Raw genomic sequence first — 40,581 nt, 5'->3', positions numbered from 1 at the left:
GCGTCGGCCGGCATGGCGATGACCGCCTTGACGCCGAACATGGCGGCGGAGGCGGCCACCCCCTGCGCGTGGTTGCCCGACGAGAAGGCGACGACGCCCCGGCTGCGCTCCTCTTCGCTCAGCGAAGACAATTTGTTGTAGGCGCCGCGGAACTTGAACGAACCGGTGCGCTGCAGAGTCTCCGGCTTGAACAGGATTCTGCCGCCGAAGCGCTTGTTCAGCTCCGGCGACTCGATGAGCGGGGTTTCAACGATCAGGCCCGAGAGCCGTGCGGCGGCGGCGTGGATATCGGCGATGCCGGGAAGGGTGGCCATAGCGGATCCTGTGAAGATGTGACCCGCCATCGTGCACGCAAAGGGCCGCGTGATGCCAACGAAAATATGTATTGGACAAGTTGGCGAGCGGTCGCCAAGGCCACGGCCGCACGCCCCCCTCTGGCCTGCCGGACATCTCCCCCTCTAGTGGGGAGATTGGCAGCTTCGCCCGTTTCCGCAAACGAGAAAGACTGGCGCCGGGCCCGGAGCGCATGATCTCCCGCCTTGAGGGGGAGATGGCCGGCAGGCCAGAGGGGGGCGCTGTCCCGCCGACATCTCGGCAGTTTCACCCCAGCAAAGCCCTCTGCCTTTTTGTGCCACCCAGCTTGCGCCAGTTGTTGAAGCGGTGGCTGGCGGCGGCAAACGAGATCTTCATCTGCTGGGCGACGGAATAGCGCGACTTGCCTTCGTCGAACATGCGGTAGCAGCATTCGACTCCTTCCTCCGTCAATTTGCCGTCCTGGGCCTTGTTGTGCGGGTTGGCCGGATCGAACTTCTCGACCCGCTGCTCGACCAGGCTTTTCAGGCGCTGCAGATCGGCCTCGATGCTGGCGATGAGATCGAGAACGGGCTTGGGGTCATAGCTGTGCAGAGCTGGTGCTGCCGTCATCCGCTGGATCCTTCTTCTGGCTTCCCTCCCAATATAGGTGAACATTCACTGATAGTGAAGGGGTGGCTCCGGCTTCGACAATTCTTGAGCCGCCGACCAACGCGTGGTTGACCTCGAACCGGTCAAACCTTAGTTTAGAACCATTCTAAACTAGGGTGAATTCCTCATGCTTTCCCGGGTTTTCGGTTTCGGCCGCCGTCCCTTCGACTCGCTCTCCGAGCAGGAGATCCTCGCCCTGGCGATTTCGTCGGAGGAAGATGACGGGCGGATCTACCGGGCCTATGCCGACGGACTGGCGGAGAGCTTTCCGCACTCGGCCAGGGTGTTCGAGGATATGGCAAAGGAAGAGGACGGCCATCGCGACTCGCTGATCGAACTGCATCGCAAGCGTTTCGGCGAGCGCATCCCCCTGATCCGGCGCGAACATGTGAAGGGCTACTATGAGCGCAAGCCGGACTGGCTGGTGAGACCGCTCGGCATCGACCATGTCCGCGGCCAGGCCGAAGCGATGGAGCGGCAGGCCTACCTGTTCTATGTCGAGGCGGCGAAGCGCACGACCGATGCCTCGACCAGGAAACTGCTCAACGACCTGGCGCTGGCAGAACAGGGCCACGAATCGCTGGCCCAGCGCCTGGAACTGGAGCACGTGCCGGGCGCCGTGAAGGACGAGGAGGCGGCGGCCGAGCAGCGCCAGTTCATCCTGACCTATATCCAGCCGGGCCTTGCCGGCCTGATGGACGGGTCGGTGTCGACGCTGGCGCCGATCTTCGCCGCGGCCTTCGCCACCCACGACACCTGGCAGACCTTTCTGGTCGGCCTTGCCGCCTCCATCGGCGCCGGCATCTCGATGGGCTTCACCGAAGTGGCGTCCGATGACGGCAAGCTGTCGGGGCGCGGCTCGCCGATAAAGCGCGGCATCACCACCGGCGTCATGACGTCGGCGGGCGGGCTTGGCCATGCCTTGCCCTATCTCATCCCGCATTTCTGGACGGCGACCGCCGTCGCCGCCGTGGTCGTGTTCTTCGAACTCTGGGCCATCGCCTTCGTCCAGAACCGCTACATGCAGACGCCGTTCCTGCGCGCCGCCTTCCAGGTGGTGCTCGGCGGCGCCCTGGTGTTCGCCGCCGGCGTGTTGATCGGCAACGCCTAGTTTTGGCGGCGCCGGCGCGTCGCGGAACGGGTCAGGGGATCAGGTCGATTTCCTCGGTCTCGCCGCCGTCGCAGGTATAGCAGCAATCCTCGCACTTCTCCTTGTTGCCCGGGCCAACGCCCCAATATGTCTCTTCGTCGCCGTCGACCCAGGCGCCGTAGCAGATCGATTCACCGGCGTTGCAGGATATCGGCAGCTGCCTGGTCTCGCCATCGTCGAGGTAGAAGTCCTTGCCGTCACCCGGCCAGACATAGTCGCGATCCTGGCTGTAGAGCTCGATGCGCATGGCATTGGGATGACTGTTCTTGATGGCGAAGATGACATCCTCGGCATGCGCCGCCGGCGCGGACAGGGCGAGAAGAAAAAGCGCGGACACTGCGCGCCGCGCATAGGCGTAAGACATGGTAACCCCCAAAAAGAGACCGGCCCACCCGCCGGCGGGATAGTCATCGCATGTCGCGGCCCGCCGCCAAAGCGGCGATTGCAAGATTCCCTGGCTGATTTTGGGAGTTGACTGGTTCCTTCTCCCCGGAGAAGGCAGGAAGCCTCCTTCAACGCACCAGATCGATCGCGTCGATCGGTTGTTCCGGGATCGATTGTTCCGGGCGGGAACCTTCGGCGGCGATCTTCCGTCCCAGCCTGGTCGCTTCACGCACCATGAGCTCGAGGTCTGTGCGCCGGGTGCGATGGTTGTTGATCGCCACGCGCAGCCAGTGCTCGCCATGCAAGGTGGTGTCCGACAGCGTGGCGATGCCCTGTTCCTGCAGCCGCAGCATGATCTCGGTGTTGAGCGCCTTCAGCGCCCCGCCGGCCAGGCCCGGCTGGTAGCGGAAGCAGACGATGTTGATGGTCGGCGACGCCGCCAGTTCCAGCAGCGGCTCGGCCTCGATCAATTCCGAGAGGTAGCCGGCCTGCGCGATGTTCTGGTCGATCAGGCGACCGAACTTGTCGACGCCATGCTGCTTGAGCGCCATCCACACTTTCAGCGCACGAAAGCCGCGCGATGTCTGCAGGCCATAGTCGTTCAGCCATTCGCCGGAGGCGAGCCCGCGCGGCGTCGATTCCAGATATTCAGGCGTGACGGCGAAGGTCTTGCGATGCGCGACGGCATCCCTGACCAGCGCGCAGCCGACCTCGAACGGCGCGTGCAGCCATTTGTGCGGATCGAGCGCCACTGAATCCGCCCATTCGATGCCGGCGACGCGATGCTTGTTGCGCGGCGCGATGGCGATCAGCGCGCCGATGCAGCCGTCGACATGGAACCACAGGTCTTCCTCATGCGCGAGCTTGGCCAGCGCCTGCAAGTCGTCGATCGCGCCCGTGTTCACCGTGCCGGCATTGCCGATGACGCAAGCCGGCCTGAACCCCGCCGCGCGATCCTCGGCGATTGCCGCCCGCAGGGCGGCGATGTCGATGCGCAGCCCGGCATCGGTCGGGATGCGACGCAGGGCCCGGTTGCCGAGGCCAAGCGCCTCCATCGCCTTGCGGTGGCAGGAGTGGATCTGGTCCGACCCATAAAAGCGCAACGGCTTCTCGATGGCGGCGACACCATGCTCGCGCACGTCGATGCCCGCCTTGGTGTTGCGCGCCACGGTCAGGCCGATGATGTTGGCCATCGAGCCGCCGCTGACGAGCGTGCCGGAAGCGGAGGCGGGAAAGCCCAGCATTTCCTTGCACCAGTTCACCACCTGGCTGTCCATCAGCCCGGCGGCGTGGTTGCCGCCGCCGAGGTTGGAGCCCTGGATCGCCGCCAGGAAATCGCCGAGCGCGCCGGTGAAGTTGCTCGACCCCATGTACCAGGCCCAGAAGCGCGGGTGGATGTTGCCCATCGGATAGGACATCACGGTCCGCGAGACCTCGCCATAGACGGCGGCAAGCGACGACGGCGACCGCGGCAAGGAAGCCGTGAACACCTCCCTCACATTGTCCGGCATCTCCCGCCAGACCGGGCGGTCGCGCACGTCGCGCAGATAGTCGACGGCATCGTCGATGATCCTATGCGAAACGGCCTGGACGTCGCCCCAGTCCAGCGGGTCGAGCGTTTCCTCTGTCACCCCGTCAAAGAATTTGCGCGCGTCGTCCATGGCCGCCTCCCCTCAGGCCGCGAACTGGCAGCCGGGCGTCGAGCGCGACAGCGCCATCTCGTCCGCGTCCATTTCGGCCTCGATGCCGTCGAACAGCGGCGTCGACATATAGCGCTCCCCGGTGTCGGGCAGCATGCACAGGATCACCGATCCGGCCGGCGAATTCTCCGCGACCTGCCGCGCCACGGCGAAGGTCGCGCCGCCGGAAATGCCGGTGAAGATGCCCTCCTGGCGGGCCAGCGCCCTGGCCCATTTGATGCCTTCGGGGCCGGCGATCGGCATGACCTCGTCATAGAGGCCGGCATCGATCGCTTCCTGCAGGACATTGGGAATGAAATCCGGCGTCCAGCCTTGCACGGGATGAGGCTCGAAGGCCGGATGGCTGGCGGTGGGAGCGCCATCGGCGGCGCGCTGCTGCGCCTGGCCGCTGCCGATCAGCCGTGCGTTGGCCGGCTCGGCCAGCACGATCCGGGTTTCCGGCCGCTCGCGGCGCAGCACACGAGCAACGCCGACGACGGTGCCGCCGGTGCCATAGCCGGTGACGAAGGCGTCGAGCCGCGACCCGGCGAAATCATTCATGATCTCGCGCGCCGTGGTCGCCTCGTGGATGGCGGCATTGGCCGCCGTTTCGAACTGGCGGGCGAGGAACCAGCCATTGGCCTCAGCCAACTCTACCGCCTTCTTGTACATGCCGGAGCCTTTCTCGGCGCGCGGCGTCAGCACCACCTTGGCGCCCAGCATGCGCATCAGTTTGCGGCGCTCGACGGAAAAGCTGTCGGCCATGGTGACGACAAGCGGATAGCCCTTCTGGGCGCAGACCATGGCGAGGCCAATGCCGGTGTTGCCGCTGGTCGCCTCGACCACGGTCTGGCCCGGCTTCAGCGCGCCGCTGCGTTCGCCCTCCTCGATGATGTTGAGCGCCAGCCGGTCCTTCACCGAGGCGCCTGGATTGAAGAACTCGGCCTTGACGTAGATCGTCGCATGGGCCGGTCCGAGATTGTTGACGCGGACCACCGGCGTGTCGCCGACGGTGTCGAGAATGCTGTCGTAAAGGCGGCCGCGTCCGGTCGTGGTTCGGATTTTCTGTTGCTGCAACATGCCTGGTCTCTCCTCGATCGTCGTTCATGTTCACGGGCCGGTTACAAACCGGCGGGTCGGGCGGCGAGGTTTCGAGACCTCGCCGCGATATGACGTGCCGCTTGCACGGCAGGGGCGGCGTGCGCCGCGGACGTTCGCCAGCGGATGCGCCGTGTCGGGTTTGGTGATAAAGCAGAGGCCGACGGGCCAGCGTGGGAGCAGGCGTGGAAACGCACATGGAATCCACCCGATCGAGGCTTGACGGCGCGAAGCCGGTGCTTTGCGTGCGCCTGCTTGGACCGCTGACGATCTCCCGCGACGGGGCGCCCGTGACGCTGCCCGCCTCGCGCAAGCTGCGTGCCCTGCTTGCCTATCTGGCGCTGGCGCCGCACCCGGTTGGCCGCAGCCGCCTGTGCGAGCTGTTGTGGGATGTGCCCAACGATCCGCGCGGCGAATTGCGCTGGTGCCTCAGCAAGCTGCGCGGCGTGCTCGACGAGCCGGGCCGGCGGCGGGTGTCCACGCAGGGCGACACGGTCGCGCTTGACCTCAGCGATTGCCTTGTCGACGCGCTGGAGGTCACCGCCGCCGCCATGCAAGGGATCGGCACGCTCGACGCCGGACGTTTGCAGGCGCTGGCCGAAATGTTTGCCGGCGAGGTTCTCGACGGGCTGGATCTCGAGCGCAGCCCGCATTACAACAGCTGGCTGATCGCGCAGCGGCGCCGGTTCCATTCTTGCCACGCCGCACTGCTCGAGCACCTCGTCGCCATCCATCCGGCGGGCTCGGCGGATGTGTCGGCGCATCTCGACAGATGGGTGGAACTGGCGCCGTTCGACACGCGCGCGCATCTGGCGTTGCTGTCCAGTCTGGCCGAGCGCGGCGCCATCGGCGCCGCCGAGGAGCATCTCGCGGCGGCGGCGGACTTGTTCCGGTCGGAGGAGCTGGATTTCGCACCGCTTCGGGAGGCGTGGCGGGACATCCGTGACCAGCGCCCGCGTGCTTCGCTGCCGCCGCAGCCGGCGAGCCCGGACTCCGTGCCACAGTTGACGGACGCGCCGGCCGACACCGCCCCTGCCGAAAGCAGCCACGCCTCGCTGGCGGTGATGCCCTTCGTCGAGGAGACCAGCGACGGCACGCGCGGCGGGATCGCCGACGGCTTCACCCACGACATCATCACCCGTCTCGCCAAGCTCAGGGATTTCTTCGTCATAGCCCGCGGCTCGGTGTTCGCGCTGGCAGAGAAGAACATAGCGCCCGAGGATGCAGGCCGCCGGCTGAATGTCGACTATGTCGCCACCGGGACGGTGCGCAGCCCGGCCGGTCGCCTCATCGTCAGCGTCGAACTCATCGAGGTGCGCACCGCCAGGATCGTCTGGGCCGAGACCTTCGAGCGGCGCCCCGACGACATCTTCGCCGTGCTCGACGAGATCGGCAACAGCATCGTGTCGTCGATCTCGGCCGAGATCGAAACGGTCGAACGCAACCGCGCCATGCTGAAGGCGCCCAACTCGCTCAATGCCTGGGAGGCCTATCATCGCGGCCTCTGGCATATGTACCGCTTCACCCAGGCCGAGAACGAACAGGCGCGGCATTTCTTCGCCAATGCCGTGCAGCTCGACCCGACCTTTGCCCGCGCCTATGCCGGCCTGTCCTTCACCCACTGGCAGAGCGCCTTCCAGCGCTGGGGAGACCGCGACCGCGAAAGCGCCCTGGCCTTTGAAAGCGCCGGCCAGAGCCTGCTGGTCGACGATCACAATCCGGCCGCGCATTGGGCCATGGGCCGAGCGCTGTGGCTGCGGGGCGAGCAGGACGGCTCGCTCATGGAACTCGAGCGGGCGGTGGATATCAGCCCGAATTTCGCGCTTGGCCATTACGCGCTGTCCTTCGTCCATTCGCAGTCGGGCGACCCGCAGGCGGCGATCAGCTCCTCCGACCATTCGCGTCATTTGAGCCCCTTCGACCCGCTGCTGTTCGGCATGCTGGGCGCGCGCGCCATGTCGCATGTCCGGCTCGGCCAGTTCGAGGAGGCGGCCGAATGGGCCATGAAGGCGGCGGCGCGGCCGAATGCCCACGCCATCATCCTGGCGATCGCCGCGCACTGCCTGGCGCTTGCCGGACGGATCGACGAGGCGCGCGGCTTCGCCGCCGCCATCCGCGCGACATTGCCGAACTACCGGGCCGACGATTTCATCGGCACTTTCCGCTTCGAGCCTGACGCGGCGGCGCTGTTCCGGCAAGGCGCAAGGCGGATTGGGCTGGCATAGGCGAGAACGGCCGATCGTTTCGGCCGAAATCGGCCGGGTTAACAGATCGGAAGGAGTTGCTTAACCGTTCGCGGCTATGTGATGTCGGTGGGGGCCTGACAGAGTGAGTGTGATGAGCGACAGCCCTGACAAGCGCAACGAATGGCGAGCTATTTTTTATGTGCAGGCGCGCATCGCCATCCTGTTCGTCCCGGTGGTCGCCAGCCTGCTGATCGTCGCCGCGCTCGCCGGCAATGAACGCAAATCCGTTCCCAGCGTACTCGACCCGACCGTCACCGGGTCGGTGCGATAGGCCAACCGGCGCTCGAGCCCTGGCCGTTTCGGGGTCACCGGCGGAACTCCGCGCACGCCAGATCATTGTGTCCCAGGACAAACCCGGAGGACGTGATGACCAGAGCCCTCGACGTGAACGACGATAGCGAGCAGACCCCGAAGCGCCCGCCACAGCCCGAAACAGGCGACGACCTCAAGAAAAAGAAGGTCGAAGGCATAGCCTTGCAGGTGAACGAGAACAGCGTCGACAACACCAGCTCCGTTCCGAAGGCGCCCAAGCGGGACTGAGCGAATTCGCTGATCAACGCAATCAAGCAGTAAAGCCCGGACACACCGGGCTTTTTCCTTGGCCTTCCAAGAGACCGCCGTGAGCGGCTCGGCTCAATAAAATCGCGGGATCGGCCCTTTCTGCGGCGTCACATCATCGCCGAGGTCCAGAAACACCTCGTCGATATAGCACCATCCCCATCCCTCCGGCGGATCGTAGCCTTCGATGATCGGGTGGTTGGTGGCGTGGAAATGCTTGGTGGCGTGGCGGTTGGGCGAGTCGTCGCAGCAGCCGACATGGCCGCAGGTACGGCAAAGCCGCAAATGCACCCATTCCGAGCCGCTTTTCAAGCACTCCTCGCAGCCGAGCGCGCTCGGCGTCACGGGCTTGATCCCGGCCGCGTGCCTGCATTCATCCGCCATCACACTTCTCCTTTAAGGTCCGGCGCAACGGCCCGGCTGCCGTCCCGCGCAAGATAGGCATGCACGGCCGCGACCACCTGGGCGCCCTCGCCGACCGCCGCCGCGACGCGCTTGACCGAGCCGGAGCGGACGTCGCCGATGGCGAACACGCCGTCGCGGCTCGTCTCCATCGCGCCGCGCGCCGGTCCCAACTCCGGTCCGGTACGCACGAATCCCCTGGCGTCCAGCGCCACGTCGCAGTTGGCCAACCAGTCCGTGTTCGGGTCGGCGCCGATGAACAGGAAGATATGGCGGATCGGGCGTGTCGTTGGCGCGCCGCCGGCACGGTCGCGCCAGCGCACCGTCGCAAGATTGCCGCCTTCGCCGTCCAGGGCCTCGATTTCGGTCCCGGTCAGCACCTTGATGTTTCCCTGCGCCCTGATGCGTTCGACCAGATAGCGCGACATGCTGGCATCGAGGCTGCCGCCGCGCGCCAGCAGCGTCACCTTGCGCACATGGCTGGCGAGATAGACGGCCGCCTGGCCCGCCGAATTGCCGGCGCCGACGAGAGCCACCTCCTGGCCGCCGCAAAGCCGCGCCTCGATCGGCGAGGCCCAGTAATGCACGCAGGAACCCTCGAATTGCGCTAGATTGGCGAGGTCGAGGCGGCGGTAGCGCGCACCGCTGGCGATCACCACGCTGCGCGTGCGCACCGTCTCGCCATCGCCGACATCGAGGGCGTAGCGGGCGCCATCGGCTGAGGCGCTCAAAAGCTTCGCCTCGTCGGGTATCACCATTTCGACGCCGAATTTCTGCGCCTGGTTGTAGGCGCGCGCCATCAGCGCCATGCCCGAAATGCCGGTCGGGAAGCCGAGATAGTTCTCGATGCGCGAGGAGGCGCCGGCCTGCCCGCCGAAGGCGCGGCAGTCGAGTACGATCGTCGACAGGCCTTCGGAGGCCGCGTAGACGGCGGCGGCCAGCCCGGCCGGTCCGGCGCCGACAATGGCGACATCGTAGATCCGGGCGCTGTCGACCGGTCGCAGCAGGCCGATGCAGCGGGCAAGGTCCCGCTCGCCGGGATTGAGCAGCAGCCTGCCGTTGGGACACAGGACGACCGGCAGGTGATGAGGATCGACGTCGAAGCGTTCGACCAGGGTCTTGGCGCAGGGGTCGCTGTCGGAATCAAGCACACGGTGCGGCTGGCCGCTGCGCGCCAGGAAACCCTGCAGCCGCAACACGTCGCTGTTGTCGGCGGGGCCGACGATGATCGGCCCGCTGGTGGCGCTTTCCAGGAGCCCGACACGACGCAGGATCAGCGCACGCATGATGCGCTCGCCGAGATTGGCCTCCTGCACCATCAGATCCCGCAATCGTTGCGAGGCGATGACGAACGCCTCCACCGGCTCGGCGGCCAGCGCGTTGACCAGCGACGGACGGTCCGAAAGCTGCGCCAGCTCACCGACAAAGCTGCCCGGACCATGCGTGACGATCGTCTCGCTACGGCCGAGCCCGCCATCCTGGGTGATATCGACCTTGCCCGACAGGATGACGATCAGGCCGGGCGCCACATCGCCGGCCTTGAAGATGTGTTCGCCCGCCGCGTAGGCGCTGGCCTCGCCGAACCGGCGCATGCGCTCGATGTCCGCCTGCGCCAGCGTGGGAAACGCCTGATCGCGACGCGCGCCGAAGATCGGGTTGCTGGGTTGAGCCATGGCTGCGAGCCTAGCGAAGCGAGCGAAAGGTTTGAAGCGGTTTGTTCGAGACTGGCCACGAGGGGAGGCGGGTCGGCAACAAACCAGCGAGCCGGACTTCGTCCGGCGGCGCTCAGGACGAAATGATGGTACGCACGGGTCGCGCGCCGCGCCGAAAAGCAAGCAGGACGGCAACGAGCACGATATTGACGAGTGCGAGCCCCAGCAGCACCGACAGCAAGCCGCGCGCACCGAAATGATCCAGCAGGAGCGCGCCGGCCGATGGCGCCGCCGCCTGCGCGATGAGGCTCGGCATGGCGAGCCTGCCCATCAGTTTTGGATAACCGGCGGCGCCGAACAGCGCCAGCGGCAGGGTGCCGCGCGCGATGGATTCCAGGCCGATGCCGGCGCCATAGAGGACAAGCGCGACCGGCAGGATCCGTGCCCCGGTCCACAGAGCGGCGACGCCGAGGACGACGAATGTGACCGCGGCCAGTTTGGTCCATATCGGATGGTGGTGGCGCGCCAGGGCCATCTCGACCGCGCGGGCGCCGACCTGGGACGGGCCGACCAGCGCGCCGAAAGCGACCGCCGCGCCGAGAGCGAGGCCCGTGGATTGCAGGACGGTCAGCAAATGAACCGACAACGTGGAGGAAATGACCGCCGCAAGCGTGATGCTTGCCGCGAGCGTCGCCATGAGCGGCAGGCTCCGCGGCGCCAAATCGGTTTCAGCTGTCGTGGCGGCCTTCGGCGCCAGCTCGGTGGGGACGCCACGCGGCAGGACCAGGAGATAGACGGGGAGCGCGACGCAGAGCTGAATCGCGGCGTAGACCAGGCAGACGCCGCGCCAGCCGACCGTATCGAGCAGGACGGCTGAAAACGGCCAGCATGCCGTGCTGGCGAACCCGCCGAACAGAGTCAGGCTGGTAATCGTCGAACGGGCGCCGCGCCCGTAAAGGCGGCCAAGCGTTGCGAAGGCCGCGTCATAGAGGCCGGCCCCCATGCCGAAACCCATGATCAGCCAGCCCGCAACAAAGACCGCCAGATTCGGCGACGCCGCCAGGGTCAGCTGGCCGAGGCCCAGGCAAAGGGCGCTGAAGGCCAGCGTCATGCGGCCGCCATGGCGGTCGATCGTGGCGCCGACCTGCGGTGAGACCAGGCCGGCGACAAGCAGGCCGAGCGACAGGCTTCCAACGACCCAGGCAAACGGCCAGCCGGTCCCGGCGGACACCGCCGGCGCGATGACGGCCGGCAAATAGTAGGAGGAACCCCACGCCATGATCTGCGTGACGCCAAGCGAGGCGACGACAATGCGGCGGCTCGGCGGCTCGTCTGCGCTCATCCTTGCCCTATCTCGCTGGCAGGGTGGAGCGCCTCGGCGGAAACGCGGCGCGGCACTGCGTACTCAGGCATCGACGCGGTCTTCATCCTGCACGCAGCACGCCGGATCGAGCGCCGGTGAACAGATTTCCGGCCGGCCGGAGCAGCAATCCTCCATCAGGAACCGGATAAGCCCGGTCAGCGCTTGATACTCGGCGGTGTAGACGATCGACCGGGAATCGCGCCGCGCGGCAACGAGGCCGGCCCGCTCGAGTTCCTTCAGGTGAAAGCTGACATTGGAAGCCGAGACGTCCACGCGTTCGGCCAGGGCTCCGGCGGCAATGCCCTCCGGGCCCGCGATGACGAGCAGGCGCAGCAGCCGCAGGCGCGTTTCCTGCGACAGCGCCCCGAATGCGGAAAGGGCTTGACGTTCATCCATATTTCAATAATCCTAAAAGTATCGAAACGAGGATTACACGCGATGCTCGCCCCTGACAATACCGAATTTGGCCTTCAGGCCATGCTTGATCCGGCTGACGTCACCATCGACGCGCTGCTCGGGGTCCTGGCGGCGCACAAGGAGAAGCCCCTGGTGTTCTTTTATGACGGCCGTGCCATTCAGCCCGGCTACCATGTCACCGAGGTCAAGGCCGGCCGGTTCGCGGCACTGGATTGCGGGGCCAACCCTGAGGCCTGGTCGGAAATCTTCGTGCAGCTCTGGGACGTCAACGAGGACGATCGCGCGCATATGCCGGCGGCCAGGTTCTCGGCCATCATCGGCAAGGTGACCGAGCATGTCGGGCTCGACCATTCCGCCAAGCTCACCTTCGAAGTCAGCGACGGCGTGCGACCGATGCAGCTCTACCGCGCGACCCTTCCCGAAATAGTAGCCGGCTCGGTGCATGTCGAGCTTTCTCCCCGGCCGGCGAGCTGCAAGCCGCGCGACCGATGGCTCGAGGAGCAACGGAAAGTGGGTGCCTGCTGCGGCACGGAAAGCGATGGCAAGCCCTGCTGCGGCTGAGATCTGGGGCCAGAAATGAATCGCCGGATTCTCCTTTGAATGGAGGGAACAAGGGTCTCAGTTCATGCGCCTCGATACGGCCGAACCGGCTGCTGCGGGATGGCCGGCACCTTTGGCCACAAAGCCCGCAATCGGCACATTCCCGAGAAACCCTATGCGATGATTGGAAGCCGCTCATCGATGGCGCTGCGGGCGAGGACGTGCCGATGGCGACAGGATGCTCTGTCGATCGCAGTTCAGGCTGTCGACACCAAAGCGTTCCCGCATCCACTCAAGGTCATCAACGGCCCTTATATTGCTGACGCGGATTGCGCCCAAGGCATGTGCCCCGGCGCTTGGTGCGCCGGGCGTGAGTGCTCTGCCTGGAAGCTTAGGACTATACGGCCTCTTTGAAGTGCGCAGCCTGCGGGTGGTAAACCCTACCGAAGCGGTTGCCGAGGAAGTCCGCCAGCGCGATCTCCTCCTGACGCACGAAACCTCTTGCTGTGAGTTTACCCTGGGCAAGGAGGTCGAGGACTGTCGTGATGCCGGCGGCGGTCGTGATCTGGATGGCGCTCATCAGCTTGCCGGCGACGACGCCGGCGTAAACCTTGTTGGCGTAGGTTTCCTGCAAGTAGCGGCCATCCCGCCAGCCACAGACCGTGACGAAAATGACGACGACGTCCTGCATGGTCGCCGGTAGGGCATTCTCGAACAGATCCTTGAGGACCTCGCGACGGTTCCTGAGGTTGAGGTCGTTCAGCAGCGCCTTGATGATAGCCTGGTGGCCCGGATATCGGATCGTGCGATAGTTCATAGTGCGCACGTGGCCTTCCAGCGACTTGGCAAGGGTGCCGAGACCGCCCGACGTGTTAAATGCCTCGTAGGTTACGCCGTCGAGTGAGAATTCTTCGCGCTCTTCCATCGCCGGGACCGTCACAGCCTTGCCCTCGACGATGGCCTCGCAGGGCTCGATATACTCATTGATCAGCCCGTCCGTGCTCCAGGTCAGATTGTAGTTCAATGCGTTGGACGGATACTGCGGCAATGCGCCGACACGCATGCGGACACTGTCGAGCGTGTCGAAGCGGTTGGCCAGATCGTTGGCGACTATCGAGATGAAGCCGGGCGCCAGTCCGCATTGCGGTATGAAGGCGGCATTCGCGCCTGCTGCCAATTCTTCCACTTTCTTTGTCGTGGCAACGTCCTCTGTAAGATCGAGATAGTGGACCCCGGCTTCGAGCGCTGCTTCGGCGATTCCGCCCGTCAGGCTGAACGGAGCGGCAGACAGGACAGCAAATTTCCCCTTGAGCGTTGCGACCAGTTTCACATGATCCGTGATGTCCAGGGTTGCCGTTGAGATTGCCGGATGGCGGTCGATCTTGATCAGTTGCTCCGGATTTCGGTCGGCGACGATTACGGCGTAGTCGCCCGTTTCGGCCAGCATAAGGGCGATCGATCCCCCGATCTTTCCCGCCCCGACCACTACGATGTGCTTCATTTTGACCCCTGTAGCTACCAATAGGTGCACCCATTCTAATGCCGAGGCGAACGATTCGTAGTGGCGAAAAACGCAGTTTGCAGGATATAACTGGTCAAAATGATGGGCAGAATAGGCAGAGTGAGGGAACAGGATGCAACTGACTGCCAAGGATCGGGACCTTTTGGCGATGCTCGGCGAGAACGCCCGCATGCCTGTTGCCACATTGGCAAAGAAGCTGTCGCTGTCCCGAACGACGGTGCAAGCGAGACTCGAGCGGCTGGAAAGGGCGGGCGTGATCACGGGCTATGGCGTCAGATTGTCAGAGGCATATGCTTCGGGCCTCATCCGAGCGCATATCCTGATCACGATCGCCCCGAAGGCCCTCGCCCAAGTCACGGCGTCCCTCGAAGAGGTTCAAGCGGTGACGGCGCTTCATTCTGTCAGTGGAGCATTCGATCTGATTGCGATCATTGCAGCGCCCTCGATCGCTGAACTCGATCAACTCATCGATGAAATTGGTTCGATCTCAGGTGTTGAGCGAACATTGTCATCGATCATTCTCTCGACACGCATCGCACGCTGAAGGAAAACGGCAAGGTCCTGCGTGATGATCGGCATCCGCCAGAATTTCCCACCCACACCGCGCCACGAGGAGCACCAGTGGAACGGCCGAGGCGTCGAGAGTTTCGATTTGGCGCGGGCTCTGCTGGGACGGGCCCGCCGATGTCGCTTGCAACTGCAACTAATCTGCAGCCTTATTGTTCATTATCGTTTCCGAGCTTGGGAACGTCGACAAACGCCTGGCGAAATCCGCCACCTGGCTGCAAGCGCTTAGATCATATGCAGCGCTGTACAGGGCTTCGGCGTAGAGGTTATCATTGGAAGCAGAAACCTGCGCGATAAACTTGTTTTTTAACTCAGCATCGGTCATCGGGTTTGAGGCGCTTCCACGACAATCCGTAATATGCGCGCTATATAGTTCTCCCGACGCCATCGATACGTCGACTCGCCCGTTTGGGTGAATCGCTACGGACGTTCGCGTGATCACATTATTCCAACGGGAGGCTGGAAAGCCTCTGGTCTCGGCAAAGACTGCTTTTGGCGCCCGTCATGAGGCCGATCTCGCCTTCTGATCTGTAGGGCATTGTCATCGTTCCTTACGTGTTGGGTTGTGGAGTGCAAGGCCGACACCAGCCCGCCTATGGACTCAGTATCCGACACCGCGGACGCCGCCCGCGGCGCGGATCGATTCGCCTGTCACCCAGCGGGCGTCGTCGGACGCCAGGAAGACCGCCACAGCCGCGATGTCTTCGGGTTCGCCGAAGCGGCCGAGCGGCGTACCTGCGATCAGCTTCTCGCCGAACGCGCCCGCAAAATTGCCATTCGTGGCGGGCGTGTTGGTGTGGCCGGGCAGGATCGAATTGACACGGATGCCGCGCGCACCGAGTTCGCGCGCAAGCGCGAAGGTCATCGTGTCCACCGCGCCCTTGGTCGCCGCATAGACGCTGGAGGCCAGATAGGGATCGGTGCTAAGGATAGAGCTGATGTTGATGATGCTGCCGCCGGTGTCCGCGAAGAGCTTGGTCGCCTCGCGGATCGCCAGGAAGTAGCCCAGAACGTTGACGTCGAACTGCCTGTGAAAGGCGTCTTCGGTCAGGTCGGCGACCATCTCGAACACCGCGACGCCCGCATTGTTCACCAGGACGTCCACCTTGCCGTGGTCGTTCCTGACCTGCTCAAACAGGCGAAGGACATCCGCCGACTTGCTCATATCCGCCTGTATGGCCGATGCCTTTCCACCTGCGGTTTCGATCGAGGCAACGACGGCGTCAGCTCCCTTCCTGCTGGTGGCGTAGTTCACGACGACGGTAGCCCCCTCAGCGCCGAGGGCCTTGGCGATGGCTGCTCCAATACCGCTCGATGCACCCGTCACGACGGCGATTTTTCCGGTTAGTTTCATCTGATGACCTCGCTGGATGAGCCTGTCTCCCGAAGCCGGTTGGCCTCGTCGACACTCCAGATGTGGGTCGTCGTACAGCTGACCGCGTGCCGGTTCCTCTCCCATCCTTGCCTATTCTTCTCGCTTGCTTGTGCCTGCGGCATTCGTCGCCATATTCAGCCTATGGAAAACCCGATGGACGAACTGCGCGCCATCGTGATGCGCGCCGGAGACAAATGGACGGAGACCGGAATTCCGCGCGTCGCCATGGTGCGCAGCGAAGCCTGTTCGGACCAGGTCTACGAGCCGATGCTCCACCTCGTCCTGCAGGGAGCAAAGAGCCTCTCGATCGGCGATCATGTCCTTCAGTTCGAGCCGGCGACGTATTTCGTGGTCCCCGTCGACGTGCCGGCCATCGGCAAAATCCGCTCGGACATGTCGGGAAGCCCCTATCTGGCATTGAGCCTCACGCTCGACCCCGCGGTCATCGCGACCATGTTCTCGGATCACGATCGCTCAAGCCGCCAGCCGGCTCCGGACTTCCTGGTGTCCGACGCGACGCCGGAGCTGATCGATGCCTGGCTTCGCATGATGCGACTGGTGGACCGCCCGGGCGAGAAGGCGATATTGGCGCCGATGTTCGAGCGCGAAATTCTGTTTCGCGTGCTGCAGGGGCCGCAGGGCGCCATGCTCCGGCAACTCTCGCATGCAAGCAGTCGCTTGTCCCAGGTTCGCCGCGCCATCGACTGGATCCGCGCCCATTACACAGAACCTTTTCGGGTTGAGCCTCTCGCGGCAATGACGGGCATGAGCGTTGCGGCGTTCTATCGTCACTTCAAGGCAATCGCCGCGATGACACCAATCCAATATCAGAAGAAGCTTCGCCTCCTTCATGCGCGGCAGCTTCTGCTGTTCGAACCACGCGATGCCGCCTCCATCGCCTTCTCGGTCGGATATGAAAGTGCCTCGCAGTTCAGCCGCGAATACGCGCGCATGTTCGGACTGCCTCCAGTTCGCGACATGGCGCGCTACAAGTCACCATCATCCAGCGATCGGAGCGCCTTCAGCGGGTCGCTCCCGAAACACGCAGGGCTGGCCGCCTGAGCGGGAACAATGTGGCTAAGCTCGCGACGGAACACTTCCGCTCGTTGCCATCAGGGCTGAGCTCTATCAACGTGGTCAGGAAGTCCTGATTGACCGAACTCCAGCCCCGACGACGGCCAATCCGTCCGAGACCGGCCCTCAACGGTTGCTCGAGATACCAGGCCTATGAGCCCGGTGAAAATCGCCGCAGCCGATATGGACGATGCAGGCGTCAGCCGAGACCGTTCGCGGCTTGCGCCAGCACACTCAGCAATTGGCTCGTATTGTCTATCGAGAACTGCACGCGCTCGCTGGGCCAGACCGATTCCGAATAGGAGATCGGCGTGCCCTTCATGTCCACATCGACCTTCTTGAGAAGCACGATCGGTTGCGTTTCGGATTGCTGGAGATGTCGTGCCTCTTCCCTGGTCGGCAGTCGCACGATGATGTCGGTGCGCAGCCGGATGTAGTCGGTGACGCCATATTCGGCAAGGATGATGCTGACGCTGCGCCCGCTCAGTCTGGCCTTGTCGAAGCCAGGGAAGCGTCGCACGGGAAAGTAGGCGTTGGAAAAGTCGATCGGTTCCTCGTCAGCAAAACCAAGCCGGACGATGTGATATACGGGCTCGCCCGGCGGCAGTCTCAGGGCTTCACTGACCCGGCGCGGTGCCGGGATAGCCTCTTCCTTGATCGCCTGACCCAGCGGCTCGCGACCCTGATCGAGGAGGTTCTGCGAAAAGCGGGTCCGTTCCGACAGGCGGTAATCGAGGCGGGCATCGCGTGCGAACGTGCCCTTTCCCTGTTCGACCTGGACAAGACCGCGATTCTGAAGCTGCTGCATCGCCCGCCTGATGCTGTGGCGGCCGACGCCGAAACGCGCCATCAGTTCCGTCTCACGCGGCAGCCTGTTGTCGTCGTCGAAACGGCCTGCGGCAATGTCGGCGGCAATCTCCTCCTCGACCTGCTGCCAACGGCCGTGCAGCACCTTGTTTTGCATTCCCATCCTCGTTGGTGAACGACAGCACGACCCTTGCCGCGTCGTCGCCTTGTCATTCGAATGAATCATAACTGCGGCCACTGGGATATGCAATGCGCGCCTTCGCGGTCAACCGGTGGATATCTCCTGCACCTTTTGGTTCTTGGCCAGAGCGCCTTTCCTACACATGCCTGTCATCAAGCCGCGGTATCAAATCATCCGAATGAAGAGAAAACATTCGAATGAATAGGAGCGGGTGATCATGGTTCAAACAAGCCGACTAAGCCGACGCCAATTTCTGGCGGGCGCGACAGCATTGGCGGGAGCTGGCGCAACCGGTCTGCGTCCGGCGTTTTCCGCCGATGCGCAGATCGAGATATCGAGCACATGGGGTGCCGACAAGCCCTTCCAGAAGGTGGTCGACGCCTTCAACGACAAGAAACTGGGCGTGACGGTCGTCAATCGGTTTGATGGCGACTATGAGGCCGCCACCGCCAAGGCGGTTGCCAGCATCGCGGCGGGTCGCCCGCCGGCGATGATGATCACGGGCTGGAAGTTCGGCTATTTCGCCAAGCGCACACTTGGTGCTCGTGACCTGCGGGAAATCAATGCTGCCAAGGCCGAGGCTATTGCCGCCAATTTCAATCCTTCCGTCCTGCCGCTGGTGACGATCGATGGCGCGCTGATCGGCCTTCCCTGGGCGATGTCGACGCCGATCACCTTCATCAACAGCACGCTTTGGCGGGAAGCCGGGCTCGATCCGGCACTGCCGGAGAATCCGGATACCGATTGGCTCTATGGCGCGGCCCGCCAACTGGACAGCAAGCTAAAGGACAAGCACGCGACCTATCGCTCGGCGCTGGCGCTGTCCAACAATGAATGGACGAGCCAGTCCTTCATCCAGAATGCCGGTGGTTTCATCATCGATCCGGCCGGAAAGCTCGCTCTCAACAGCCCGGAAGCCGTTGCCGGAATGGAGCAGTATTGCGCTCCCGCTTTTGAAGGCCTTTGGCTGCCCGTCAGCGCCAAGGAGCAGGACGCCGCTTTCGAAGCCGGCGCCCTGGCGATCTGCACCACCAGTTCGACGCGTGCCACGGTCTTCCCGTTTGGCGCGGCGAAAGCGGTCACCACGAAGTTCCCCGGCCTGCCTGGCCAGGCCCGCAAGATGAACAGCGGCGGCAATTTCCTCGCCGTCTACACCAGGAACCAGGAGCAGGCGGAAGCCTCGCTGGCCTTCCTTGAGTTTTGTGCCTCAAGGGAAGGCCAGTCGATCTGGTCGAGCGTCGGTTACCTCAACACCTCGGTGCACGACATTCCGCTGATCAACGAATTCATGAAGCCGGCGGCCGGTCAGCTGACCGACGGCCTGACGGCGGAAACCATCTGGCCGGGCAAGCGCGGTCTGGAGGGACAGACCATCTGGCGCAAATGGGTGTCCCGGATGCTGCTCAAGGAAACCCCTGTCGCCGATGGCATGAAGGGCGCAAACGACGAACTCGCAGCACTCATCGGCGCCGGATGAATGGGCTGAAGTTGCGTTCGCTGACCAGGCTGTTGGCCCCCTATCTCTTCGTGGGGCCGACAGTTCTGGCCGTGCTGGTTTTCCTCTATGGTCCGATCGTCGGCTCGGCCGTCCTGTCGGTCCTCGACTGGAACCTGTTGTCGCCGGACATCAATTTCGTCGGCACCGCCAATTACAAGGCCATGTTCGGCAGCGCCGATTTCCAGCTGTCGGCATGGAACACGCTTCTCTACTGCGCCATTCTGATCCCGGCGCAGATTGTCCTACCGCTGATCCTGGCGGTGATGATCCATGCCGTGCGGGGATCGCGGATGGATACGGTCTATCGCGGCATGTTGTTCCTGCCGACGATCTTGGCCTATTCAGTCGCCGGCGTCGCCTGGTCGTGGCTGCTCAACCCGGTCAACGGTCTCTTCAACGAAGTGCTGACCGCCTTCGGTTTCCCGCGGTCGCGCTGGCACACGGATCCGGACCTGGCGCTGCTCTGCGTATCGCTGATCACCTTCTGGAAGACGTTTGGCCTGAACATGCTTTTGTGGCTGGCGGCGATTGCCAATGTCCCGCCCGGCCTGCGCGAAGCCTCGCGGCTCGACGGCGCCAGCCGCTGGCAGTATTTCTGGACGATCGAGCTGCCGATGATCACGCCCACGGCCTTCTTCATCTCGGTCACCACGCTGTTCCATATCCTCGACGACATCGTCGGCGTCATCGACGTCCTGACCCATGGCGGGCCTGCAGGGCGCAGCAGCAGCATCCTCTACTTCCTCTGGCAGCAAGGCATGCAGTTCTTCCAGTTCGGACAGGCAAGTGCCGTCGCCATGATCATCATCGTGGTCGTGCTGTCCGTCACCTGGATGCAGTTCCGTGTCGGTGAAAAACGGGTCCACTACGGATGACGGCGCGGTCGACGAGTGCAAGGTCGTTGGCGCTGCCGTTCTCTCTTCGACGCGCAGTCGTCCATGTCGTCCTGCTGTGCCTGAGCGTCGCCACGGTGTTTCCTCTCGTCTGGATGGTGACGTCGGCCTTCACGCCGAACGAGCTGATTGCCGCCAAGGCGATCCGCCTCTGGCCGGAGCAGCCGACCCTGTCCAATTTCACCATCGCCGCCGCCCGTCATCCGATCTGGATGTGGTTGTGGAACTCGGTCCTGACCTCGACCCTGATCACGCTCGGCAAGCTGGTGCTGGCGCTGCCGGCCGGCTACGCCTTCGGCCGGATGGAGTTTCCCGGCCACAAGTTCCTGTTCTGGCTGGTGGTGGCCACCATGTCCTTTCCGACGGTGCTTGCCATCATCCCGACCTATATCGCCATCGTCAAAGTGCAGGCTTTCGACACTTACGGCGCCATGATCATCCCCTCGATTCCCTATGTCGGCTTCTACGTCTTCTATTTTCGCCAGGCCTTCCGTTCGCTGCAGGGCTCGATGTTCGAAGCCGCGCGCATGGATGGCGCCGGCATCTGGCGGCAGTTCTGGGAGATCGCGGTTCCCAATGTCGTTCCATCGATCGCAGCGCTCTCGGTGATCTCCTTCATGGGCGCCTGGAACATCTACCTCTGGGGCCAGCTGGTGCTGGAGGACACGTTCAAGAAGACGCTGACCACCGGCATCGCCGCCTTCGCCGACCTTGACGGCGCCGAAGTTCTGTGGGGACCCCTGATGGCAACCAGCCTGCTGTCCGTGGTGCCGGTGCTGGTGTTATTCCTGATCGCGCAGCGCTTCATCGTCGATGCCCTGGCGCCAGGCCTGGGCGAAAAGTAGAGGGCCGCAAGGCAGGGCACCATGGGCACAATCATCGTTGTCGGCCACGTCAATCACGACCGCGTCTGGTCGCTCGCATCGCCGCTCACTTCGGGCGCACGCATCCCCTATTCCGATCGCACCGTCAGGCTTGGCGGCGGTGGCTTCCACACCGGTGCCCAGCTTGTGAAGCTCGGCAATGACGTCCGCCTGGTCAGCAACCTGATGGACGACGATCATGGCCAGGCCGCCCTTGCAACCTTGAAGACAATCGGCTTCGACCTCCGCTACGTCACCATGCTGGCCGGCGAAACCTTGTTCACCGAAATCCTGCTCGAGCCAAACGGCGAGCGCACCATTTTGAACACCGGCGGACAGATGCGCCCGCCGTTTGCGGTACCCGAGCCTGTCGCCGGCGATGCCGCCTACCTCAACGCCCTGGTGCTCAATGACGGTCTTGTCGCCTCCCTGACGACGATCCCGCTGGTCTTGTCGCAATTTCCGCTGCGCAGCGCATCACCGCGCCCGGCCGATATCGTCGTCGGATCGCGCGCTGATTTCCCTGGCGAAGACACACATCGGGTCTGGGAGAGGGCGGCGTTGATCGCCGGGCCGCGCCTGAAGACGCTGGTCCTGACCGACGGAACGCGCCCGATTTCGCTCTATGACGGCAGCGTGCTGCGGCACGTCACGCCGCTGAGGCAGGTTTCTGTGCCGGACACGATCGGCGCCGGCGATTGTTTTACCGGGATCTTTCTACACGGCCTGCTGCAGGGCCTCAGCCTTGAAGCTTCCGCCGAGCAGGCGAGCCAGGCCACGGCCGAATGGCTCAGCCAACGACACCTCGCCGCCTGAAACAGGTCTTCCGGGAGAGACGCGTCTTCGCGGAGAAGGGTCCGCATTCATCGAAATGTCACAAAAATCAACTGGCAATCGACATTCGGATGACTTAACAAACATCCGAATGATTGGAGGTTGTCATGACCGATGAAGCGGCAGACCAGCGCATCGCTTCGCATGGCTTTGTGCTCGACACGCTGGCGCGCAGCGACGACGGCGAGCTGAAGAAACTCGCCGAAACACTGCTGCCGGGGATCGGCGCCGTCGAAGTCGTCACGAGCCGCACCGGGTTGGTGATGCTGCCCTGCGTCGACACGGTGCTCAACACTGCTTTTCATCTCGGCGAGGTGCTGGTCGCCGAGGCACATATTCGGCTCGGCGGTCACGGCAATCTGGACGGCTACGGCGCCGTGACCGGCCGTGACCTCGAGCAGGCGATGGCGATGGCCGTGGTGGATGGTGCGCTTGCGGCCGGCATCCAGACCGACGCAATCCTGCGCTTTGTCGAGGATCAGGCCGCCCGCCAGGCGGAAGAAGACACGCTGCGGCTGCGCAAGGTCGAGGCAACCCGCGTCAAGATGGAGACATTCTGATGGGCCTTGCAATGCTCTCGCCTGATGCGGACGAGATATTGGCCAATGCCGGTTTCGATGCACTGATGTGGGCGCTCGCCCGGCCCGGCACGGTCCAGGCGCTGCCCGCAGCCGGCTTCACCGCAATCATCGCCAGCCTGATCGACCGCGAATGCACCTTTTTCACGACGCAAGATGATCTGTCGGCTCAACTGGCGGCAACCGGTGCCAAGCCGGCGCGACTCGGCGAGGCCGATTATGTCTTTGCCAAGCTCGCGGCACCGCACGAGATCGCCCCGCTGGCGCGCTTGAAGCAGGGCAACCTGCTCTACCCCGATGACTCCGCCACGCTGATCGTTCCAGCCCGTCTCGGCGAAGGCTCGCGTCTCCAGCTTTCCGGACCGGGTATCGACGGCGCCGCCCACGTCTCGATCGGCGGCATCGACCGTAGCTTCTGGAGCCTGCGTGAGACGCTCGTGCGCTATCCCCTGGGGTTCGACCTCTATGCCGTCGATGGCATGGAGGTCATCGGCATACCGCGCTCGACCAAGGTGGAGGTGCTGTGATGGCCTATGTGGCGACGCGCGGCGGCGAACACGCCATCGAACAATCCGAGCGTCTCTATCGCGAGGAACTGGGCACCATCGATGCCGGCCGGGTCGCCGAAATCCGTGACGGCATGCCCTATCTGGTCGACAGGGTGATGGGCGAGGCCTCGCTTTACGAACGCGATCTGGCAGCACTGGCGCTGGCGCAATCCGGCGGTGATCTCTACGAGGCCGTGCTGCTGCTGCGCGCCTACCGCACCACCCAGCCGCGCCTTGCCATCGCCGAGCCGCTGCAGCAGCGCGACCTGTTCACCGTGCGGCGCATCTCCGCCGCCTTCAAGGACATCCCCGGCGGCCAGATTCTTGGGCCGACGCTCGATTATTCCCATCGCATGCTGAAGCTGGAGGTGCTGGGCGGCAAGGCGGTTGCTCCGGAGCCGGTCGAGATTGCGGCAATGGCGGCGCCTGAAAAACAACCGTCGCTGACGGACTGGCAGAAGGCGCAAGGACTGATCGCCGATCCGACGGCCGACACCACCGCGCCAGACGACATTCCCGATCTCACCCGTGAACCGCTGCTGTTTCCGGCAAGCCGCGCCCACAAGCTGCAAAGCCTGGCGCGAGCCGATACCGGCGGCGTGCTGGCTCTTGGCTATGCCACCATGCGCGGCTATGGCGCGGTGCATCCGACGGTCAACGAATTGCGGCTGTCCGAGGCACCGGTGCGCATGCGCCATCCGCGCGGCACGCTGTTCAGCGCCGGCCGGGTCCGGGTCAGCCAGGCGGAGATCATCTCCAAGGGCGGCGGCCTCGACCTCGGATTCTGCGCCACATTCGGATGGAACGAGGTCAAGACCATCGCCGGCGCCTCGCTGGACCTGGCCTCGCGCTTGCCCAAGCCGCATCCGGCCTCGAACGAGGAGTTCGTCCTCTATCATACCGAGCCCGTGGAGAGTTCCGGCTTCTGCATCCATTTCAAGCTGCCGCACTACGTTACCTTCCAATCGTCACTTGATGCGTTGCGCGACGCGAAAGCGAAAAAGCGACAAGCAAAGGCGCAAGAGGCGACACAAGCGGCAAGGGAGCCCGCCGAATGACGCTCGCGCAACTGACCAGACCCTGGGCGGCTTTTTCCTACGGCTTTCTCGATGCCTCCGCCAAACGCGAGATCCGCCGCCGCACGCTGAAGGCGATCGCCATTCCGGGCTATCAGGTGCCCTATGCCAGCCGCGAAGTGCCGATCGCCCGCGGCTGGGGCACCGGCGGCCTGCAATCGACGCTGACGCTGGTCAAGCCTCGATCGGTCATCAAGGTCATCGACCAGGGTGCCGACGACAGCGTCAATGCCAGCAGCATCCGCAAGTTCATCCAGCGCGTCAGCTCCGCTGATATCACCGAGGATACGCTGGCCGCGACCATCATCCAGTCGCGCCACCGCATTCCGGAGGAAAAGCTGCGGCAGGACCAGATCCTCGTCCTGCAGGTGCCCAACCCGGAACCGCTGCGCTCCGTCAATCCCGACATCTCGGTTGCCCGCGAAATGCACGGCGACGCCGACTACGGGCTGATCTGGCTCAGGCTCTATGAGCAGATTGTCCGCTCCGGCCGCATCATGCAGGGCGCCAGCTATCCGAGCCTCGTCAATGGCCGCCATGTGATGAGCCCGTCGCCGATCCCGCGTTGGGATGTGCGCAAGCTGCACATGGCCGACCATCTGACACTGCTCTCGGCCGGGCGCGAAAAGCGCATCTATGCGGTGCCGCCCAAAACGCGCGTCGAACCGCTGGTCTTCGAGGACATCGCCTATCGGGTCGAAGAGCATGGCCACCTGACCTGCGGCCGCAGCGGCGTCTCGGGCTTCTTCATGAACGAACTGCCGCAGGATGACGGCACGTCGCACTTCGAACTTTCCGACAGCGATTTCGGCGTCAAGCACATCAGGAAGACGCAAGGAGAACCCGTGGCGATCGGCGACACCTGGTATCGCAACGGGAGAATGGCCCCATGAGCGATGTCGCCACAGCAAGCAAGCTCATCCGGCAGCCCCCGCGGCTGATGCGCACGCCGCCGCTTTTGACCATGCGCGGCATCGACAGGAGCTACGGCGAAGTCGTCGCGCTGAGCGATGTCGATGCGACAGTCTATCCGGGCGAGGTGCTGGGCATTGTCGGCGAATCCGGCTCCGGCAAATCGACGCTGCTGCGGCTGATGAACCTGGAGGACACGCCGCAGGCAGGCGAATACCATCTCGCCCTGTCCGATCACGACGATATCAACCTGTTCGGCCTCGACCGTTTCCAGCGACGGATGCTGCGGGCAAGGCGCATCGGCATCGTCTACCAGAACCCGCATCTGGGGCTGCTGATGGACCACACCAGCAGCGGCAACGTCGCCGAACGGCTGCTGATTGCCGGAACGCGCAATTTTGCCACCCTGCGCGCCAAGGCAAAAGAGGCCCTGCAGGCGTCGGAATTCCCCACAGAGCGCATGGATGCGCTGCCGATGGAACTGTCCGGCGGCATGCAGCAGCGCGTACAGCTTGCCAAGGCGATCGCGCTGGAACCAGCTCTGCTGCTGCTCGACGAACCGACCACGGGCCTCGATGTCAGCGTCCAGGCGCTGGTGCTCGACACGCTCAAGCGGTTGCAGCGGGAGCGCCGGATCACCATGGTCCTGGTCTCGCATGATCTCGGTGTCATCAGGACGATGGCCGACCGGGTCATGGTGATGCGCAACGGGCTGGTGGTGGAACAGGGGCTGGCGGATCAGATCTTCCAGGATCCGCAGCACCCCTATACCCAGCAACTCGTCCACGCCAAGCTGTGAGGGGCCCGCTATGAATATGCAGTCTTTGCCGGGCAGCGCCGCAGCGTCTCTGGTGCTGTCGGTTCGGGGCCTCGGCAAATCCTTCGAGATGCATCATCTCGGCCGCACCTTGCCGGCCTTTGCGGACATCGATTTCGATCTTCACGCCGGCAAATTCATTCTGCTCAGAGGTGACAATGGTGCCGGCAAGTCGACGCTGCTGCGCACGCTCTACCGGTCCTATCTGCCGCGCCAGGGCCATGCCTTCTATCACACGCGCGAAGGCATCATCGACCTTGCCGAAGCGGCCGATGTCGACATCGCCTTTCTGCGCCGGCGTGAAATCGGCTTCGTCACCCAGTTCCTGCAGGTGCGCCCGCGCGTCGCCGCCGAAGAACTGGTGGCCGAGCCGCTGATGCTGGCCGGCCGCGGCCACGGCGAGGCGTTGACGGAAGCCCGCCGCTGGCTGTCGTCCTTCGGCGTCAAGCAGCCGCTCTGGGCCGCCTATCCCTCGACCTTTTCCGGCGGCGAACAGCAGAAGGTCAATCTGGCCCGCGCCCTGATCCTGCCGCAACGGCTGCTGTTCCTTGACGAGCCGACGGCTTCGCTTGACCGAGCCGCCCGCGCGGCCCTCGTCTCGCGCCTGAAGGAACTGAAGGCGCAGGGCGTCGCCATGATCGGCGTCTTCCATTACCCGCAGGATGTCGCCGGTCTGGTTGACCGGGAAATCCATCTGGCAAACACGGACCCCTTCGAAGAGAAACCACATGTGGCTGAGTGAATTTGAAATTGTCCTGCGCGACCGTGTCATCCCAAGCGGCGCCGTCAGGATCGAAAACGGGCGGATTGCGGAGATAAGCGAGGAACCCATCGAGAATGCCGACATGTTGGGTGGGGGCCGCCTGCTGCTGCCCGGTTTCATCGACATGCACGGCGACATGGTGGAGAAGGAAGTGGAGCCGCGCACCGGCGTCCATGTGCCCATGAAGACCGGCATCGCCGAACTTGACAAGAAGCTCGCCTCCTGCGGCGTGACCACGGCCTATGCCGCACTCTCCTTCATCGGTGCCAGTGTCACCAGCGGCGTGCTGCGCTCCGAAGAGCACACATCCGCGATCATCGAGACAATCGCCGAGCTGAAAGACGACCTGCTTGTCGATCACCGCATCCATGCCCGGTTCGAGGTGACGTTCGCCCCGGCGGTGGGCATGCTGCAAAGGCTGATGGACGCAGGCAAGCTGCACCTGATCTCGCTGATGGATCACACGCCCGGGCAGGGGCAGTACCGCGACGTCGAACTGTACATCGCCCGCATCGCCAGGGAGCGCGGCATGTCGGTTGCCGAGGCCTCCGAGATCGTCGGCCGGCGCATCGCCGGTCGAAACGGACAGGACGATGTGCTCGGCACGTTGCAGGACCTGTCGGCGTTTGCCCGTGCTCGCGGCATCGTGCTCGCCTCGCACGACGACGACACGCTAGAAAAGGTGGAATTTGTCCACGGCCTGGGCGCCGCGCTCAGCGAATTCCCGGTGACGCTCGAAGCGGCTCAAGAAGCACGCAGGCTTGGAATGCTTACCGTCATGGGAGCGCCCAATGCCCTGCGCGGCCAGTCCTACTCCGGCAACCTATCCGCCCGTCAGGCCTACGAGGCCGGGCTGCTTGACATGCTGGCCAGCGATTATCATCCGGCCTCGATCCTGCCGGCCGTGCTCGGCCTGGCGGATCTGCGCGGCGGCGACCTTGTGGCGGCGACGGCGCTGACAAGCGCCAATCCGGCCAAGGCGCTGGGGCTTACCGATCGCGGCGCCGTCGAGCCGGGACTTCTGGCCGACCTTGTCGTGGCCGATCGCCAGCCGGTGGCGCGCGTCCGAGCCACGTTCCGCGCCGGCCGCATGATCTACGGCGATGGCACGCTGGCCCCGCGCCGGCACTGAAATAATTCCGCATTATTTGGAATTTGAGGCGGAGCCTGCGATGAACGAGGCTCGTCCCGCTCCAATTCCGACCTGGCAGACCGATCGCTGCGACGAAACAGCGATACGCCCTATTGCTTGACGTCTGTGTGCGATAAAGTGAGCGAAGTCCAAGCCATATCGCTCATTTCAGGATTTCCCCTCCCCTATGTCGCTAGTCAAGACTTCGAGGATCACCAGACGCGGTCCGTCCGAAACGCCCTCCACGCCGGCCAAGGCCGCGGACGCCGTCTCCCGACAGCAGGCGCCTGCACCGGTCGACCTTCCGGAAGGCCGCATCAGTGAACGCTTTGCGGCCGCCACCGAAGAACTGGCCAGCGGGATAACGGAGGCATCCGCCGCGGCCGAACAGCTGAGACGGTCGATGGAGCAGATTGCCGCTGGCGCCGAGGAGGCGTCCGGGGCCGCCGAGCAGCAACTCCATTCGATCCGGGACACCGCCAAAGCGCTTGCCACTGCCAGACGCCAGGGCGAGGAATCGCAACGGCGCTCGGAACATGTCCAGGGCCTGCTTGCCGACGTCACCAGTCAGGTCGTCGCCGCGGTCGGCGCGATCGAACGCAATGCCGCCCGCCAGGCAAGCTCGGCGGAACTGATAGCCGTCGTCGAAAAGCGCGCGCAGGAAATCGGCGAGATAAGCCGCACCGTCAGTCGCATCTCCGACCAGACCAACCTGTTTGCCCTGAACGCGGCGATCGAGGCGGCGCGCGCCGGCGACCACGGGCGCGGCTTTGCCGTCGTTGCCGAGGAGGTTCGCGCCCTGGCGCAGATATCCGATACCAGCGCGCAGGAGGTCCAGGCGCTTTCCCAGGCCATTCAGCAGGAGGTCAGCGCCGTGGCGGCAGCCGTCGCCGCGGCAGCCGCTGCGGCGGGCTCCGAGGCCAAAGCCTCCAACGCCGTGCTGCAGAATCTGCGGCTGATGCGCGAAACCGCCGGTGAGATCGCGACCGGCAGCCGCGCCATCGCGACGGCCTCGATCGAAGCCGAAAAGGCGGCCCTGGAAGCGCAGAAGGGTGCGGAGCACGTCGCCAGCGCCGCGCAAGAACAGTCCGCCGCCGCTTCCCAGTCCCAGGCAGCGATCCAACAGCAGACCCAGGCGCTCGACCAGGGGCGCATCGCCGCGCACGCGCTGGCACGCCTGGCCGAGCAGTTGCGCGACGGCAATGCAGCCAAGGCGGCGGAACAGGCCTCGGCGGCTGCCGAGCAACTGTCGGCCAACATCCAGGAACTCTCGGCCGCGGCGGCGCAGATTCTGGCGGCCGTCGAGCAGATCAATCGCGGCGCGCAACAGCAGGCGAGCGCGACCCACCAGAGTTCCGCCTCGCTGATACAGATCGAGCGCAGCGCAGCCCTGGCGAGGGACAATGCGGTGACCGCCGAGCAGCGGATCGCCGGCATGGAAAGGTCTTTGGCCGAGACGCGGAGCGCGGTCGACAAGTTGATTGACGGGCTGAGCGGCGCGCTCAGGGAGACCACATCCAGCGTCTCGGCCCTCGTTGGCCTCGAGGTGACGGGGCGCAAGATCGAGAAGATCGTCGACGCGATCACGCTGGTCACGGTGCAAACCAGCATGCTCGCCGTCAGCGGCGCCATCGAGGCCGCAAGGGCCGGGGACTACGGAGGCGGCTTCTCGCTGGTGTCGAAGGACATTCGGGGGCTGGCGCGGGACGCCTCGCAGAGCCTGGACAAGGTCAAGGATACCGTCCGCGCCATCATCGAGCAGATAACGTCGCTGCGCGGCGACCTCGAACGGATTTGCGGGGTCTCCGAGGTCGAGATTCAAAACAGCCGCGCCACGCTGGCTGTGTTCGAGAAGGCCGGCGACGAACTCGGACAGCTGGTCGAAGCAAGCAAGGGAATCCTCGCCGGGGCGACCGGTATCCTCTCCGCGGCCTCACAGGCATCGGCGGGCGCCAAGCAGATCGCCGCGGCGGCGGAAGAGACAAGCGCCGCCTCGAGGGAGGCATCCACCGCATCGCAAGAGCAGGCACGCGGGGCCGAGGACCTGGCGGCGGCGATCGAGGAGATCGCCTCCCTGGCCGACGAGCTCAAGTCGCAAAATGTCTGAGCAGGACGTTACCGCCAGCTCGCTCAGCGGGTTCCTGGCTGTCCGGTGCCTGGACGATCTCTACGCGTTGCCCGTCCGCCGGGTGGCAGAGATCGTGCGTGTGCCGGTGATGGCCAGGGTGCCTCAGGCGCCGCCGGCCCTGCGCGGCCTGGCAAACCTGCGTGGCGCGGTCATGCCCATCGCGGATTTGAACGGCCTGCTGCGCCTGGCCGCGCAACCCCTGACGGAACGGGCGAGAGCGGTGGTCATCGATGCTCCTGCTCCCTTCGCGCTGCTCGTCGAGACCGTCGAAGGCATCATCGCTGTCGACGACGATCGGATCGACCGTGCTGCCAGCGGCACGGGCGCGGATGGCGGCGCCTTTTCGGCCGACGGGCGGCCGGTCAGGATCCTCGACATCGACGCACTGGTCGAGCGCTCGTTCACGCTGCAGGCAGGCGCCCGCTCGCCGGCGCGCGGGCGGTTGACGGCGGCCGGGGCGCACGAAGACGCGACCGTCGGGCGCGACATGCTCGCCTCGTTCCTCGTCGGCGGCCAGGAGTATGCGTTGCCGTTCGCCGTCGTCCAGGAAGTGGTCAACCTTCCGCCGTCGCTGACGGCGCTGCCAGGTGCGGATGCCGGCATGCCCGGGCTCATGGCGTTCCGCGGCGGCTTGCTTCCGCTGCTGTCCCTGCGCGCGCTGTTCGGGCTCGACGCGGGCGTGGCGGGCAGCGAAAAGATCATCGTCACGGCGATTCACGGCGTGCCGGTCGGCGTCGTCGTCGATGCCGTCCAGCAGAGCGTCGCGGTCGACCCGGCGCGGCTGGAGGCGGTCCCCGCGATCATGGCGGCGCGGATCGGCGGCGAGGCCCGGGTCAAGGCGATCTATCGAAACCAGGCCGACAACCGGCTGATCTCGGTGCTCGATCCGGATCTCCTGCTCAATGAGGAAACGATGCGTCGTCTGGGTCCCCTGCAATCCCCGGCTTCGAGAACGCCGCAATCCACTGCCGGAACGCAAGGCGCCATGATGCTGCTGGCCTTCCATCTGGGGGATGACGAATTCGCCTTGCCGGTGGGCGCCGTCGAGGAAGTGGCGCTGGTACCGGAACGCATGACGCGCGTGCCAAGGACGCCCGACTTTCTGGAGGGCGTGATCAATCTGCGCGGAGACGTGCTGCCCGTCATCGACCAGCGCAAACGCTTCGACATGCCGGCCCTCGCCTCGACGGCGCGCTCGCGCCTGATCGTGGTCAGGTCCGGGCCGCACCGGGCCGGCATCATCGTCGACAGCGTCTCCGACGTGCTGGCCGTCGACGAGACGATGGTGTCGCCGGCCCCGGACCTGACGGGGGAGCCGACGCGACTGATCCGGTCGATCGTCAGCCTCGAGGATGGCCGCCGCATCGTCATGCTGCTCGACCCGAGCGAACTGCTCACCCGGGCCGAGCGCAGCCTGTTGGACACTTTCCAGGACAAGCCGCAACATTGATCAAGGTTCTGATCGTCGACGATTCCGCGCTGGTGCGGAAGCTCCTCGCCGAGATGCTGGCGAGCGTTTCCGGCTTCCAGGTCGAGACGGCCCGCAATGGCGCCGAGGGGCTTGAGCGGCTTCATGCCTTCGCTCCCGACGTGATCACGCTCGACGTCAACATGCCGTTGATGAACGGGCTGGCCTGCCTCGACCGGATCATGCTGGAGAAGCCGACGCCGGTCATCATGCTGTCGTCGGTGACCTCGCAGAGTGCCGACGAAACGCTGGAAGCGCTGCGCCTCGGCGCCTTCGACTTCATAGCCAAGCCCTCCGGGGCATTGTCGCTGCGCGTCGACCAGATGCGGGGTGACTTGGTCGACAAGATTCGCGCCGCCGCCATCGCCCGCGTCAGGCCGACGCTGCGGCTCACGGACCGGATCCGGCATCGGGTGGGAAGCACAGTTGCGGCGAAGCCGCCGGTAGCCGCGAGGCGGCAGGAACAGCTTGCCGATATCGAGTTGCCCGGAGTGGTGCTTGTCGGCACCTCGACCGGCGGACCGCCGGCACTCGAGACGGTGCTCTGCGCGTTGCCGGCGTCGTTTCCGTGGCCGATCCTGATTGCCCAGCACATGCCGGAATCGTTCACCGGCGCGCTTGCCAGGCGCCTGGACAGTCTGAGCGCCATCGCGGTCGTCGAGCTCGCGGGCCCGACGCAGATCCGGCCGGGAACGGCCTATATTGCACGAGGCGGCGGCGACATGATCGTTTCGCGCCGCGGCGGCGCGGTGTTCGCCGCCAGCGCGCCGGCCCAGATCGGCTATCCCTGGCATCCCAGCGCCGACCGGCTGGTGCGCAGCGCCCTGGAACATATTCCGGCCACCCAGCTTATCGGTGTTCTCATGACGGGCATGGGCAATGACGGCGCCAGCGCGATGCAGTTGCTGCACGAACGAGGAGGGCGCACAATCGCCGAGGCGGAAGAAACGGCCGTGGTCTGGGGCATGCCCGGGGAACTGGTCAAGGCCGGGGCGGCGGATTGGATCCTTCCGCTGCCCGAAATCGCACGGCAATTGCTGAAGGTTGTGCCATGCCCCTGATCCGCCGCGACGCCCCAGCGCCCTCTGCCGACCGCGACGCTCCTGTCGCCGGCACGGTGCCGTCCCTGACCGCCGAGGCCAGCGAGGACCGCCGCGCCGCCGCGCGCCAGCTCGTCGTGACGGCCGAGACCCGCGACGCCACGGCAATTGCCCTGTTTCATGAAAACGACGCCCACGTGCTCCAGGCCTTGTTCACCGCGCTTGTGAGATCGTCCAATTCGACGAGCGTCGAGATCGCCCTCGAGCTCCTGCGTTCGGACGACGCGCGGTTGCGCACGGGAGCCCTGGACGCGCTGAAGGCGATGACCGCCCACGTTCTGCCGCACATGGCGCAGCTGCTGAGCGACGCCGACACGGACGTGCGCATCCTCGCCTGCGACCTGGCACGGGCGCAGCCACCCGAAGCGATCGTCGACCTGCTCGGTCCCGTCCTGGAGACCGATGGCGACGGCAATGTCTGCGGCGCCGCGATCGAAGTCATGGCTGATGTCGCGACGCCCGAGCACGTGCCGCTGCTGCTGCGCTGCGCTGAACGGTTTCCCGCGGATCCCTTCCTAGCCTTCAGCGCCCGGACCGCGGCCCAGCGGATCGGCGCCCGGAACGGCAAGCCTTGATCGAGATTTCGGACGAGGAGATCCGGCGCCTGGGCGATTTCCTCTATCGCCGCACCGGCATGGTCTACTCCCTGTCAAAGCGCTACTATATCGAGCGCCGGATCGACGACCGGGTCAAGGCCACGGCATCGCCCTCCTTCGAATCCTACTTCGCCAGGCTGCGCGCCGATGTCGGCGGCGAGATCGAGAAATTCGTCAATGCCTTCACCGTCAACGAGACCTATTTCAACCGCGAGGATCACCAGCTTCGCTGCCTGACCAACGATCTCCTGCGCGAGCGGATCGCGGTCGGCCACGGCACCAGGCGGCTTCGGCTGTGGTCGGTGCCATGCGCGACCGGCGAGGAGCCCTATTCGATCGCGATGTGGCTGCTGGACAAATGGCCCCTGGTCGACACCTACGACATCGAGATCTGCGGCTCCGACATCGACACCGACGCCCTCGGCGCCGCCAGGCTGGGCATATACGGCAAGCGCGCCCTGATGCGGCTGCCCGAACAGGTGGTCGCCCGCTACTTCCGCCGCCAACCCGGCGATCGCTGGCAGCTCATCGACGAACTGAAGGAATCGGTGCGGTTCTCGCCCGTCAACCTGGTCGAAGCCGGCCAGACCAGGGAGCACGGCCGGTTCGACGTGATCTTCTGCCGCAACGTGCTGATCTATTTCGATGACACGTCGCGCCGGATCGCCGCCGACAACCTCTACGAGAGCCTGTTGCCGGGCGGCTTCATCTGTCTTGGCCATACCGAATCGATGAGCCGCATTTCACCCCTGTTCGAAGTCCGCCGGTTCGAGGATGGTATCGTCTATCAGAGACCGGAGGTCGGGCGGTGAGTGACGTGGCATCCCTGCGCATCATGGTGGTCGACGACGCGGCACTCGTGCGCCTGTATTACCGCAGCGTCCTGGAACCGGCAGGCTACGTCGTCGACGATGCCCTGAACGGCCTCGAGGCGCTGGAGAAGCTGACCGGGCAGGAGGTCCAGCTGCTGATCGTCGACATCAACATGCCGGTGATGGATGGCCTGACCTTCCTGCGCCTGCTGCGGCGGCGGGCCGAGCCGTTTGCCGCCACGCCGGCCCTCGTCACCAGCACCGAGGCCGGTCCACAGGATCGTAAGGCGGCCGAGATGGCCGGCGCCAATTTCTATGCCTGCAAGCCCGTCGCCGCCGAGGACCTGCTCGAGATCGCCAGCCTGCTCGCCGGCGGGGTCGGCGCATGAACGAGCTTCTGGAGCAATTCCTGGTCGAATGCCGCGAGCTGGTGCAGCAGGCGACCCTCGATCTGCTGGCGATCGAAAGCGATGCCGCGGACGGCGCCAGGCTCGACAGCGCCTTTCGCTCCATCCACACGCTCAAGGGCGGTGCCGGCATCGTCGACTTCCCCGAAATGGCCACGGGGCTCCATGCCGTCGAGGACCTGCTTGCCTCGGCCCGCGCCGGGGGCCGGGCTCTCGGTGTCGCCGAGATCGGCAATTGCCTCTGGGCGCTGGACCGGGTCACCGCCTGGCTGGACGAGATCGGGCGAACGGGGACGCTTCCGGTCGAGCCGGGGCCGACGGCTGACGAGATGGTTCGCCGCTTCCAGGCAACCGGGCACGACGCCGGCGGACAGGACGGGTCCGCTTCCGCGCCGCGCGATCTTCTGGCCGCGCTGATCGAGGCCAGTCCGCAGCTGGCCGGCCAATACGCTACTGGCGTACTGTATCAGCCCGATCCGCGCTGCTTCTTTCGTGGTGATGATCCGCTCGCCCTGTTCGCCGGCATGCCTGGCCTGCTGTCCTTGAAGGCGGAAGACGTCGAGCCCTGGCCGGCCCTGGCCGAACTCGACGCATTCGAAAGCAATTTGCGCTTCGCCGCCCTTTCCTCGGCCGCGCCGCAGGACGTGTCTCGCTACGTGGCCATGGCCGCGCCGGAGGCGGGGCAGCGGATCGAGATCCGCGCCCTCGCGGCGACCGAGCCGCCTGCAAGGCCAGGGCTCACAGCCATGGCGCGCCGGGTGCTGGAGGCCCAGCACGCTCTGCTGGCCAACGAGGACGTGGATGGATTGGCCGGACGCGTCGGCGCCGCGCGGCGCGTCGTCATGAGCATCGTGGCGCGGGGCATCGGGCCGCACGATGCGTCGACCGACAGGCTTGAGCGAAGCATTGCCGGCGAGCAACGGGGCGAGCTGCAGGCGGTGATCGGGCGGATCCTGGGCATCGAAATCCAGGATCCGCCCGGGGCGGACGCCCCGCCAGCGCCGCCCACCGCACCCACCGGCACGGTGGCGGCGCGATCGCTGCGCGTCAGCGTCGAACGCATCGACGCGCTGGTGAACCTCACCGGCGAACTGTCCATTGCCAGGAACGCGCTGGCGCACGCGGCCGCGCTGGCGCGAAGCGGCACGCAGGCAGCGTCGCTGGCCGTCTTGCTGGACGAGCAGCAGACACGACTGGACCGGCTTGTCGGGGCGTTGCAACGCTCGGTGATGAGCATCCGGGTCCTGCCGATGCGGCAGGTCTTCCAGAGGTTCCCCAGGCTGGTGCGCGACCTCGCCGCCGAAATGGGCAAGTCGGTGGCGCTGGTGACGGAAGGCGACGACACAGAAGCTGACAAGACCATCGTCGAGGCGCTCGCCGAGCCGATCCTACATGTCGTGCGCAACGCCATCGATCACGGTCTGGAGACGGCAGAAGAGCGCGTGCGGGCCGGCAAGCCGCCGCAGGCGACCATATCGATGCGCGCGGCAAAGGTCGGCGACAGCATAGCGGTGGAGATCGAGGACGACGGCAAGGGCGTCGACCTGGCGCGCGTCCGACGCATCGCCGCCGAGCGCGGCCTCACCGTCGGCGCGCCGATCACCGACGCCGACACGCTCGAACTGCTGTTCAAGCCGGGGTTCTCGACCGCCGCGACGGTCAGCACGATTTCGGGGCGCGGCGTCGGCATGGACGCGGTGCGCGCCGCGGTCGAGGGGCTTGGCGGCTCGGTCGGCATCGAGACCGAGGCGGGGCTGGGCACGCTCGTCACCTTCACCTTGCCCTATTCGATCCTGATGACGCCGCTGATCACCGTCGAAGCGGCCGGACAGATCTTCGGCATCCCGCTGGACAAGATTGTCGAAACCCGCCGCCTGGCGCGCGCCGACATCGCCCCGGTCGGCAAGGCGCGGGTCTTCGTGCATCGCGGTCGCGCCATTCCGCTGGTCAACCTCGAGGCGACCATCGGCGGCACGCCCCCCGGCTCGCAGGCATCGGACGTGCAGGTGGTCGTCGTCATGTCCGGCAATGACATGTGCGGGATCGAGGTCGACCGCCTGGGCGAGAAGATGGACATCCTGATGCGGCCGGTCGAAGGCGTTCTGGCGGGCCTGCAAGGCATCGCCGGCGTCACCATACTCGGCGACGGCCGCGTCATGCTCGTCCTCGACCTGGAGGCGATGCTGGGATGAGCGTGACCCTGGACCCGCAAAGCGGCGTGATCGTCCTCGAAGGCGACTGCGCCATGGAAGACAGCGAGACCTTGCTCGGGCTCTTGATGCTCGGCGACCAGCCTGCCGTCGATTGGAGCAAATGCACCGGCCTTCACACCGCCGTGCTTCAGGTGCTGCTCGCGGCCCGCCCGACGGTGACCGGCCACCCCGCCTCGCCGTTTCTGCAGCGGCACTTCGGCCCCGTTTTCCAGGCGCCGAAGCGGTGAAAAAGCTTTCAAATCCATCGCTTTTAGGCGATATCCCGGAAAATAGAGGTAGGTCGCAATGAACGTTCTGATCGTCGATGACAGCAAGCTGGCCAGGATGGCCCTCGTCAAGGTGCTCGCCCGCAGCTACCCGACCTGGACCCGCAAGGAGGCATCCAATGCCGACGAGGCGCTCGAGCTTCAACAGGAGTTCGCGGCCGACGTCGTTCTGATGGACTACAACATGCCTGGCCGCGACGGCCTGGCGCTCGCGGCGGAGCTGCGCGCGCGCAATCCGGCGGCCCGGCTGGCGCTGATTTCGGCCAACCAGCAGCATGAGATCATCGAGGGCGCCAAGGCCGTCGGGGCGGTCTTCCTCAACAAGCCGGTCAGCGAGCCGGAACTGATCGATTTCCTCGGCAAGCCAGAGACCGTGGCCGGGCAGGACGCGCGATAATGGCCGCTGCGGAGCTGACGCTGGACGAGCTCGAAACCGATGCTCTCACCGAGCTGGTCAACATTGCCGTAAGCCGGGCGGCGAAGAACCTGCGCGAGATGGTCGGCGGCCAGGTCTTTCTGTCCGTGCCCAGGATCCAGCTCGTCGGACGCCAGCAGGCCATCGAGATCCTCGGCGAACAGGGGATGGACCGTCTCGTCGCGGTCCATCAGCTCTTCGAAGGCGAACTGACCGGCCGCGCGCTGCTGATATTTCCGGAGGCGCGCAGCCTGGAGCTGGTGCGGGCGGTGGCCGGACCCGAGCATTCGCTGGAAGACATCATCGATCTCGAGCAGGAGGCACTTGCCGAAACCGGCAACGTCATCCTCAACAGCTGCCTGGCCACGATCGCCAATCTTCTTCACCGCAGTCTCAAGGTCTCGCTCCCAGAGGTCATAAGGGGGACGGGCGTGGACTTCTTCAACCTCTCGCCGCCGCCTGCGCCCGGCGAGGTCGTGCTTTTTCTGTACATAAACTTCACCGTCAAGGATCACGACATCACCGGCTACATCGCCATGCTGATGGATATGCCATCGCTGGCGGTCTTGAAGGCCCTGTTGTCCGATTTCATAGAGCGGGTTGGCGGAACCGAAATCTGATGACCACCGCGCATGAGAGCTTCGATCCGATATTCGATGCGCTCGATTGCGGAGTCATCGTGGTCGACCAACAGCGCCGGGTGACCGCGTGGAATGCCTGGATCGCGGCGGCGAGCGGCATTGCCGGATCCGACGCCGTCGGCACATCATTGCAGGACCTGTTCCCGTCGCGCCCCCTTGGCGCCATCCTGGCCGCGGTTTCGGAGGCGTTGGAGGCGGGGGCCTCCTCCCTGCTCACGCCCACGCTCCACCCGGCCCTGCTGGGCCTGCGCACGAGAGCCGGCCAGCCCATGGTGCACAGCATCTCCGTGCGTCCGATCGGCGCCATGGGCGCGTTCCATTGCATGATCCAGATCGCCGACGTCACCGGCGCCACCCGTCGCGAGGCGGTGCTGCGGCAGCGCCAGAACGCGCGCTACGACGCGGTCATGGAAAGCGCCGCCGAAGCCATTCTCACCCTGGATGGCACCGGAGTGATCCAGGGGGCGAACGCCGCCGCCGAGGCCCTGTTCGAGATCGACAAGACGTCGCTGATCGGCCTCTCGAGCGGCGGTTTGTTCGTCGACAGCGAGCGCTGGTCGCTTCTCCACGACGCCATCCTGGCCGGCGGCGAACAGGGTCCTGCCCTGGACGTCATGGTCAAGCGCCGCAACGGCACGCTTCGCTACCTCGAAGTGTCGATCAGCCGCTGGTCCGGCGGCGCCCAGCAGTTCACCACGGCGTTCCTGCGCGACGTGACCGACAGGCTGTCGGCCGAAATCAAGCTGAAGACCCTGAACGAGACGCTGGAGCAGCGGGTGGCCGACGCCACGCGCGAGCGCGACATGATCTGGCGCGTCAGCCAGGACCTGTTCGTGCTGACCGATCTCGACCTGACATGCCAGAGCGTCAACCCGGCCTGGTGCGAGCATCTCGGTTATCCCGAAGGCGATGTCGCAGGCACCGGCTTCGAGGCCTTCGTCCATCCCGACGACGTGGCTACCGTGAAGGCGCGGCTGGCGATCGGCGGACACAAGGCCAAGGTCCGCGATTTTGACATCAGGATGCGGGCAAGGGACGGCAAATACATCTGGTACAGCTGGCAGTTCATGCCGCACGACAACCAGTACTACGCCGCCGGCCGCGACATCACCGCGCGCCGGGTGCTCGAGGATCAACTGCGCCAGAGCCAGAAGATGGAAGCGGTCGGCCAGCTGACGGGTGGCATCGCCCATGACTTCAACAACATGCTGGCCGTGGTGATCTCGGGGCTCAACCTCATTCAGCGCCGCATCGAGCGCGGCGAGCCAGGCGTGCCTCAGCTCATCGCCGCCGCGACCGAAGGCGCCCACAAGGCCGCCACGCTGACGCAGCGGCTGCTGGCCTTCTCGCGCCAGCAGCCGCTGTCGCCGGAAGCGCTCGACGTGAACCGCATGGTTGTCGACATGTCGGAGCTGCTGCGCCGAACCCTGGGCGAGCACGTCAACATGGAAACGATCCTGCAGGACCAGGGTGGCACCATCATCGCTGACCGCAGCCAGCTGGAAAACGTTCTGGTCAATCTTGCCGTCAACGCGCGTGACGCCATGCCGAGCGGGGGGACGCTGACGATCGAGACCTCGGCCGTCCTGATCGACGAGTCGACCGCGGCCGACCACGCCATTGCGACCGGCGAGTACATCCTGATTTCGGTCACCGATACCGGCACCGGCATGAGCCCGGACGTGATGGAGCGCGCCTTCGATCCCTTCTTCACCACCAAGGGCGTCGGCAAGGGCACGGGCCTCGGGCTGAGCCAGGTCTTCGGCTTCGTCAAACAGTCCGGCGGCTATGTCAGCATCCAATCCCAGTTGGGGCAAGGCACCGCGATCCGGATCGTCCTGCCCCGGCATTCCGGCGCCGCCGACCAGGCGCAGGCGAGGAAGAGCGACGATATTCCCAATGGCAGCGCCGCCGAGCGTATCCTCGTCGTCGAGGACGAGGCCAGCGTCCGGGAATTGACGGTGCAGATGCTCGAGGAATTGGGGTATTCGGTCATGTGGGCCGCGAGCGGCGCCGACGCCCTGGTAACGCTGAAGGCGCGTGACGATTTTTCGCTGCTGCTCACCGATGTCGTCATGCCGGGCATGAACGGGCGCGAACTGGCCGACAACGCCGCCATGATCCGGCCCTCCTTGAAAGTGCTCTACACGTCGGGCTACGCGCGTGACGCGGTCGTCAGCAACGGGATCGTCGACCCCAACATCCAGCTTCTGCAGAAGCCGGCAACGCTCCAGAACCTCGCCCAGAAAGTCCGGGCGGTTCTCGACAGTTAGCGCTGCGCGGGCCGCAGCGGCGAGCCCCAAGCCGCGTGACCGATGGCTCGAGGAGCAACGGAAGGTGAGTGCCTGCCGCGGCACGGAAAGCGACGGCAAGCCCTGCTGCGGCTGAGGCAACAAAAAAGCCCGGACGAACCGGGCTTTTTTGTTAGGCGTTTGAACCACAACGATGGTTCAAAACGGGAAAATGGTGCCCAGAAGAGGACTCGAACCTCCACTCCTTGCGGAACACGGACCTGAACCGTGCGCGTCTACCAATTCCGCCATCTGGGCTGGTGCGGGCTCATGTAAGCGGGCAAACGAAGTGTGTCAACGCGCTTTTTTCGAGGGTTGAAGCTCACCTGTCTGGTTTCGGACGTTGGCGCTG

General features: G+C 65.1%; 41 protein-coding genes and 1 tRNA gene. 29 read left to right on the top strand and 13 right to left on the bottom strand.

Going from position 1 to position 40,581, the window contains the following annotated elements; genetic code table 11:
- The coding region (locus WC739_RS07630; RefSeq protein WP_372952413.1) for a pyridoxal-phosphate dependent enzyme at positions 1-314 on the bottom strand (314 nt) is incomplete at its 3' end.
- Between the two features lie 286 nt (positions 315-600).
- Positions 601-924 carry a hypothetical protein gene (locus WC739_RS07625; RefSeq protein WP_372952412.1) on the bottom strand — a complete coding sequence of 108 codons (324 nt, stop codon included), beginning with the start codon at positions 922-924 and terminating at the stop codon, positions 601-603.
- A gap of 166 nt (positions 925-1,090) precedes the next feature.
- Between WC739_RS07625 and mbfA the strand changes: the two genes are divergently transcribed.
- Positions 1,091-2,074, top strand: coding sequence for an iron exporter MbfA (gene mbfA / locus WC739_RS07620; protein WP_372952411.1), 984 nt, complete (start codon positions 1,091-1,093; stop codon positions 2,072-2,074).
- 31 nt (positions 2,075-2,105) lie between these two features.
- Here the strand turns inward: mbfA and WC739_RS07615 are convergent, their stop codons facing one another.
- The 3 genes from WC739_RS07615 to WC739_RS07605 all read right to left on the bottom strand — a co-directional run bounded on the left by WC739_RS07615 (position 2,106) and on the right by WC739_RS07605 (position 5,256).
- Positions 2,106-2,477: a hypothetical protein gene (locus tag WC739_RS07615; RefSeq protein WP_372952410.1), complete on the bottom strand. Its 372-nt coding sequence runs from the start codon at positions 2,475-2,477 to the stop codon at positions 2,106-2,108.
- Between the two features lie 148 nt (positions 2,478-2,625).
- A complete protein-coding gene (locus WC739_RS07610; RefSeq protein ID WP_372952409.1) occupies positions 2,626-4,158 on the bottom strand; it encodes an aspartate aminotransferase family protein in 1,533 nt (510 codons plus the stop codon).
- A 12-nt stretch (positions 4,159-4,170) separates the two neighbouring features.
- Positions 4,171-5,256 carry a PLP-dependent cysteine synthase family protein gene (locus tag WC739_RS07605; RefSeq protein WP_372952408.1) on the bottom strand — a complete coding sequence of 362 codons (1,086 nt, stop codon included), beginning with the start codon at positions 5,254-5,256 and terminating at the stop codon, positions 4,171-4,173.
- A gap of 215 nt (positions 5,257-5,471) precedes the next feature.
- Between WC739_RS07605 and WC739_RS07600 the strand changes: the two genes are divergently transcribed.
- The 3 genes from WC739_RS07600 (at position 5,472) to WC739_RS07590 (ending at position 8,060) form a co-directional block, all read left to right on the top strand.
- Positions 5,472-7,499, top strand: a complete 2,028-nt coding sequence (locus WC739_RS07600; RefSeq protein WP_372952407.1) for a transcriptional regulator — start codon at positions 5,472-5,474, stop codon at positions 7,497-7,499.
- Positions 7,500-7,611: 112 nt separating this feature from the next.
- Positions 7,612-7,791 carry a hypothetical protein gene (locus WC739_RS07595; RefSeq protein WP_372952406.1) on the top strand — a complete coding sequence of 60 codons (180 nt, stop codon included), beginning with the start codon at positions 7,612-7,614 and terminating at the stop codon, positions 7,789-7,791.
- 95 nt (positions 7,792-7,886) lie between these two features.
- On the top strand, positions 7,887-8,060 hold the full coding sequence (locus WC739_RS07590; protein ID WP_372952405.1) for a hypothetical protein: 174 nt from the start codon (positions 7,887-7,889) through the stop codon (positions 8,058-8,060).
- Positions 8,061-8,153: 93 nt separating this feature from the next.
- On the opposite strand, the gene WC739_RS07585 is transcribed toward WC739_RS07590, so the two are convergent.
- The 4 genes from WC739_RS07585 to WC739_RS07570 form a co-directional block, all read right to left on the bottom strand.
- The gene (locus tag WC739_RS07585) at positions 8,154-8,462 is read right to left on the bottom strand and encodes a UBP-type zinc finger domain-containing protein (RefSeq protein ID WP_372952404.1); all 309 of its coding nucleotides are present in this window, start codon (positions 8,460-8,462) and stop codon (positions 8,154-8,156) included.
- Positions 8,462-10,153 (bottom strand): FAD-dependent oxidoreductase, encoded by a 1,692-nt coding sequence (locus WC739_RS07580; protein WP_372952403.1) that lies wholly within the window; start codon positions 10,151-10,153, stop codon positions 8,462-8,464. The genes WC739_RS07585 and WC739_RS07580 overlap by 1 nt, the downstream gene beginning before the upstream one ends.
- Before the next feature lie 112 nt (positions 10,154-10,265).
- The gene (locus tag WC739_RS07575; RefSeq protein WP_372952402.1) at positions 10,266-11,474 is read right to left on the bottom strand and encodes an MFS transporter; all 1,209 of its coding nucleotides are present in this window, start codon (positions 11,472-11,474) and stop codon (positions 10,266-10,268) included.
- A gap of 63 nt (positions 11,475-11,537) precedes the next feature.
- Positions 11,538-11,891 (bottom strand): ArsR/SmtB family transcription factor, encoded by a 354-nt coding sequence (locus WC739_RS07570; protein ID WP_372952401.1) that lies wholly within the window; start codon positions 11,889-11,891, stop codon positions 11,538-11,540.
- A 42-nt stretch (positions 11,892-11,933) separates the two neighbouring features.
- Between WC739_RS07570 and WC739_RS07565 the strand changes: the two genes are divergently transcribed.
- Positions 11,934-12,473 carry a DUF6428 family protein gene (locus WC739_RS07565; protein WP_372952400.1) on the top strand — a complete coding sequence of 180 codons (540 nt, stop codon included), beginning with the start codon at positions 11,934-11,936 and terminating at the stop codon, positions 12,471-12,473.
- A gap of 376 nt (positions 12,474-12,849) precedes the next feature.
- Here WC739_RS07565 and WC739_RS07560 read toward each other — a convergent pair whose 3' ends face one another.
- Positions 12,850-13,953: a saccharopine dehydrogenase C-terminal domain-containing protein gene (locus tag WC739_RS07560; protein ID WP_372952415.1), complete on the bottom strand. Its 1,104-nt coding sequence runs from the start codon at positions 13,951-13,953 to the stop codon at positions 12,850-12,852.
- A 133-nt stretch (positions 13,954-14,086) separates the two neighbouring features.
- Between WC739_RS07560 and WC739_RS07555 the strand changes: the two genes are divergently transcribed.
- Positions 14,087-14,518, top strand: coding sequence for an Lrp/AsnC family transcriptional regulator (locus tag WC739_RS07555; RefSeq protein ID WP_372952399.1), 432 nt, complete (start codon positions 14,087-14,089; stop codon positions 14,516-14,518).
- 624 nt (positions 14,519-15,142) lie between these two features.
- Here WC739_RS07555 and WC739_RS07550 read toward each other — a convergent pair.
- Positions 15,143-15,895, bottom strand: a complete 753-nt coding sequence (locus tag WC739_RS07550; RefSeq protein ID WP_372952398.1) for an SDR family NAD(P)-dependent oxidoreductase — start codon at positions 15,893-15,895, stop codon at positions 15,143-15,145.
- Positions 15,896-16,057: 162 nt separating this feature from the next.
- Between WC739_RS07550 and WC739_RS07545 the strand changes: the two genes are divergently transcribed.
- Positions 16,058-16,978: an AraC family transcriptional regulator N-terminal domain-containing protein gene (locus tag WC739_RS07545; protein WP_372952414.1), complete on the top strand. Its 921-nt coding sequence runs from the start codon at positions 16,058-16,060 to the stop codon at positions 16,976-16,978.
- A 211-nt stretch (positions 16,979-17,189) separates the two neighbouring features.
- Here the strand turns inward: WC739_RS07545 and phnF are convergent, their stop codons facing one another.
- Positions 17,190-17,954 carry a phosphonate metabolism transcriptional regulator PhnF gene (gene phnF, locus WC739_RS07540; protein WP_372952397.1) on the bottom strand — a complete coding sequence of 255 codons (765 nt, stop codon included), beginning with the start codon at positions 17,952-17,954 and terminating at the stop codon, positions 17,190-17,192.
- Between the two features lie 241 nt (positions 17,955-18,195).
- Between phnF and WC739_RS07535 the strand changes: the two genes are divergently transcribed.
- The 22 genes from WC739_RS07535 (at position 18,196) to WC739_RS07430 (ending at position 40,211) form a co-directional block, all read left to right on the top strand.
- Positions 18,196-19,455: an extracellular solute-binding protein gene (locus tag WC739_RS07535; RefSeq protein WP_372952396.1), complete on the top strand. Its 1,260-nt coding sequence runs from the start codon at positions 18,196-18,198 to the stop codon at positions 19,453-19,455.
- The gene (locus tag WC739_RS07530; RefSeq protein ID WP_372952395.1) at positions 19,452-20,351 is read left to right on the top strand and encodes a carbohydrate ABC transporter permease; all 900 of its coding nucleotides are present in this window, start codon (positions 19,452-19,454) and stop codon (positions 20,349-20,351) included. The genes WC739_RS07535 and WC739_RS07530 overlap by 4 nt, the downstream gene beginning before the upstream one ends.
- A 26-nt stretch (positions 20,352-20,377) precedes the next feature.
- Positions 20,378-21,214 (top strand): carbohydrate ABC transporter permease, encoded by an 837-nt coding sequence (locus tag WC739_RS07525; RefSeq protein WP_372952394.1) that lies wholly within the window; start codon positions 20,378-20,380, stop codon positions 21,212-21,214.
- A 21-nt stretch (positions 21,215-21,235) separates the two neighbouring features.
- Entirely contained in the window at positions 21,236-22,048 is an 813-nt protein-coding gene (locus tag WC739_RS07520) for a PfkB family carbohydrate kinase (protein ID WP_372952393.1), read from the top strand.
- 125 nt (positions 22,049-22,173) lie between these two features.
- Positions 22,174-22,626: a phosphonate C-P lyase system protein PhnG gene (locus WC739_RS07515; RefSeq protein WP_372952392.1), complete on the top strand. Its 453-nt coding sequence runs from the start codon at positions 22,174-22,176 to the stop codon at positions 22,624-22,626.
- Positions 22,626-23,171: a phosphonate C-P lyase system protein PhnH gene (gene phnH, locus WC739_RS07510; protein ID WP_372952391.1), complete on the top strand. Its 546-nt coding sequence runs from the start codon at positions 22,626-22,628 to the stop codon at positions 23,169-23,171. The genes WC739_RS07515 and phnH overlap by 1 nt, the downstream gene beginning before the upstream one ends.
- On the top strand, positions 23,171-24,250 hold the full coding sequence (locus WC739_RS07505; RefSeq protein ID WP_372952390.1) for a carbon-phosphorus lyase complex subunit PhnI: 1,080 nt from the start codon (positions 23,171-23,173) through the stop codon (positions 24,248-24,250). The genes phnH and WC739_RS07505 overlap by 1 nt, the downstream gene beginning before the upstream one ends.
- A complete protein-coding gene (locus tag WC739_RS07500) occupies positions 24,247-25,161 on the top strand; it encodes an alpha-D-ribose 1-methylphosphonate 5-phosphate C-P-lyase PhnJ (RefSeq protein ID WP_372952389.1) in 915 nt (304 codons plus the stop codon). The genes WC739_RS07505 and WC739_RS07500 overlap by 4 nt, the downstream gene beginning before the upstream one ends.
- Complete coding sequence (locus WC739_RS07495) at positions 25,158-25,979, top strand: ATP-binding cassette domain-containing protein (RefSeq protein ID WP_372952388.1); 822 nt, start codon at positions 25,158-25,160, stop codon at positions 25,977-25,979. Before WC739_RS07500 ends, WC739_RS07495 begins: the two co-directional genes overlap by 4 nt.
- Positions 25,980-25,989: 10 nt before the next feature.
- Positions 25,990-26,739, top strand: a complete 750-nt coding sequence (locus tag WC739_RS07490; RefSeq protein WP_372952387.1) for a phosphonate C-P lyase system protein PhnL — start codon at positions 25,990-25,992, stop codon at positions 26,737-26,739.
- The gene (locus WC739_RS07485; RefSeq protein ID WP_372952386.1) at positions 26,726-27,892 is read left to right on the top strand and encodes an alpha-D-ribose 1-methylphosphonate 5-triphosphate diphosphatase; all 1,167 of its coding nucleotides are present in this window, start codon (positions 26,726-26,728) and stop codon (positions 27,890-27,892) included. Before WC739_RS07490 ends, WC739_RS07485 begins: the two co-directional genes overlap by 14 nt.
- Before the next feature lie 187 nt (positions 27,893-28,079).
- Positions 28,080-29,999: a methyl-accepting chemotaxis protein gene (locus tag WC739_RS07480; protein WP_372952385.1), complete on the top strand. Its 1,920-nt coding sequence runs from the start codon at positions 28,080-28,082 to the stop codon at positions 29,997-29,999.
- Entirely contained in the window at positions 29,992-31,470 is a 1,479-nt protein-coding gene (locus WC739_RS07475) for a chemotaxis protein CheW (protein ID WP_372952384.1), read from the top strand. Before WC739_RS07480 ends, WC739_RS07475 begins: the two co-directional genes overlap by 8 nt.
- Complete coding sequence (gene cheB / locus WC739_RS07470) at positions 31,467-32,549, top strand: chemotaxis-specific protein-glutamate methyltransferase CheB (RefSeq protein WP_372952383.1); 1,083 nt, start codon at positions 31,467-31,469, stop codon at positions 32,547-32,549. Before WC739_RS07475 ends, cheB begins: the two co-directional genes overlap by 4 nt.
- Entirely contained in the window at positions 32,540-33,163 is a 624-nt protein-coding gene (locus WC739_RS07465; protein ID WP_372952382.1) for a HEAT repeat domain-containing protein, read from the top strand. The genes cheB and WC739_RS07465 overlap by 10 nt, the downstream gene beginning before the upstream one ends.
- Complete coding sequence (locus tag WC739_RS07460) at positions 33,160-33,996, top strand: protein-glutamate O-methyltransferase CheR (protein ID WP_372952381.1); 837 nt, start codon at positions 33,160-33,162, stop codon at positions 33,994-33,996. The genes WC739_RS07465 and WC739_RS07460 overlap by 4 nt, the downstream gene beginning before the upstream one ends.
- The gene (locus tag WC739_RS07455; protein WP_372952380.1) at positions 33,993-34,385 is read left to right on the top strand and encodes a response regulator; all 393 of its coding nucleotides are present in this window, start codon (positions 33,993-33,995) and stop codon (positions 34,383-34,385) included. Before WC739_RS07460 ends, WC739_RS07455 begins: the two co-directional genes overlap by 4 nt.
- Positions 34,382-36,595, top strand: coding sequence for a chemotaxis protein CheA (locus WC739_RS07450; protein ID WP_372952379.1), 2,214 nt, complete (start codon positions 34,382-34,384; stop codon positions 36,593-36,595). The genes WC739_RS07455 and WC739_RS07450 overlap by 4 nt, the downstream gene beginning before the upstream one ends.
- Complete coding sequence (locus WC739_RS07445) at positions 36,592-36,843, top strand: hypothetical protein (RefSeq protein WP_372952378.1); 252 nt, start codon at positions 36,592-36,594, stop codon at positions 36,841-36,843. The genes WC739_RS07450 and WC739_RS07445 overlap by 4 nt, the downstream gene beginning before the upstream one ends.
- Positions 36,844-36,901: 58 nt before the next feature.
- A complete protein-coding gene (locus WC739_RS07440) occupies positions 36,902-37,279 on the top strand; it encodes a response regulator transcription factor (RefSeq protein WP_372952377.1) in 378 nt (125 codons plus the stop codon).
- Complete coding sequence (locus WC739_RS07435) at positions 37,279-37,917, top strand: chemotaxis protein CheX (protein ID WP_372952376.1); 639 nt, start codon at positions 37,279-37,281, stop codon at positions 37,915-37,917. Before WC739_RS07440 ends, WC739_RS07435 begins: the two co-directional genes overlap by 1 nt.
- Positions 37,917-40,211, top strand: coding sequence for a PAS domain S-box protein (locus WC739_RS07430; protein WP_372952375.1), 2,295 nt, complete (start codon positions 37,917-37,919; stop codon positions 40,209-40,211). The genes WC739_RS07435 and WC739_RS07430 overlap by 1 nt, the downstream gene beginning before the upstream one ends.
- A gap of 191 nt (positions 40,212-40,402) precedes the next feature.
- Here the strand turns inward: WC739_RS07430 and WC739_RS07425 are convergent.
- Positions 40,403-40,487: transfer RNA gene (locus WC739_RS07425), tRNA-Leu, on the bottom strand.
- Between the last annotated feature and the right edge of the window lie 94 nt (positions 40,488-40,581).

The sequence above is a fragment of the Mesorhizobium sp. genome, from assembly GCF_041661565.1.
GTDB lineage: Bacteria > Pseudomonadota > Alphaproteobacteria > Rhizobiales > Rhizobiaceae > Mesorhizobium.
The sequence above is the reverse complement of the archived record's forward strand: the minus strand, read 5'-3'. Positions and strand labels throughout refer to the sequence as shown.

Bases quoted from the DNA above. Each gene is read 5' to 3' on its own strand.
- WC739_RS07625 (WP_372952412.1), bottom strand. From the start codon at position 924: ATGACGGCAGCACCAGCTCTGCACAGCTATGACCCCAAGCCCGTTCTC.
- mbfA (WP_372952411.1), top strand. From the start codon at position 1,091: ATGCTTTCCCGGGTTTTCGGTTTCGGCCGCCGTCCCTTCGACTCGCTC.
- WC739_RS07615 (WP_372952410.1), bottom strand. From the start codon at position 2,477: ATGTCTTACGCCTATGCGCGGCGCGCAGTGTCCGCGCTTTTTCTTCTC.
- WC739_RS07610 (WP_372952409.1), bottom strand. From the start codon at position 4,158: ATGGACGACGCGCGCAAATTCTTTGACGGGGTGACAGAGGAAACGCTC.
- WC739_RS07605 (WP_372952408.1), bottom strand. From the start codon at position 5,256: ATGTTGCAGCAACAGAAAATCCGAACCACGACCGGACGCGGCCGCCTT.
- WC739_RS07600 (WP_372952407.1), top strand. From the start codon at position 5,472: ATGGAATCCACCCGATCGAGGCTTGACGGCGCGAAGCCGGTGCTTTGC.
- WC739_RS07595 (WP_372952406.1), top strand. From the start codon at position 7,612: ATGAGCGACAGCCCTGACAAGCGCAACGAATGGCGAGCTATTTTTTAT.
- WC739_RS07590 (WP_372952405.1), top strand. From the start codon at position 7,887: ATGACCAGAGCCCTCGACGTGAACGACGATAGCGAGCAGACCCCGAAG.
- WC739_RS07585 (WP_372952404.1), bottom strand. From the start codon at position 8,462: ATGGCGGATGAATGCAGGCACGCGGCCGGGATCAAGCCCGTGACGCCG.
- WC739_RS07580 (WP_372952403.1), bottom strand. From the start codon at position 10,153: ATGGCTCAACCCAGCAACCCGATCTTCGGCGCGCGTCGCGATCAGGCG.
- WC739_RS07575 (WP_372952402.1), bottom strand. From the start codon at position 11,474: ATGAGCGCAGACGAGCCGCCGAGCCGCCGCATTGTCGTCGCCTCGCTT.
- WC739_RS07570 (WP_372952401.1), bottom strand. From the start codon at position 11,891: ATGGATGAACGTCAAGCCCTTTCCGCATTCGGGGCGCTGTCGCAGGAA.
- WC739_RS07565 (WP_372952400.1), top strand. From the start codon at position 11,934: ATGCTCGCCCCTGACAATACCGAATTTGGCCTTCAGGCCATGCTTGAT.
- WC739_RS07560 (WP_372952415.1), bottom strand. From the start codon at position 13,953: ATGAAGCACATCGTAGTGGTCGGGGCGGGAAAGATCGGGGGATCGATC.
- WC739_RS07555 (WP_372952399.1), top strand. From the start codon at position 14,087: ATGCAACTGACTGCCAAGGATCGGGACCTTTTGGCGATGCTCGGCGAG.
- WC739_RS07550 (WP_372952398.1), bottom strand. From the start codon at position 15,895: ATGAAACTAACCGGAAAAATCGCCGTCGTGACGGGTGCATCGAGCGGT.
- WC739_RS07545 (WP_372952414.1), top strand. From the start codon at position 16,058: ATGGAAAACCCGATGGACGAACTGCGCGCCATCGTGATGCGCGCCGGA.
- phnF (WP_372952397.1), bottom strand. From the start codon at position 17,954: ATGCAAAACAAGGTGCTGCACGGCCGTTGGCAGCAGGTCGAGGAGGAG.
- WC739_RS07535 (WP_372952396.1), top strand. From the start codon at position 18,196: ATGGTTCAAACAAGCCGACTAAGCCGACGCCAATTTCTGGCGGGCGCG.
- WC739_RS07530 (WP_372952395.1), top strand. From the start codon at position 19,452: ATGAATGGGCTGAAGTTGCGTTCGCTGACCAGGCTGTTGGCCCCCTAT.
- WC739_RS07520 (WP_372952393.1), top strand. From the start codon at position 21,236: ATGGGCACAATCATCGTTGTCGGCCACGTCAATCACGACCGCGTCTGG.
- WC739_RS07515 (WP_372952392.1), top strand. From the start codon at position 22,174: ATGACCGATGAAGCGGCAGACCAGCGCATCGCTTCGCATGGCTTTGTG.
- phnH (WP_372952391.1), top strand. From the start codon at position 22,626: ATGGGCCTTGCAATGCTCTCGCCTGATGCGGACGAGATATTGGCCAAT.
- WC739_RS07505 (WP_372952390.1), top strand. From the start codon at position 23,171: ATGGCCTATGTGGCGACGCGCGGCGGCGAACACGCCATCGAACAATCC.
- WC739_RS07500 (WP_372952389.1), top strand. From the start codon at position 24,247: ATGACGCTCGCGCAACTGACCAGACCCTGGGCGGCTTTTTCCTACGGC.
- WC739_RS07495 (WP_372952388.1), top strand. From the start codon at position 25,158: ATGAGCGATGTCGCCACAGCAAGCAAGCTCATCCGGCAGCCCCCGCGG.
- WC739_RS07490 (WP_372952387.1), top strand. From the start codon at position 25,990: ATGAATATGCAGTCTTTGCCGGGCAGCGCCGCAGCGTCTCTGGTGCTG.
- WC739_RS07485 (WP_372952386.1), top strand. From the start codon at position 26,726: ATGTGGCTGAGTGAATTTGAAATTGTCCTGCGCGACCGTGTCATCCCA.
- WC739_RS07480 (WP_372952385.1), top strand. From the start codon at position 28,080: ATGTCGCTAGTCAAGACTTCGAGGATCACCAGACGCGGTCCGTCCGAA.
- WC739_RS07475 (WP_372952384.1), top strand. From the start codon at position 29,992: ATGTCTGAGCAGGACGTTACCGCCAGCTCGCTCAGCGGGTTCCTGGCT.
- WC739_RS07465 (WP_372952382.1), top strand. From the start codon at position 32,540: ATGCCCCTGATCCGCCGCGACGCCCCAGCGCCCTCTGCCGACCGCGAC.
- WC739_RS07450 (WP_372952379.1), top strand. From the start codon at position 34,382: ATGAACGAGCTTCTGGAGCAATTCCTGGTCGAATGCCGCGAGCTGGTG.
- WC739_RS07445 (WP_372952378.1), top strand. From the start codon at position 36,592: ATGAGCGTGACCCTGGACCCGCAAAGCGGCGTGATCGTCCTCGAAGGC.
- WC739_RS07440 (WP_372952377.1), top strand. From the start codon at position 36,902: ATGAACGTTCTGATCGTCGATGACAGCAAGCTGGCCAGGATGGCCCTC.
- WC739_RS07435 (WP_372952376.1), top strand. From the start codon at position 37,279: ATGGCCGCTGCGGAGCTGACGCTGGACGAGCTCGAAACCGATGCTCTC.
- WC739_RS07430 (WP_372952375.1), top strand. From the start codon at position 37,917: ATGACCACCGCGCATGAGAGCTTCGATCCGATATTCGATGCGCTCGAT.